We start from the raw sequence: 57112 nt of genomic DNA, 5'->3' as shown, positions 1-57112 counted from the left end.
GCGCTGCGCGAGGCACTGATCCTGCCCGGACTCGCGACGATCGACGACATGGTCCGGCGCGGTGCGGAGCGCGGCGAGATCCCGGCGGACAACCCGGCGGCGGAGTTCGTCTCCGCACAGCTCCTGGGCGCGATGCGCGCCCGGCCTCTACTGGAGGGGAAGTACGCGGACGAGGCGTATCTCACCCGCTTCGTGGACAACGCGATCCTTCCCTCCCTCGGACTGGGTGCGTCCTCACCCTGAAGTCCGCCCCGAAGACGTGGGCCGTTGTCCGAGCGGATGACGACGACCCGCCGGCGCCGCACCGTGGGGACGGGGGCGGCGCACCATCCGGACGGCCGGTGACCCCTTGGGGAGTCACCGGCCGTCCGCGGTTCCGCCCCGCACGCCGCCAACCTGCCCGGCCGGACCGATGACTGTTCCACCAAACAAACAGTTGGTAGATTCTCCCGACCGATCGGCGCGGGGCCTCGGCCGCGCGCGCATTCCGGAGAACGGCGGGGCGGACCCATGGACATCGGCAATCCCATCGACTTCACGGGGCGAGCGGTGATCGTCACCGGCGGCACGAAGGGCATCGGCGCCGCGATCGCCGAGGCATTCCTCGCCGCCGGCGCGGAGGTCCTGGTCTGCGGACGGGGCGAACCGCCGGAACTGCCCGGAAGCGGCGCACGCCGGGCGCACTTCCGGCCGACGGACGTCCGTGACCCGGCGGCCGCCGCCGGGCTGGTGGACGCGGCGGTCCGGCGGTTCGGACGGCTGGACATACTCGTCAACAACGCGGGCGGCTCCCCCGACGCCGACGCGGCCACCGTGTCGCCGCGCTTCGTCGAGAAGATCGTCGCCCTGAATCTCCTGGCCCCGTTCTACGTGTCACAGGCGGCCAACCGGATCATGCAGGGGCAGCGCGACGGAGGCTCGATCGTCAACATAGGCAGCGTCTCCGCACACACCCCGCAGCCGGGCACCGCCGCGTACACGGCGGCGAAGGCCGGCCTGCTGGGGCTGACCCGGGCACTGGCCCTGGAGTGGGCGCCGAAGGTGCGGGTCAACCACATCACGACCGGGCTCGTCCGCACACGGAGCGCGGCGTCGGTCTACGGCGAGGACGGTGGCGCCGCGGTGGCCGAGGTCATCCCGATGCGGCGGATGGCGGCGCCGGACGACGTGGCGCGCGCCTGCCTGTACCTGGCGGGCGATCTGGCCGGGTACGTCAACGGCGCGGACCTGGCGGTGCACGGCGGGGGCGAGGAGCCCGCGAGGTTCCTCGCGGCGCAGCGCGGACAGGGCGACCGGGGCGAGGAACCCGGGCAGCGGGAGCCGCGCTGACAACAACACGGTACACCCTTTTCTCGTCCCCTTGACGATAACAACCCCTCCCTTTATCGTCTTCATGACGAGAAAAAGAGGGGGGCCCGACATGGCCGACATCACCAGGCGCTTCGGCTGGCGCCATCTGCGCTCCGCACCCACCGCACACATCCGCCACCACAAGCGCGGCCGGCTGGCCCACGACGGGCCGGGGCTGAGCTTCTGGTACCGGTCGCTGAGCGCCGCACTCTCGGAAGTCCCGGTGAACGACCGGGAGTTGGCGATGGCGTTCCACGCCCGCACCTCCGACTTCCAGGACGTGACCGTGCAGGCCACCGTGACGTACCGGATCAGCGACCCGGCCGAGGCGGCCGCCCGGCTCGACTTCTCGGTCGACCCGGACACCGGGGTCTGGCGCGGTGCGCCGCTGGAGCAGATCGCCACCCTGCTGACCGAGACCGCCCAGCAGCACACCCTGGACGTACTGGCCAGGACCGCGCTGGCCGAGGCGCTGGTAGACGGTGTCGCATCGGTACGCGACCGGGTCGCGGCAGGGCTCGCCGCCGAACCGCGACTGCCCGCCACCGGGATCGATGTGGTCGCGGTACGGGTGGTGGCGATCCGCCCCGAGGCCGAGGTGGAGCGCGCCCTGCGCACCCCCGCCCGCGAGCAGATCCAGCAGGAGGCCGACCGGGCCACCTACGAGCGCCGCGCGGTGGCCGTGGAACGGGAACGGGCCATCGCCGAGAACGAGCTCGCCAGTCAGATCGAACTGGCCCGCAGGGAAGAGCAGTTGGTCGAGCAGCGCGGCACCAACACCCGCCGCGAGGCCGAGGAGAACGCGGCGGCGGACGGGGTGCGCGCCGAGGCCGAGGCGGCACGCAAGGTGCGGCTGGCCCGTGCCGAGGCCGAAGCCGCCCGCGAGGTCGGCGCCGCACAGGCGGAGTCCCAGGCGGCCTGGCTGCGGGTGCACGGCGAGGTGGATGCCGCGACCCTGCACGCCCTGGCGGCGACACGGCTCGCCGAGAACCTGCCGCGTATCGACAGCCTCACCCTCTCCCCCGACGTACTCACCGGACTGCTCAGCAAGCTCGGCAGCGCCGGCCCGGAGACCCGGGCATGAGCCTCGCCCCGCGCGCGGTACTGGTCCACCGCACCACCGAGTACGAGGAGTTGCTGACCCGGCACGGCACACACGGACAGGCCGCGTTCTTCCTGTCCAGCCGCGGCCGTTCCATCGACGAGGTGGCACGCCGGCACCGGCAGACCCGACAGGCGCTGGCCGATGTGGCGGCGGGCGTACCGCTCCAGTGGCGTCAGTCGCGGGTGGAGCGCGCGGATCTCGACCGCTTCCTCTTCGGGCCGGAGGACGTGGTGGTCGTCGTCGGGCAGGACGGACTGGTCGCCAACGCGGCCAAGTACCTCTCCGGCCAGCCCGTGGTGGGCATCGACACCGACCCCGGACGCAATCCGGGCGTGCTCGTCCGCCACCGGCCCCGCGACGCGGCTGCCCTGCTCCGGGCGGCCGTGTCCCCCGGCGGCACGGCGGACGAACTCACCATGGTCGAGGCGGTGTCCGACGACACCCAGCGCCTCCTCGCCCTCAACGAGATCTACCTCGGCCCGCCCGGCCATCAGACCGCCCGCTACCGGCTCGGCCCGGACGCCCCCGACGCGCCCGTCGAACCGCAGGCATCCTCGGGCGTACTCGTCGGCACCGGCACCGGCGCCACGGGCTGGATCCGCTCGTTGTGGCAGGAGCGCCACAGCGCGCTCCGCCTCCCGGCGCCCACCGACCCGCGCCTCCTCTGGTTCGTCCGCGAAGCCTGGCCGTCCCCCGCGACCGGCACCTCGCAGGTCGCGGGCGAGCTGGGGCGCGAAGAGTGGCTGAGGCTCACCGTCGAGTCCGACCGGCTGGTGGTCTTCGGCGACGGGATGGAGACGGACGCACTGGAGCTGACATGGGGTCAGACGGTACGGCTCGGCATCTCGGCGACCTCGCTGCGCCTGACCGTCTGACCGCCCGCGCCATGTGACCGACGGACCACTGACCGCTCGCCCGCCCGGCCGCTGCTCCCTGGCGCGGCCCGCGCGGAGGGCGGCGACGCCGTGGTCCGTAGGCTGCCCCGTACGACCGGAGTGCCGGGCCCTGCGCCTGCGCCCTCCTCTTCTGCGAGGAACACAGGGAGCACCATGACGACCACGCCCGCGGACACCTCTTCCCGCAACACCCGCCCGCCGAAGGCACAGGCGGCGCTCGGGGTGGGCATCGTCGTGCAGGACGGTCGGGGACGGATCCTCCTCGGCAGGCACCACGGCGGAACCTGGGAGCTGCCCGGCGGCAAGGTCGACCCGACCCACGAGTCCATCGCCGAGGCGGCCGTCCGTGAGCTGCGCGAGGAGACGGGACTGGAAGTGGATGCGGCGGGCGTACGCGTCTTCGCCATGCTCCACGACGTGGTCGGGGGCATCAACCGGGTGTCGATGGGCGCCGAGGTGACCCTACGGTCGGGAGAGCCGCGGGTGACCGAGCCACATCTGATCGGCGCCTGGCAGTGGACGGAGCCCGAAGCCCTGCCCGGGGCGCTGTTCGACCCCTCCGCCCAGGTGCTCGCGGCCTGGCGCCCGGACCTCTCGATCGAGCACCCGCCCGCGCACCGGCTGATGATCGCGGACGGCGCGGACGGCGCGGACGGCGCGGACGGCGCGGACGGCGCGGACGGCGCCGGTAACGACGCATAACCTTGCCCCATTAATCATTTGCCTAGTAATCATAGGCAGAGCTAGCGTCCTCGCATGAAGGCCGTGAATGAGCAGGACATCCGCGCATCGTTCATCAACTGCTCCAAGGGGGAGGCCAAGCGTCTGCCGCTCCCCCGCGATCTGGACGAACAGCCCTGGGACGATCTGGATTTCCTGGGGTGGCGGGATCTCTCCGCCCCCGGGCGCAGCTACCTCGTCACCGAACGCGACGGCGAACTCATCGGCGTGACGCTCCGGTTCCCCTCCCAGCAGCGCGGCTTTCTCCATCGGAGCATGTGCTCGCTGTGCCTCACCACGCATCCGGGGAGCGGCGTCTCACTGATGACCGCCCGCAAGACGGGCACGGCGGGGCGCGAGGGCAATTCGGTCGGCCTCTACATGTGCACCGACCTCGCCTGTTCGCTGTATGTCCGGGGCAGGAAGATCGCGGCGCCCGGGGCTCGTTTCAGGGAGAGCCTGACGGTGGCGGAGCAGGTGGAGCGGACCAGGAGCAACCTCGACGCGTTCCTGGACAAGCTCTTCGACTGAGCCGGCGCGCGACCCGGTGGGCGCCTTCAGGCAGGGGCTCCGGCTCTGAAGGTGACGGGCAGTCGCTCGGGGCCGCGCAGCCCTCCGGGCCGCCACCGCAGATCGCCGGGCGGCACGGCCAGGGCCAGATCGGGCAGGCGGCGCAGGACGGCGCCGATGGCGATCCGGCCCTCCAGCCGGGCCAGCGGCGCCCCCAGGCAGTAGTGGATGCCGTGTCCGAACGCCAGGTGGGCGTTGTCCTGCCGGGAGATGTCCAGGCGGTCGGGTTCCGGGAAGTGGTCCGGGTCGCGGTCGGCGATTGCCGATGCCACGAGCACGGTCGCGCCGCGCGGGATGTCCACCCCCGCGATGGTGACGTCCTCGCGCGCGAACCGGGCGATGCCCGGGTTGACCGGCCCGTCGAAGCGCAGGAACTCCTCGATCGCCCCCGGCAGCAGCACCGGGTCCTCCCGCAGCCGGCGGAGCTGGTCGGGATGGGTGAGCAGCGCCGCGATCCCGCTGCCGATGAGGTTGACCGTGGTGATGTAACCGGCCGCCAGCAGCAGGAAGGCCATGGCGATCAGCTCGTCCTCGTCCAGCCTCCGCTCCTCGTCCCGGGCGGTCACCAGGGCGCTGAGCAGGTCGCTCCCGGGCCTGGCCCGCTTCGCCCCGATGAGCCCGGTCAGACAGCCGTGCATGTGCCGCCACGCCTCGTCCGTCCGGGCCGGGTCCGGCGGCGCGGCCCCCTGCAGGACCAGGTCGTCGGTCCACCGCTGGAAGTCGCCCCGGTCCGTCATGGGTACGCCGAGCAGTTCGCTGATCACGGTGACCGGGAGCGGCAGCGCGAAGCTCCCCACGAGGTCGGCGTGGCCGGTGGGCGCGATCTCGTCGAGCAGCCGGTCGGCGATCTGCTGGATACGGGGCCGCATCTCCGCCACGCTGCGCGCGGTGAACGCCCTGGACACCAGGCGACGCAGCCGGGTGTGGTCGGGGGGATCGGTGCGGAGCATGCTGCGCAGTACGGACCCGCGGTCCGTCGCGGGCAGCCGCTCGAAGAGCCGGGGGTCCGTCGCATCGGCGACGTCACTGCTCAGCCGCGGGTCGGAGAGGGCCGCGAGCCCGTCCTCGTACCGTGTGACGAGCCATGCCTCCAGGCCGCCGGCGATGACGGCGCGCCGTACCGGGCCGTCCTCACGCAGTTGCCGGTAGACCGGGAAGGGGTCGGCCACGAAAGCCGGATCGGTGTAGGGAAGAAGGACCGGCTGCTGAATCATCACGCCTCCCTGAGGCCGCTATGACCCTTTCCACCTGCTTCGTACCAGCGTAGTGGGCCCGAGTGGTCCGAGGCCGTGGCCCTGGCCGGGGTGCTCGCCGGGGCCCGTCAGGACGGCGGTTCGCCGTTTCCGTGGCACCAGGTCCGCAGCAGCACCCGCCGCCCCTTCGCCTCCCGCGCGACGAGTTCGTCCGCGGTGGGCGTGAATCCGGCCGATCGTGCCACGGCGGCGCTCGGGACGTTGTCGGCCTCGATCCGGAGCAGCACGCGCCGGGCTTCGAGGTGGTGAACGGCGTACCCGGTGGCGGCCGTGACCGCAGCGGACGCCAGCCCCCGACGCCGGTACCGGGGCCCGACACCGTAGGCGAGTTCGATGTCCCGGTCGTCCAGGTCGTCCTGCCAGAGCAGCACCTCGCCCTGCGGCTGCCCGCCGTCGGCAGTGATCGCCAGTTGCATGAGCCGGCCCTCGGCGCGCGCGGCACGGGCCCGCCCGAGGTACGCGCGAGCGGCTTCCGCGTCGAACGGCGAGGGCACGGGCGTCCAGCGGTTGATCTCCGGATCGTCGTACATCTCGATCAGCGCGGGGATGTCCGCGTCGTCCCATTCCCTGAGCACGATGCTCCGCCCGGTCAGGCGAACCGGGACGGTGGGCAGGGTTCTCGGCTGATGCTCCATGCGCCGATCATGCACCGCCCGAGTGCCGCCACGACAGCTCCCCGACCGAATACCGTCGGCCGGCGAGCTCTCGCGTGGTGCGTCGCACCGCTGTGAATCCGGCACGGCGTCGGTCAACTCGGGACGGAAAAGCGGTGGTTGCACGCCGTCGGCAGGGCGAGAGGAAGCCGGGCGCGCGGTCCCCGACCGATCCCGCGAACGACCGAAGGGCCGCTCCGGATTCCCCTGGAACGACCCTTCGATCCGCGACTCCCACAAGTCGGGACGGCAGGATTTGAACCTGCGCCCCCTTGTCCCCCGGGAGTAGGAGCCAAAGGCGTTTTATGGACATAGCGGACTTGATCCGGACGCAGATCGTATGCAGGAGGTCCGGGGCGTGAACCATCGCGCACACCGCGTGGTCCCCAACTGGTCCCCACGCACAAGATGCTGCATTTCCGTCAGGGACCATGAAGGATAAGTTCCGCATCCAGGAAGGGGCCTGACCTCCGCTCGCTGCGGCGTGCGGGTACCTTCCAGCGGCCAGGCCTGAGCGGACTCCTCCAATGGGCGCGGTCGACTCCATGACGCTCCATCACAGAAGAAGAACGGATTCCCCCGTGAACAGTGCTCGCTCCGGCGGGCGCGCACAGCCCGCCCGCCCCGGCGACCCCAAGCAGGTCGGCCCACACCGCATCGTCGGCCGCCTCGGTTCGGGCGGCATGGGCACCGTTCACGCCGGCGTGAATCGCAGCGGCCTGCGGGTCGCGGTCAGGATCGCCACTCCGCCCAGGCCGAGGACCCCGAGTTCCGCGCCCGATTCCGCCGCGAGGTCCAGCTCTCCGCCCGCGTTCAGGGAACGTGCCTCATACCCCTGCTCGGCGCCGCCCCGGACGCAGACACCCCCCTGACTGGCGACTGCATACCCCGGGCCTCACCTTGGATCAGCACCTCACGGCTCCGGCAGCGCCCTGTACCTTCGCCCCCCGGCACCGCCCAAGCCCTCGCCGGCATCCACACCGAGCAGACCTTCGCCCTGCTCCAAACCACTTCGAACGCCTCGCCGTCCGATGGGCACGCCGCACCGAACGCCACGACGCCTTCGTCTCCCTCACCTGAAGCCTCATCTGCTGGAGACACCTCAAGAATGCCCACTCCTGACCATCGTGTGCGATGCAGGGCGAGTGCGGACCGGTTCGCAAGGCAGAGCGGTACAAGGGTGCCGGGTGGACAGTGCCTGGCGGCGTTCAACGCTCACTACGCCAGATCGGTCCCTTCATACGCGAAGAACAAGTAGTCCTGACCAGCCGCCGATCCCGTCCAGCACCTCCCGGAGGCCGTCGGGATCGGATACGTCGATCCGGCGCCCCGCCCGCAGGGGTCCGTCACATCGGGCAACTGCCGTTTCTGGACGGATTCCTGGCATGGCTGGTCCCGCATGGCGTCACGTCGCTGCGTCCGGACCGACAGGACAGCGGGCACGGTCCGGCATCCGACCCGTACGGCGGATCGCTGAGCAGACGGTCGCAACGGTGGCCGCGGCGTCGACCGGAGTGGCTCTTCATCGAGATGCCGTCCGGAACCATGACCTCCGGTCCCGGGCCCGGACACAACCGCTCTCGACCTGCCGGCGGGCGCCTCGGCCGCGTCCGGTTCGCAGTCCCCATGAGGCGGCTGTGTACCGATGCACTGCACGTTGTTTACCGCTACGTCCGTTAACTTCCTTGAAATTAAGTGCTACAAGCAGTTGACGCCGCTCTGACAAGATTCCTACGATCGGTGCATCGATTTACCACTCAGCGTTGACCTTGTCCGGGGGAAAGTTGGGAGCGGGACGGGTGACAGTGCCGTCGCCCGACGCTGGTGCATCGATCGAGGGGCGATGCGTGCAACTGCTCGACAAGAGCGTCGCGGCAGGTGTCGCCGTGGGACACCTTTTCATCTCACCGGCCGTTCTGGCGGTCCGGTTCAAGCCGGTGGGAGCGGCTTGAAATCGACCTGAGCGCCGGAGCCTGTGCAGCCGTGATTTCGGCCGCCGCGATCGCGATGCAATTTCCTTGTAACTGCTCGAATTGAGACATCGGGGGATGATGGTGCCAAGAAGGGTTACGCCTGTGCCCAAGTCTTCTTTCGGCCCCGCATCAGTTCTGGATGTGCTGCTGTTCCGTGCCACCCATGATGCGGAACACCTGGCGATTCGGGACTGGGCGGGGGGCTCACTCACTTTCGGGGAGTGGGCGGAACGCTCCGCCGGCTTCCGTGACGCCCTGCGGGACAACGGCGTCCGACCTGGTGAACACGTGGGCCTGGTTTTCGACAGGCGGGACTGGATCACTTTTGCCGTCTCGTATTTCGGCACCATGCGTTCCGGGGCGATACCGGTGTCGATCGAGAACCATCCGGAGCGGATCGAGTCCAGAGCGCGGCACACAGACGTGTCCCTGTGCATCGTGGGTGAGCACGCGCATCGACCGGACGTGCCGTGGGTGGATGCGACCGACCTGATGACGTCCACCGGGGCACCGGATTCGGACGCGGAACTGTCTCCCGACAGCGTGATGGACATCGTGTTCACCTCGGGCACCGTCAACGGAGCGTACAAGGCAGTGCGCTGCCGCCACGCCGACTGGCTCGGAGCACGCCGACTCGTCCCGGTCCGACGACAGCAGACTTGTGTGCATTCCCTTTTCCAGCCGCACAGTTCCGCGGGCGTCCACGGCCTGCTGATCACTCATCTGGAGCGCGGGGTGCTGAGTGTTGCCGCGTCCACCCCCGAGCTGTACGGCGATGCGGACGAGGTCGCCCGGCAGACCGCCGCCACGGTGGCCCGGCATCAGCCGTCGGAGCTGATGGTGACGCCGGCTCTCCTCGGCACTCTGCTGGACCTGGAGCTGATCGACCCCGACACCTTCTCCTGCCTGCGTTACGTGAAAGTCGGCGGCTCACCCCTGCCGGAGCACATCGGCCGGGCACTGACCCGGAGACTTCCGGAGACTCGAATCGTCTCCCTCTACGGAACGACGGAGAGCGCCCGAGCCCTGCTCACCACCCTCTGGGACGAGCGGAATACCGACCTGCTGGGCCGAGGCACGGACTCCACGGCTGTGCGGGTGGTCGATTCGGAGGGCAAGGACCTGCCGACCGGTGAGATCGGCGAGATCTGCGTTCGGGCCAGCGGCGGCTCGGGGAAGCTCGAATACTTCGGCGATACCGAAGAGACAGCCGCCGTGTTCCAGTCGGCCTGGGTGCGGACGGGCGACGTCGGATATCTGGACGAGCATCAGGGTGTCCGGCTCGTGGGCCGCAACAAGGAAATGCTGATTCTGCCGAGCGGTCTGAAGGTGAACTCTTTCAGGATCGAGCGGATGCTCGGTGAGTGCCCCGAGGTCAAGGAAATCAGCGTGGTCGGCCTGGAAGTTCCTGGAAAGCCCTACGACAACGTGGCCGCGGCTGTCGTCCCCCGGGATCCAGCAATTCGCCCCGAGGAAATAACCGCGCAGTACGAAGTGTTGGCCGACGAACTCGTTCCCCGCGTGACCATTCTTGTCGACAGGTTGCCGAGGAACGGGATGGACAAAGTCGCTCGCGCGGAAGTCAAGAGTCTCTTCGAACGGCGCGGTATGGGCGTGTACGACCTGCGGGCCGAAGTCAGGTCCTGACGCTTCTGCGTCACCAGAAGCGGTCCTGCCACAGCGACGTGCCGTGAATCCTAACGAGGGAGTTCAAATGAGCGGGTTCTCCGCCCCGGTTCGAGCCAGTGTCGATGTCACATATGCGTGTGATCTGCGCTGCATTCACTGCCGCACCAATACGGGCGAGATACCAGTCCACATCCGGAAACGAATGCTGACCATCGATCAGCTCAAAGAAGTAATGCTCGAACTCGATTCCATGGGTACCTTCGAGATCACCCTGACCGGCGGTGAGCCGACCATACGCAAGGGTTTTTGGAACCTCATCGACGTGGTGCCCGAGCTGAACCTTTCCACGGTCACCCTCATCACCAACGCGGCCAACCACAGCACGGCCCAGCTGGACCGAATCCTCGACAGCGGGATCGACTCCATCCGCGTGAGCATCGACGGCACACGTGAGAAGTTCGAGAAGATCAGGCTCGCGGACTCCTACGACCAGGTCATCACCAACTCCGTCTACCTCAACGAGCGGGTCTCCAGCTTCAAGGTGCTGACGACGGTGATGAAGACGAACCTGGAGAACGTCTTCGACCTGACCGACGCACTGCGGACAGCCGGTATTCGCAGACAGGACTATATTCTCGTCCGCGCACACGGCCGTGGTGGGCGGAATCGCCTCCTGCTCACCGAAGCGGAAACCATGTCCCTGCACGCCGCGGTGGAGAAATTCCAACGGCGGGTTCCGACTGCTGAGTTCGATCTCAACCTCAACGCGCCGTACCTGGTGCCCGGACGGGCCGGTCGGCCGATCGACGACGTCGTCATGTTCCCTTATCACGTGCGTGACAGTAGCATCGCGATATCCGCAACCGGTGACGTGACGATGAGCCGGCTCTACAGTTCCAAGCCGCTGGGGAACGTCAAGGACCAGCCGATCGGGAAAATCTGGCGGGAAGCCCAGCAGCAACTGGCCGCAGAAGTCGAAGAATACTCGGAGGAGGAACTGCGCAGGATCTTCTGGGACTTCGCGGCCGCCGAGGCCGACGAGACGGCGCCGCCGCAATTCACCGCCCTACTGGACCGTCAGATCTTCGAAGGCTACGAAGTCCGTTAGCAACACCTTCGCAGAACCACGCCCTACTGAATCCGAGATTGGGTCATGCCGGAAATCAAGCAAGGGAAGAAGCCCACGGTGCTGGTAACCGGCGGGGCGGGCTTCATCGGACGTCATCTCACCGCCGCGCTGCGCTCCGCCGGCATGACGGTGCACAGTGTCGACGATCTACGGGTCAAGCCCCTGGCCGATCCGGACGGCAGTCTGGTCCGCAAGAGCGTGCGGGAGCTCACTCCCGACGACGTGAGCGGCGTCGACGTCGTCTATCACCTGGCATCGGACAAGAGCGTTCCGCTGTCGTTCGTGCAGCCGTTGCAGTACCTGGACAACCTGGAGTCGACCGCGCATCTGATGCGGGTCTGCGCGGACGCAGCCGTGCCGAGAGTGCTCATCGCCAGCACCTGCGAGGTCTACGGCCGGGCGGCGCGGCTGCCGACCGAGGAGTCGGCGCCGCTGGCCCCCTTGTCTCCCTACGCCGCGTCCAAGGTGGCCATGGAGATGGTCGCCCGCACCTACCAGGAGTGCGCCGACTCGGGCACGGACACCACCGTCGTCCGGTTCTTCAACGTCTACGGTCCCGGAGAGCGACCGGACGCCGTGATCCCGGGGTTCTGTCTCGGGGCGCTCACGGACGGATCGCTGTGCGTCGAGGGATCGGGGACACAGCGCCGGGACTTCTCCTACATCGACGATGTGGTCGACCAACTCGTTCAGCTCACGGCCGCCGCCCCGGTCCCCGTAGTTAACATCGGCTCGGGCGTCTCTGCGTCCGTGCTCGAGATTGCCGCCATCGTCCGCGAACTGTGCCCGAGCGCCACGGTGCGGTGGACCCGGTCGCGGCCCAACGAGATCCCGGAGTTCCGCTCCGACATCTCTCTCCAGCGCAGCCTGTTCTCGCTCCGGACCCCGCCGGTCGGTCTGCGCGAGGGCGTCGAACGGACGCTGCGGTGGTGGTCGGAGTCGGGTGTGCTCGAACGCCACGGCTCCCCTGCCGGAAGCCTGCTGAGGCCGCAGCTGATCGGCTGATCTCCTCCTGCGGACCCGAGTTGGACGACGACCAAGGCTGCGGAGCATCCTGTGCCACTTCTCAATCATCGTGCCGATCTCAGGCACCATCTCGACATCATCCCCGTCCTGCGCCATGCCGGCGCAGGCCCAACGGTCGCCACGGGCCTGTGCCTCCTGGTGGTGACCGCAGTGCCGGTCTCGGCCTCGGTCGTCACCGGTGAACTGGTGCAGTCCGTCGTGGACGTCGGCCGGGACGGCGGGAGCGGGCGGGCATGGGCCATGCTGGGCGTCTTCGTCCTGGTCACCCTTGCCGGGTGGATCGCCGGGGCGTTGCTCGGTCCGCTGACGACCCTGCTGGCCCGGCGGACGGACGGATCGGTCCGGGACCAGTTGTTCCGCCTGGTCGGCCGGCCCAGTGCGTTCGCCCACCTGGAAACGGCCGATGTCGCCGACGACCTCTCACGTGTCGTGAACAACACGGAGGGGCGCGGCCGTTCCTTCGGCCGCGGCGCGGTGGCCCAACTGCAGAACGTTTCCAAGGTGCTGGGCGCACTGGGACTGGGGCTGGTCATCGCCGACGTGTCACCCCTGCTCGCAGCCGTGCTGTTCGTCGGCGTGCTGTGGGTCAGGCGGCGCGTGATGCGTGAGCTGGAGGCCACGCTCACGTCCATGGACGAGTACGCCGGCACTCTCAGACGCGGGAACTACCTCTACGACCTGGTGTGCACCGCTCCCGCGGCCAAGGAGATCCGGGTCTTCGGGCTGGGCCCCTGGGTGGTGGGCCGGCACACCCGTGAGCTCCAGGGATATCACCAAGCGCTCTTCGCCGTGCGCCGTCGTCTCGCGCGCGGGGAGTTCCGGCTCATACCCATCGTCTTCGTGCTCGCGGTGACAGCGTTCCTCTGGCCCGGTCTCGCAGCGCTGAACGGCGACATCGGCGCCGATGCGCTGACCACGGCGGTGATGGCCGCCATGTCGATGTTCACCGTGGTCCAGGCAGGCCAGGAACAGATGTACATCGCCCCGGCGCGACTGGCCCTGCAAGCGCTGTCCCGCATCGAGGACACCGTCGGGCGGTCCGAGCCCGAGGAGTCCGGCGCGCACCTGACGCCGGGCCGCACGCCCGCCATCCGATTCTCCGGTGTCCGGTTCGCCTACGGAGATCAAGAACCCGTGCTCGACGGTCTTGACCTCGACATCCACCCCGGGGAAGTCCTCGCCATCGTCGGTGACAACGGCGCCGGCAAGACCACGCTCACCAAACTGCTGGCCGGCCTCCACAGGCCACAGAGCGGCCGGGTGACCGCCGACGGCACCGATGTCACCACCCTCGACCCGGAGCGGTGGTGCGAATGCCTCGCCGTGGTCTTCCAGGACTTCCTCCGGCTTCACCTGTCCGCCCGCGCCAACATCGCCTTGGCGGCTCCCCAGCACGCCGACGACGCGCTGATCCGTGCCGCGGTCGACGACGCGGGCGCCGGAACCCTGCTGGACTCCCTGCCGAACGGTGAGGACACACCACTGTCACGCACGCGCGCCGACGGGGTCGACCTGTCCGGCGGTCAGTGGCAGAAGATCGCCATCGCGCGGGCTCTGTTCGCCGTGCGGGCCGGAGCCAGGGTGCTGGTCCTGGACGAGCCGACGGCGCACCTCGACATCCGGGCGGAACTCGACTTCTTCACCCAGGTGATCGCCCGGGTCACCGGGATCACGGTCGTCCTGATCAGCCATCGCCTCTCGACGGTGCGACAGGCCGACCGGATCGTGCTGCTGCGCGACGGACGGATCGTCGAGTCCGGCAGCCACGACGAACTCATCGCCCTCGACGGCAGCTACGCGGAGATGTTCGCTCTTCAGGCGGCCAGATTCGTGGAGAGCGGAGCCGGGGGGCAGGCCCTGTGAGGAAGGACAAGACTGTGTCGGTTTCCGGGCGGAGCTCGTCGCAACGCCTGCGCAGGCGGCTGCGTGTCTTCCGCAGTTCGCTGGGCATGGCGTTTCGCGCCGAACCGCGGGCCGCGGCCGCCCTGATGGTAGTCATGGTCGTCAACGCGCTGGGGACGTCGCTGATCGGTGTGCTCCTGGCACGACTCGTGGACCGGGCCGGGGAGCACGACGTCACCGGTGTGCTGACGGCGGTCGTCCTCGGGGCCGCGTGCCAGGCGTTGCTGGAGGTGGGCTTTCGCACCCAATTCAGCCTCCGTCTGGAGGTCTCGCAACGGGTCGATGTCCTCGTGCAGCAGGACATCGCCGAGGTGGCGGGCACCCTCAGGACGCTGGAACACCTGGAGGACCCCGCCTACCTGGACCGGATCGCCTCACTGAGGCAGGAGTCCGACTGTCTCGCCGACTCCTGCTGGTCGGTCTTGGAGGCATTGTCGATCACGGTTCAGATCGTCCTGGCGGTCTCCTTCCTCGCCGTGATCGACCCGCTGCTGATGGCGCTCGTGGTACTGGCGCTGCCTTCCGTCTGGCTGACCCGACGCGCGCGTGCCGTGGAGCAGCGAGCCATGGACGCCGCGGCCGAACGGGGTCGGCTGGCGGACCACCTGCTGGACATCACCACGCAGGCGAGGTCCGCCAAGGAGGTGTGCATCACCAACTCGTCCGAGACGCTGCGCGGGTACGCGGCGCGAGCCTGGGACGAGGCATCCTCGCTGCGCCTGCGCGCCGAGTTCAAGATGGTTCTGCTCAACCTGTGCGGCTTCCTGGTCTTCACCGCGGGATTCCTCGGCGCACTCGCCTACGCCATCCATGCGAGCCTTTCCGGAACGGGGAGGGCCGGCGAGGTGATCCTCGTGATCACACTCGCCGGCCGCCTCCAGGGGCAGGTGGGACATGCCGTCTGGGTCCTGGGCCGCCTGCTGAAGTCCGTGCAGGTCGCCGACCGTTACGTGTGGCTGCAGGACCGTCTCGCCGAGGAGCGGACAGGCGCCACCACCCCACCGGGCCGACTGCGACAGGGCATCAGTCTGCGCAACGTGAGCTTCCGGTACCCGGGAACCGACCGGGACGTCATCCATGACCTGAGCCTGGACATCCCGGCCGGCGGCGTCATCGCCGTCGTCGGGGAGAACGGGGCGGGCAAGACGACCCTCGTCAAGCTCCTCAGCAAGCTGTACGAGCCGACTTCGGGGGCGTTGCACGTCGACGGCGTCGATCTGGCCGACATCGACACGGAGGAGTGGCGCGCCGGCATGACCGCCACCTACCAGGACTACGCGCGGCTGGAGTTCTTGGTCCGGGAGAGCGTCGGGGTCGGGAAGCTCGCCCGGATCGACGACCCGGACGCCGTACGTGAGGGCCTGGAACGGGCGGGCGCGCAGGGCATCGAGACGGTGCTGCCGAACGGCCTGGACACCCGATTGGGACTCACGTTCGATGGCGTGGACCTTTCCCTCGGACAGTGGCAGCGGCTGGCCCTGGCTCGGAGCGCGATGCGGCGCAATCCGTTGCTGATGGTCCTGGACGAGCCGACGGCTTCGCTGGACGCGAAGGCCGAACACGATCTCTACGAGCGGTTCACGCGGCTGTCCCGCGAGGTGAGCCAGGCGTACGGCTCCGTCACCGTCCTGGTCACGCACCGCTTCTCCACCGTGCAGATGGCGGACGTGATCGTCGTCGTCCAAGGCGGGCGGATCGCCGAACTCGGCACCCACGAAGAGTTGCTCGCCGCAGCGGGCCTCTACAGCCAGATGTACCAGTCACAAGCCCGCGCCTACGTCTGACCCGGAGGAGGAGAGTGTCCATGGACCCACTGAGCCTGCCCCACGACGACCGTGTCGCGGTCGTGGGCGCGGACGGTTCCCGGCTGACCTACCGCGAGCTGATCCGCCGCGCCGACAGCCTGGGCCCGTCCCTGCCGCGGGACCGAAAGGGGCTCGTCGCCCTGTTCGGGGACCGCGATCTCGAAACGCTGATCGCCTATGTGGCGGCACTGAGGCATGGCCATGCCGTCGCGTGGTTCGGTTCGGCCGCCGGGACGGCACAGCGTCAGGGGCTGGTCCGGCGCTTCCGCCCCGATGTGGTGGTGGCTCCCGCAGGGGTACTGGCCGAGTGCTTGGCCGGGCTCCCCTACCACGCGCTGGAGGGAGGTGCCTCGGGTGTCCACGCCGCCCGACGTAGGGACGGGACGGCCCCGGAGGTCCAGCAGGACACAAGCGTCCTGCTCCTGACCTCGGGGACCGTGAGCTCCGGCCGGGCCGTGCGGCTGTCGGGCGCGGCCGTCGCCTCGAACTCCCGGGGCATCGTCGACGCTCTGTCCGTGCGACCGACGGGGCGTGCCGCCACTTCCCTTCCGCTGTACCACGCCTACGGGTTGTCCGTTCTCAACAGCCATCTCATCGCGGGGGCCGGCGTGCTGCTCACGGCGACGCCCCCCAGCGGCGCGCGTTTCTGGAAGGAGTTCGCAGCCGCCGAATGCACGGCGTTCGCTGCTGTTCCCTTCCACCTCCAGTGGCTGATGCGCTCGCGGCTGGGGTGGGACCGTGTACCGACACTCGAGGCTGTCACCGTCTCGGGAGCGCGCACACCGGAGGCCATCGCCCGGGCCTTTCACCGGCGGGCCGATGCCGCCGGATTCCGCTTCCACAAGATGTACGGCCAGACCGAGGCCACGTCGAGGATCAGTGTCCTGGCACACGAGGACTTCGCCGATCACCCGGACTCGGTGGGCAGAGTGATCGCGGGAAGTTCGGTGGTGATCACCGGTGAAACAGGCGTTGCCCAGCCGGACGGTGTGCCGGGACGCATCGTGTACCGGGGCCCGAACGCCATGCAGGGATACGCCGACGAGGCGGCCGACCTGGCAGCTCCCGACATGGTGTGCGGCACCGTGGACACCGGCGACTCGGGTTTCCTCTCCGACGGGTTCCTGCACGTCCACGGCCGGGCGACACGATTCGTCAAGCCCAACGGCAAGCGACTCGAACTCGATCTGGTCGAGCGGCGCTTCGAGGAACTGGCGCCGGCCGCCGCAGTCGGAACGGACGACGAGAAGGCCCATCTGTTCATCGAAGGAAGAAAGTCGTCCGTCATTCAGGAGCTGCGGCTCGACATCGTCAGACAGGCCGGAATAGGGCCTGAGGCGCTGCAGATCCATTTTATCGACAGCATTCCCAGAAAGAAGAGCGGAAAGGTCGACTACGGCTCGCTCGCGGAATTGGCTGCGGATTCTCTCTAGAAGTCACGATGTCACACGGAAGTGAGAGTGGGATGACAGGAAACACTCAGCGGATCGCCCTCGAACCGGCATCCGTGGCCGAGACCATCGCCCGGCACGCCGAGGTTGTCGACTCGCTCTGTATACCGGCGACCGAATCGTCCCGGCCCTTGGTCGTGGTGAAGTCGACGGGATACCTCACGGCAGCAGAACTGCGGCGCCACTGCGGCGAGTTCGGCAAGGACGCGGAGTTCGACGTGCTGCTCGTCGACGAGCTGCCGACGGTGGACACCGCCGCTCCCGACAGCACGCGGCTCACCGCCGGCGCGGCGCCCGACAGCGTCTTCCGTTTCGAGGCGCCGCAAGGCGAGATCGAGACAGAACTGGTCGCCGCGTGGGAGCAAGTGCTCGATTTCACGCCGATCAGCGTCGTGGACGACTTCGTGGATGTCGGCGGGGACTCGCTGATGGCCCTGGAGATCGCAGTGGCGATCGCGCGGCGGTGGGACGTGAACGTCGACCTCGTCGACCTCGTGGACGCGTCGTCCGTGCGCAAGCTGGCGGCTCTGGTGAGCGCCGCCCAGGCGGACCGATGAGCGGCACCAGAACCGTCCCACTCACGCTGTGCAACTTCCGGGACCTCGGCGGCATCGTCTGCGCGGACGGACAGAGCCTCCCCAGCGGCCTGCTGTTCCGGTCCGAGGCTCCGGCTCCGCAAGCCCAGGGCGACATCGAGCGCCTCCGCCGGCTCGGTGTCCGCACTTTCGTGGATCTCCGTTCCCCCGAAGAGACGTCGTCGTCCGCCCCGCCCGACCGAGCAGAACCGGGCTCGTACGTCTCAGCAGCACTGCGGAGGGTCGACTGGGAGGACCGCGACGTTCCACCGGACGGGATGGCGGGCTTCCTCGCCGAGCGCTACCTGCAGCTGGCCGAGGAGGGACTGGGCGGGGACAGACCCGTGGGAAGGGCACTCACCGCCCTATTGGATCCGTCCCGGACCGGACGCATCGTCTGGTGTGCCGGAGGCAAGGACCGCACCGGGATCGTCGTCGCCGTCCTCCTGCACCTGCTCGGTGCTTCGCACGAGGCCATCGCGGCGGACTACGCCTGCAGCGCCGAAGCCTCGGCCGAACTGCGGCGGCGGGCCCGGCGGGACGCCGCGACAGGGGCCGCGCCGACACGGAATCGCGATCCGGCGGAACGGCGCAGGATGCTGCGGGCCTCGGCGGCGGCCTTTCCCGGCGGCGTCGGGGCGCTGGCCAACCCGGCGCCGCCGGAGGCGATCACCCTCTTCTTGACCCAGCTGGATCGGCGCCACGACGGGATCCAGCGGTACGCGGAGCGGGCCGGTCTCGACGCAGAGGCCATCCCGAAGGTGAGACAGACGCTGTTCAGCGTCTCAGGAGCGTATCCGTCGTCGACCGCCTGACCAGGCACTCAGGACTAGCACACAGGAGCAACGCCGGAAATGAAGATCCTCGTGACGATATCCGACCAGGTATGGGGCGGAAAGCACCGTTACATGCTGGACACGGCCTGCGGCATTCGGGCCGCCGGGCATGCCGTGCGCGTAGTGGCCGAGCAGGACGGAATGGCGGCGGCGGAGTTCGAGCGACTCGGTTTCGATGTCACCGTGGTCCCCCCCTTCGCCGACGACCCGTCCCCCGCCGCGGCGGCGCTCACGGCGCACCTCGGTGAGCCGGACGGCCCGCATGTGGTGTGCGTGACCGGACGGCACGACGCCGCAGCAATGAACATTGCCCGGAGCCGGTCCGCCTGCGACCCCCTGGTGGTCTTCTACCGGCACTCGGCCTTCGCCCTGGCCGATGCGGGAGACGCCCGGGAGTTGCTGGACCGTGCCGACCTGGTGGTTGCCACGTCGGAAGAGCAGTTGGAGCGCCAGTTCGGTGGCACCGACGCGTGGTCGCGGAGCGTCGTGATCACAAGCGGGGTCGACCGGCGGTTCGTCGAGGCGGTGAGCGACCTCGACACCACGGCCGCACGAGCCGCCCTCGGCATCGCGGAGGACTCGTTCGTCTTCACGGTGCTCGCGCGCCTGTCCTGGGAGAAGGCCGTCGAACGGGCCGTACGCGCGATGGAGCATGTGGGCGAATCCGTCGACGAGACGACACTCCTCATCGCCGGCGACGGACCGGAGCGCAAGCGGCTGGAGGAACTGGCGCACGAGCTGAACCTCACCGACCGCGTCCGCTTCCTCGGACATGTCACCGACGTCGCACCGGTGTTGGCCGCCTCGGACGCGGTCCTGCTGACCAGCGTGGTGGAGGAGACCGGACCCCTTGCCCTGAAGGAGGCGATGGCAGCCGCCAAACCGGTCATCGCGTCACGAACGGGTGGCATCCCGGAGTTCGTGGAGGACGGAGTCAGCGGCTTCCTGGTCTCCGACGACAAGGAACTCGTCGATGTGATGAACAACCTGTGGTGCGACCCCGTCCAGGCCGCAGCCGTGGGCAGGGCGGCGCAGGCGGCCGTCCTCGGCGGGCACCTGCTGGAACACCGCATGCGCTACCTCGACGAGTGCCTGAACCGGCACGCCCTTCGCAAGCTTGCGTTGGAGGAAGTCCTGGCGGAGTTCTCCTGGGGCACCGTGCGGTGGCGTGATGAGAGGGAGAGCGGCTTCGTCTTCGTCCCACGCACATCCGCGATCTCCGAGTTTCCCCTGTCCGTGTACCAGCCGCTGAAGACCGTCCTCGCGCAGCAGACGCCTGCGGCACTGGCCCAGCTGCCCGTCCCGGACGTCAGGCAACTGGCCGAGCACCTCTTCGACATGGGGGCGCTGGTGCGCTCCGCCCAGGTGGTGTCGGGGTGAGGACGCTGGTTGTCGCGGCCCACCCCGATGACGAGGTCCTCGGGGCAGGCGCCACCATCGCTTCCCTGGCCGACGCCGGCGGCGAGGTCACCGTACTGATCGTGGCCGAGGGAGTCTCCCTGCGGCACGAGGGCGTCACGCTGCGCGCCGCGCAGGACAACTGCCTGCGGGCGGGCGAGAAACTCGGAGTGCGGAATGTGCGGTTCGGTGGCTTCTCCCAGGACGGCGTCCTCATCGCGGACGGACCGCAACGCGACGTCGTGTCGCTGATCGAGCGCACGCTTCGCGACGTACGTCCCGAGCTGGTCCTGACCCACCACCCGGGCGACATCCACGCGGACCACCGGTTGGTCTCCCAGTCCATCTCCTACGCCACGCGCCTGCTCGGTGCCGGTCCGGTCCGCCGCGTCCTCCACTTCGAGGTGCTGTCCTCGACCGAGCAGCAGACGGGACTCGTCGCCCCGTTCCTGCCGAACGTGTTCACCGACGTCTCCGGCTTCGTCGACGCGAAGTGCGAAGCGCTGGAGGTGTACCACTACGAGGTCTTCGACGGCGCTCACCCGCGTTCGGCCTCGGCGGTGCGGGCCCTCGCCCAGTACCGCGGTGTGCAGGCGGGGGTCGCCCAGGCGGAGGCCTTCGCGCTCTCCCGCCAGCTGCTGTCGGCGAAGGAGGCGGAGGCCCGATGAGAGTCCTGGTCACCGGCGGTGCCGGCTACATCGGGTCCTTCGTGGTCCGGCATCTGCTCGGTCAGGGCCACGAGGCGCGCGTGCTCGACAACCTGAGCACGGGGACCGGACGGGCCGTGCCCGACGTACCGCTCGACGTCGTGGACATCCGGGATGCGGACAAGGTCGAGGCAGTGCTCGCTGCCTTCTCCCCCGAAGCGGTGATTCACCTGGCAGCCCTGAAGTCGTCGGCCGAATCGGTCCGTTCCCCGCACCTCTACTACGACGTCAACGTCACCGGTACCGCGGGCATGCTGCGGGCGGCACTGCAGCACGGCGTGGAGCGCTTTGTCTTCTCCTCGTCCTGTGCCGTCTACGGCAGTCCGCAGATATGCCCCGTCGACGAGCGCACCGCGCCGTGCCCGCAGAGTCCCTACGGCGAGACCAAACTGACCGGTGAACGGATGCTGGGCTGGTACGCCCGGTCGGCCGGCATGCGCTACGCGAGTCTGCGCTACTTCAACGTGGCGGGTGCCGCGTCGGACGCCTCACTGGGGGAGTTCACGAGCGAGTCGACCAGTCAGCTGGTGCCGAGGGTGATCGACTCGGCGCTTCGGGGCACGAACCTGGAGATCTACGGGACGGACTACCCGACCGGCGACGGTACGGCCCTGCGCGACTACATACACGTCGAGGACCTGGCGGCGGCCCATGTCCAGGTGCTCGAACGGCTCAACTCCGCGGAGGTCTGTGGCGAGTACAACCTCGGCACGGGCCGGCCGGTGAGCGTGCAGGAGGTCGTCGAGGCGATCGAGCGTCGGTCCGGCCTGCCGGTGCCACGACAGCCGAGGCCGCGAAGGGCCGGCGATCCCATGGTGTCCTGGGCCGATCCCGCGCTGGCCCACCGCGTCTTCGGATGGTCGCCCGAGCGGGACTTCGACGAGATCGTCCGCTCCGCGTGGCTGTGGCACACGTCGGGCGAGCAGAGGCAGGCGTGATGGACGTACTCCTGGTGCGGCACGCACACGATCTGCGCTCGTCCTCGGACGACCGACCGCTGTCTCCGCTGGGGCACGCGCAGGCGGCGGCGCTCGCTCGGCAGCTGAGCGGTACACGGATCACCGGGCTCTGGTCGTCGCCGAGTGAGCGCGCGAGGCAGACCGGCGCGCCACTGGCCTCCGCGCTGGGATTGCCGATGCGCTGCGATCCGCGGCTCGATGAAATCCGCAACGACAGGGAGGACGACTCCGGTGTCCCGCCCCCCAGGGAGCGCGCGAGTGCCGCCCGTTTCGAGGGGGTCGAGGACTGGCCCGCGTTCCTTCTGCGCGTGTCCTCCTTTCTCGGGGAACTCTGTGCCGGAGCGCGTGAGGACCAGCGTGTCGTGATCGTCACGCACAGCGGTGTCTTCGACGCGTTGCACGAGGTGCTGACGGGTGCGGGATGCCGTATCGAACTGGAGGTGGACCACACCGCTGTCACCACCTGGCGGTACCGGCCGGGCTCCGCGGCCGGCACATGGCTCCTGCGACGGCACAACGACATCGGTCATCTGCGGGGCCCGGCATGGCCGGAGTCCTCGCTGTGGTGCAGGAGTGAGGAACGATGAGCGGATCGAGCAGAGTGCAGCTGGTGGTGGTCTGTGTCGACGGCGGCGTACCGGACACGGTGTCCAAGTGGAACTTCTTCTCCCCACGGCAACTGCCGGGCGTGCCGGACCAGGGAACGGTGGCCCTTCCCACGATCTTCCCGTCGTCCACCGCTCCCGCGCACGCCTCCTTCTTGACGGGCGCTCACGCCGCCGCGCACGGCATCGTCGGAAACCGCTTCTGGGACGGCGAACCGGTGGACGAGATCCGGCGGCGGGCCGGCAATCCTGCGCGGACCCTGCATCCTTACGAGGCATCCTCGTTGACGGCACCCTCGCTGGTCGACTGGTTCACCGATCGAGGAGCGAAGGTGGTGGCGCTGCAGTTCCCGCAGACCTTCTCCCGACGCGCCGACGGCAGCCAAATTCCCAGCTTGTACTGCCTGTACGCCCCGGCCCGGGTGGCCCGTGTGCCGATCGGCACGCCCGAGCGGCAGGGGCTGCCTCCGGCAGCCCTGGTCTACTTCGACGAGGCGGTGCCTCTGTCGGCCGTGGCGGGGACCGGGGGTCCTGAGGGCGGTCTGTATCTGGCCCTGGGGTCGGGACCGGCACGCCGTTCACCGGTGCGCGTCGGAGAGACCGTGCGCCTGGAGACGAACCTGTCCGTCGGTGAGTTGTCCGTCGCGGTCACCTGCGTGGGCGTCGACGAAGGGTACGGGGACCTGCACCTCGGCACAGCCGTGCTCACGATGAGGTTCGGCGGGCTGGGGCCGCTGGGCGGGAGACCGCACGCCGACGCGGCCGGCCCCAGCTCCCTGGGTATCGAATACACGGCCAATCCCGAGCACGACTTCCAGGAGGCACCCCGCGCCGAGTGGGTCTGCCGGACCACGCTGGAAGCCCTCGCCGCACACGAGCCGGATGTTCTGTTCGTCCGGTTCAACCAGGTCGACCACGCCCAGGAGTTCCTCTACTGGCATGCCGCCCGGAGCGGGGGTGCCCAGGCAAGCCTCGCACAGCAGCAGATTCTGGACACGTACCGGACGATCGACCATTGTCTGGGTCAGATCACGGACGCGGTGGGTCCACAGGCCGACTACGTGCTCTTCTCCGACCACGGCATCGACTACGTCGAGACCCACCTGCGGCCCAACGTCGTCCTGCGGGAACTGGGTCTCGCGGACCGGATGATCTTCCAGGGCGACAGCAACATCGCTTACCTGTACTGCGACGAACCGGTGTCCGCCGTCCAGCGCCGCCGGATCCATCAGGCGCTGGCCGCGACGGACGGCACGATCCGGCCCGTGGACGCAGCGACGGCGGACACGTGGAGACTCCCCTGGACGAGCGGTCGCCTCGGCCGGCTGGCGGTGATGTGCGGCCCACATCGCGAATTTGTCTACGGCGTCCAGGGAGCCGGTGCCGAGTCGGTGCGCTCCGCGTCGCACGGTTACCTGCCGTCGAGCCCGAGGATGTCGGGGTTCTTCCGCATGTTCGGGCCGCACACCGACGGCGTCCCCCAGCCCGGCCATCTGACCGATGCCGCCGGCGTCGTCCGTCAGCTCTGGTCGAAACGCCAGTGCCTGCGAGGATGACCCGCCCTCCGATCCGTTCCGCGCGACGGGGCGCGCCGCCGCTCCCCTCGTATCCTCAACCCCAGGAGCACCATGCGATCTGCTGCAGCGCCTTCCCTCCAGGAGAAGGAAGCCGAGGCCGTCGAGTTCCGGCTGACCGATCTGAGCCGGTTCCGGATCCCGGAACAGGTCGCCCTCGCCCCGCACGGCGACACGGTCGCGATCATCGTGCGGGAAGCCGACACGAAGGCGGACCGGTGGCGGACGGTCCTGGCACTCTCCGACGGCGCAGGCGCACTGGACACGATCGACGAGAACGATGCGGACGCGGCCTGCTGGTCGCCCGCCGGGGACCGGCTCGCCTATGTCGCGAAAGCGCCGGGGAGCCTCGGCAGCACCATCCGCCTGTGGACCGGTGCGACCCGAGCCGTGACGGATCTCGTGCCCGGCCTGACCGCCGTCAGCCACCTGGCCTGGTCGCCGGACGGCTCCGAACTCGCCTTCGTCGCAGCCCTGGACACAGCGGCGGAGGAGCCGGCGGCCGGACGGCGTGGCAAGCCGCCCACGGTCGTGCGCGAACTCGGCTACAAGGTGGAAGGCATCGGTCTGTTGCCGGCGGCCCGTCGTCGATTGTGCGTCGTCCGGGTGGGCACCGGTGCGGTCCGCTGCCTGACGGACGACAAGATGGACGTCACTGCCCCGTCATGGTCCCTCGACGGCAGCGTCATGATCTTCGCAGGCAGTGCCGGACGAGGGTCGGCGGTGCGGGCCAGACTGTTCTCGGTCGACGCCGCGGGCGGTGAGATGCGGCAGATCAGTCCTTGGGAAGGCACCGTCATCTGGACGGGACGCTCCCCCGACGGCCGGCTCTTCTTCGCGGGCCAGCGCACTCTCGGCCCGTGCCAGCGCAGCACTCTCTACCTCCTGCCGGACGACTCGGTCGAACCCGTCGACCTGCTCTCCGGGTTCGACCGCCGGCTGATGGCCTCGAACCGCGGCACCACACCGGCGGCGGTGTTTCTCGACGACGAAATCCTGTTCTGCGCCCGCGAGGCGGGATGCACCTGGGCCTACACCGTTTCCCTGGCCGGCGGCGAGGTCAAACCCTGGCTGACCGGCGAGTCGACCGTGATCCAGGGGATGAGTGCGGCGGATGCCACCGGAACGATCGCGCTCGTCCTCAGCGACGCGCACAGCACCGGCGAGGTCCACATGTCCGGCCTCCGTAAGGCAGAACCGCTGAGGATCACGGATCTCAATTCCTGGGCCGCACAAGCGCGGACCGGTGTGGCCCAGGGCATCAGCTTCCGCGCCCCGGGACGTGCCGAAGTGCACGGCTACCTGCTACGCGGTCGGCCCGCCGGGGTCGACGGCCCCACACTCCTCGACATCCACGGCGGCCCGGACAACGCGTGGCGGCCGAGTTTCTCGCCTCATTACCTCTATCGGCAGGTCCTGGTGGACCGCGGCTGGAACATCCTGTTGCTCAACCCGCGGGGTAGTGACGGCTACGGCGAGGAGTACATGCGCAGCCCCCTGGGACGTCTGGGGTTCAGCGAGGAGGAGGACTTCCTGCTCGCCCTCGACTGTCTGGTGCGCGACGGGCTGGCCACGGAAGGCATGGTGGCCGTCATGGGCTCCAGCCATGGGGGCTTCATGACCAACTGGCTCACCGCTCGCACCGACCGCTTCGCCGCCGGGGTCAGCATGTCCGGCGTGGCCAACTGGACCAGCCTCTACGGAACCAGCTGGCTCGGCCCGGTATCCGTTCCGATCATGCTCGGCGGCACCCCCGACGAGGTGCCCGCCCAGTACGCCGCGAGTTCACCGCTGACGTACGTGAAGGGTGTGACCGCGCCGACGCTGCTGATTCACGGCGAGCGGGACCAGATGACCCCGATCGGTCAGAGCGAGGAGTGGTTCACCGCGCTGCGCCGCGAGGGGCGCACCGTCGAGTTCGTTCGCTACCCGTCGGGTGGCCACCTCTTCATGTACAACGGCGCGCTCAGCCACCAGCTGGACTATGGACGGCGCGTCGTCGAGTGGCTGATCCGCCATGTGGAGGACGTCGGCCCCGGCCGGGCCGGGACAACGCGGAGGCAGGACAGTGAATAGGGAACACGAGTCTGCCGACGCCGGACGGGAGACCGTCACACCCTTCCCGGACACACCGCTCCTCGCTCGTCCGCTGCCGGACATCGTGTGGGACCGGGCCAGTGCCGACCCCGAGGGACTGGCCGTCGTCGAACTGGGCGAACGCGGGGACACCACATTGACGTGGCGGGAACTCGTCGACCGGGCCGAGCGCATCGCCCACGTCCTGCTGGCCCTCGGCGTACGGCCGGGCGAGACGGTCATGGTGCAACTGCCGAACTCCGCTGCCTTCGTCGCGGCTTCCCTGGCCGCTCTCAGGATCGGCGCCGTCTGCTGCCCGGTACTGCCGGCCCTCGGACAGCGTGAACTGGAGTACGCGCTGCGGCGGTCCGGTGCCCGCGTCCTTTTCGTGCCAGAGGAATTCCGCAAACGCCGGTACGCGCAGGAAACCCGGTTCATGGCCGAGGCCCGCCGGACCGCACGCCTCGCCCATGTCCTGGTGGTCGCGGAGGATTCGGCCCTGGCGTACGACGGGGACGAGTCCGACACCGGTGTGGTCTTCCACGACCTCGTCCGCAGCACGGCCGCGGCGCGGCCCGCGGAGCGCCCCCCCGAGCTGGGCCCGGACACGGTGGCCCACCTGTTGTTCACGTCGGGGACCACCGGTGAGCCGAAGGGAGTACCGCACCGCATGGGGACGCTCAACCACGCCGCCCTGCTGATGAGCCGCAGATTGGGCCTGACCGGGCGGGACAGGTGGCACATCGCCTCACCGATGGCGCACCACAGCGGATTCCTCTACGGGATGTGGGTGGCGCTGCTCCTCGGCGGCGTGCAGGTCCTCCAGCCGGTGTGGGACGCCGACCGCGCGCTGGAGGCGTTCACCCGCTGGCGGAGCACCTTCATGCAGGGCGCCACGCCGTTCCTCCTCGACATGGTCGGCGCGGTCGACGCGGGCGTGCCCCCACCGCAGTCCTTGAGCACCTTCGTGATCACCGGGGCGTCCGTGCCCAGGGCGCTGTCGGCGCGCGCCCGCTCGTCGCTGGGCATCCAGGTGTGTGCGGGATGGGGGAGCACCGAAACCTGCTTCGCCACCCTGTCGGCGCCCAGCGACGACGAGGAACTCGTGACAGCGACGGATGGCCGGTCGCTGGACGGTGTTCGGCTGCGGGTCGTCGGCGAAGCCGGCCGGCTCCTGGGCCCAGGAGCCGAGGGCAATCTCCAGGTGACGGGCCCCTGTCTCTTCGAGGGATACCTCGGCCGGCCCGACCTGACCGAGGAGGCGTTCACCGCCGACGGCTGGTACCGGACCGGGGACTTGGCTGTGATCGAACCCACCGGGTATCTGCGTATCACCGGCCGCGTGAAGGATGTCATCAACCGGGGCGGTGAGAAGATCCCCGTCGGTGACATCGAGCAGTTGCTGATGACACACCCCGCGGTGCGTGACGCGGCCGTCGTCGCGATGCCGGACCGGCGACTGGGCGAGCGGGCCTGCCTCTTCGCAGTCCTGAGCCCGGGAGGATTCCTCGATCTGACGGCAATGCAGATCTTCCTGGAGGGCGAGAAGGTCGCGAAGCACTACTGGCCCGAGCGAGTGGAAATCGTGGACGCCCTGCCCCGTAACCCTGCCGGAAAGGTGCAGAAATTCATACTCCGGCAGCTCGCAAAGGGCGCCACCGGTCGGCGTATGGGAGAGGATGATGGGATTTGAGCAGCGGTTCGGCACGGCCCTCAAGGACATCTTTCCGCCGCGAGGAGCCTTGGAACCCACTCGCCCATATGAATCCGGTCGTGGCGCTGGAAGGCGGGTTCCGGATCGAGCTCTCGCCGGACCTGATAGAAGAAACGGTCACGTACGAGAGGGCCATGGAGATCACTCGGGATGCTCTGACGGAGGGTGAGGCCTCAGATGTCACGGCGTAACTCGGTCGGCACGGGTACCGGTTCGGTTCTGGACACTGATACGGCGATCGATACGGCCATCAGGAACATCCGCAAGATACCGAACCGGTACCGCGAGTATTCGGAGGACGTCGACATGGTGGCGCAGATCCACCAGGTCGACGATGAACTGCTGAAGATCCTGATCGAGCGGGGACTGCCGTACGCGAAGCACGGCGGTGAGTACTGGTTCGACCGCACGGACATGGAGAACATCGGCCTCACCCTCCGGCTGCCCTGCCCACGCTACTCGGGGATGCGCTGGTGGTCACGGTGCCTGGAGACGATGAAGACCGACGAGGTCAGACGGTACGACCTGAAGATCGCTGCGAAGTGCCCGGAACCCGGACACGAAGGGAATTGCGAGTTCTGCATGACCTCGCAGCTGGAAGCCGCCGCGCTGCCGGGCAGCACACGGATGACGGGATCCGGGTCGTTCGTCGCGCAGGTCGATCTCAATGCCGCGGAGAAGTTCTTCGAAGGCGCCCATGCGGACCTTCTCGAATTGCTTGAGCCGCTGGATTTCCACCTGCTCCCCTACCTCACCCCGCTCACCCCGGAATTCGCGGAGGAGACAGGGCTGGCTGACTGTAGGGTTGCCGCCCGGATCCTGCTCAGTGAGGCCGCCGCCCGGGGACTGACCGCCCGTCCTGCTTCCGGCTACTTCATGGCGGCGCCGTTTCCCATGAAGCATGCCTGGATCCAGTTCGAGATCGACGGGGAGTGGGTGTCGGCGGATCCGTTCCTCCTAAAGGCGTTCGCGGAGTGGGGCATCGTCGACCCGAAGGTCTGGCCGCAGAATCGGTCCCTGCACGGAATTCTCTGGACCATCGAACCGAAGACGTCAGCCGAATCGTCGATTGTCGAGCACGGCGGCAGCGTGGTGGACGCGTCCGTCACCATCGCCCGCAGGCGAGTCGTTGCCTGACGGGCCCCGGCAGGTCCCGCGGCGTCCAGCGGCCATCGGCCGGTTCCTCCGCCCCGGGGCCGGCCGCCCTCTCCCCGGAACCGACCGTCCGTCATCCGAAATCCGCTTCCGCGAGCAACCCTCGCGTCCGGACACGAAGAGAGCAAGTGAAACGCGAACCCATTGACAGTGCCTTTCAGTTCGCCGACGAGGCCGACACGGTTCCCGACGGCAGACACGTCCTGGGACGTGTCATGTTCGGCGAGCGGCCCACCGGCCCCGCGCTGAGGGGAGGGACTTCGGAGATCGGCGTCCACATGGCCTCTCCGGGGTTCGACCCTTTCAGCGAGATCTGGACCACAGGCGTTCCCGCCACCGGCGGCGAGCACCGAGGGCTGGTGTACGCCCACGACGGCGAGTACCTGTTCTGTGCCGGCCGCATCCCCGAGGCCGGCACCTACCGCGATGCCACCCGGGAGACCTACGAGGCAGCGTTCGAGCTGATGGACCTGCTCGACTACCCCCACGTCTTTCGAATGTGGAATTACATAGGCCGGATCAACGCGGACAATGCCGAGGGAATGGAGGTCTATCGGGACTTCTGCATCGGCCGTGCCGAGGCGTTCGAGGGCAAGCCGGACCGCGTCCACTGCATGCCCGCGGCTACCGGCATCGGATCCCGCGGCGGCGGTGTCGCCCTCGTCTTCCTGGCCACCCGCACCGGGACGATCCAGAACATCGAGAACGGCCGGCAGGTACCCGCGTACGCCTATCCACGCCGGTACGGCCCGAAGCCTCCCAGCTTCGCCCGGGCCACCCGGCTCGTGCCCGCCGGGATGTCCGAGGAGCACGGCGCCGTGTACGTGTCAGGCACCGCCAGCATCACGGGCCACCTGACCCGGCATGCGGGGGACATCGAGGCGCAGTGTGCCTTGGCCCTGGAGAACATCGCGCACCTCGTCAGCGACGCCAATCTGGCGCGCGGCGGGCTGAGCGGCGGCCACGACCTCAAGGACCTGCACCGACTGAAGGTATACGTACGGCACGTGGAACACCTGCCCGTCGTGCGGGCCGCGTGCGCCACCGCCTTCCCGGCCACGCGGATCTCGTACCTGAACGTGAACATCTGCCGGGCCGACCTGCTCGTGGAGATCGAGGGCGTCGTTCCGGCCGTGACCTGACTCGATCCGCCCACCTCCCGGACTCTCCGGCCGAGGGAGGATCCCCTACCGTGATCACCGATTCTCCACCGTGCCCGGCCGGGCACCCGTTCACGTCGTTCTTTCGGCCGGATCGAGCAGCCGGCCTGCTGAAACCCCAGGAGACCCGCGCATGCCCGATGGAACCGCTCCGCCCTCGTACCTGTTGGGAGCGACCTGTATCGCCTTCGACGAAACCGGACGGGTGCTCATCCTGCTGCGTCGAAGTCCGGTGCGATGGGAGCTTCCTGGCGGCCTGGTCGAGCCGGGCGAGCATTTCCCCGACGCAGCGGTGCGGGAAACGCAGGAGGAGACGGGAGTCACGGTCCGCGTGCGCGGTCTGGTCGGCGTCTACCAGCATCCCAGCAGAGGAATCCTCGCTGGGCTCTTCCTGGCCGACGCTGTTTCGGGGGAACCGCATCCGACCACAGAGGCAAGCATTGTCGAATGGACGCCCGTTGATGAAGCGCTGGAGAAACTGCACCCCCTGTACCGACCTCGACTCGAAGACGCCCTCGCCGCTGGGCAGAAATCCGTACTGCGCGTGCACGAGGGAGCGCAAATGATCTCATGCCTCGAACTCTCCAGGAGGTCCGCACACTCCCAGGAGTAGAGCAGGGCCGTCCCATGTGGCTCGACCCCGAGGCCGGCTCTGGACTCCTCAACACATAAAGGAGATGCAGCTCACCATGCGAATTTCTGAAATTCCCGCAAACTTTCACGGAACCCGCAGCGGCATCCGACCCATGACATGGGGACAGGTAAGACACTCCCGCTTGCTCGACGAGAAGCACCCATCCGAATTGGGAGTTTTCAACATCAGGCGAGAAATATCGATTCCCCAGGGTGTTCGAGTTGAAGCAGTAGTCGAGGCCATCGCGCTTGCCATGGAACAGTTCGAGGCTCTCCGAACCCGATTCAACCCAAACCCCGATCGGCTTCAGATTCTCTCGGACAAGGGAACTCTTCCGATCACGGCTATTGAAATCGAGGACGATGAACATGAATCCTTGAATGAATATATCGGCCATTGGCAGCAGGCCCATTTCGGCGACGAGTTTTCCATACGAGCCGCAATCACCATTGAACACAAATCAGTGCAGCATCTTTTTATTGTGTACAATCACCTGACCATCGACGGCGCCTCTGCGGGATTGATTGACGCTTTCATCAGCGATTCCATCAGGGGAACCAGCGCGCACTCGAATTCATCTCGACCAATACAACCCTTCGAGATTCAGGAATACGAGAATTCCCGACTCGGCAGAGCGCGGAGTGCCAGGGCGGCAGAGTATTGGGCGCATGTGCTTCGCCAAATCCCAGGCACGACATTCTCGCCTCGCGCGGACAGATCCACCCGCCCGGCACAGAGCACCATTGGGCACCAGCGAATAATTCAGGCGACTTATAGTTCTGCCAGCCTCTCGCAGTCGCAGGCGAAGATTGCGCAACGCTTGGGTGTGAGTCACCCTTCGATCATTGCCGCTGCATTCTTTTCATTGATTTCGCTCCTCACGTCAAACCATTATGTAACCCTTCAGATTCTCTGCTCGAATCGCCCGCCCAGCGAAGTGAAATCTGTTACAAATCTCGCCCAGAATGCAATCGCGCTTGTTGACTGCAGCGGGGCAACATTCGACACCCTTGCAAAGCGAGTCGGCGGCGCGGCACTGCGGGCGTATCGACATGGGAGATACGACCCCAGGATAGAGGATGACTTGATGCGCGAGGTTCGCAGTGAGCGCGGAATTCACGTGACGCGCGATTCCTGCATGTTTAATTACGTCAACACTACTGACGACTTTCCAGCATCAGAATTCGAACCTCTGGGGGAGGTGAAATGGTTGGGTTACAGCTCTCGATGGACTGCTCCTCCGATGAAATTCAACGTTCTATCCGCAGGGTCGATGGTTCGCCTGAGAATTGACGCCGATGACGCATATCTAACCAGGAATGAGGTAGAGCTTCTTCTCCGTGGGGTGGAGAGAATTTGCGCCGAAGCCGCTACTCGCAGTATAAAAATTTCCGACATCATCGATATGTGCGGAGTTTCTCCGACGGTTCGCTCTGATGAATGGCTATATCGAGACCGCACCTATATCGACCTTCGTTCCGCCCGGAACCTGTTGGACGGTATTCCGGGAGTGGAATCGGCATCGCTTGCGGTTGAAGAGAGCGATGCAGGAGATTCGAAAATTACTTGTAACGTTTACGCCGAAAACGAGAGAATTACGGCCCGCTACGTCCACTCCAGCATTGTCGACAGGTTGCACTCGTTCCCGTATGGATCTGCGCCGACTTGGTACGATGTGCATCTTGCAGGGGGCCGCGGGGGGCGCCTTCTCGATTCCGGGTCCGGTCGCGGCGATGCTCGCTCAGACTCCTCCTGAAGAGAAGAACTCCGATTCTTCAGCCGTTATCACTGTCACGTGAGGCGGTGACTTCCGTATCGAGGTCTTAGGAAATCCCAAGGTGGGCGGGGCGCCTACCGGGGTGGAATGCGACGATGTGTCGCCCTCTGACGGGCCCTGGAAACAGAAGGCGAACTGCCGGCCGACGTCCCGAACCCGTGGCGCATGGTCTTCGAACTGTCGCGCCCACAGCCCGGTGAACGGCTCCACCCACAACGGCTCAGCCCGCAACACTCCACCCGGACAGGAGAAATCCCCGCCCAGCAGATTTCGGCGACACGCTTTCATGAGTCGAACGACAGCGTCCGGCCCTGCCTTGTTCGTCGATCGCGGCCGGCGATTTCAGCTTCCCTGGTCGACGAGCAGCGGGGTAACGGCCGGTTTTCATTCCGGTCGCGCTCTTCATCATCATTTTCCTACACCGGGCCGTCTCGACGGCGGTTCTCCATCTCGGTCATAGCGCTCCTTCTGCACCGCCGTCCAGAACGCCGCTCCCGTGAACCAGTACGCCGAAATGCCTCCAATCCTGAAGTGCGTCCAGTGAAATGAGGAGCAACGCCTTTCGGTCACAATGCGGATTACCACCTCGATCACTCCGAAAGATTCCCGCGCCCGATCGCATATCCCTCATTGTGGGATATGGTAGAGGGCAGCTCGCGCACGGACCGGCTCACCGTGCAGCCCTGAACCATCACCATGGTTGCACCAACGTCAGAAAATTCACCACATCGAACTACCCGACATAATAGATCCGCATCTCAAGTGGAGAACAAAATTCCTATCTCACCTGCCTGGACCCCGCCGTCCCCTCAGAATCCAGAAGTTCTACCTGCCGAGATCATCCAATGGCTCGACCAGAATGCGTGTGCCACGCTCGCGACAGTCGAGCCTGATGGGCGACCGCAGCTATCGATAGTCTGGGCTCATCATGAGGACAACCGGATCTTGATCGCTACAGTCGCGGGAAGGCGAAAGCATAAAAACCTGCTTCGGAACCCACAGGCCACCGTGTTGGTCGCTCACCCAGAAAGCCAAGACCACTACGTGGAGGTACGAGGCAGGGCGGAGATCATCGAGGCCGGCGGGAGAGAGCTCATTGATTTCCTCCACGAAAAGCATCGAGGAACTCGCCCGTACCCCTGGGATGCTCCTGGCGAAAAGCGTGTGATTGTGAGCATCGTGCCGGAGCGGATTCTTGTATTCCACGGCTAGGAGCTGCCACAAGAAGCTGTGTTCTCACATCAGCGAGACGGTCTGGTGGGGCGGTCGTTCCGGGGCCGACCGCTTGGAGGAAATGAGTACGCTGCCGAGGATCATATTCGGTGATCAGTAGACATTGATCGAGCGGCGGGCGGTACCGACCAGCAGGCACAGATGGTCCGGCACCGGCCGCCGCTCAATCGTGCGTCCCGTCAGATGGGCGTACGTTGCGATGAACGTCGAGTCTCAGGACAGTCTCCGCACCTTCGCGGATGCGGAGAGGAACGGTGAGCTCGGCGGCGGCTACGTTCTCCATGCGGGTCGGTTGACCGATGCTCATGCCGGAGAGACCGAGGCGGGCTCGCCGACCTTGATCAGGTACGCCGACGATCTGGTGGCTCTCCGTCACAGCCGTGACGAGGCCGAGCAGGTCAAGGCTCGACTTGCCGCGTGGCTGATGCCCGGGGGTCCGGTCTACAACTTTGTGGTGCCCCGATATTTCGGATGGTTCAACCGGTCCAGGCAGGACCGGTGGGTGTTCGGCGACCGGGAGACCGACCCCTGTCTCACCAAGTCCGCCTGGACCAAGACTGTCCGGCATCAGATGATTCCGGGCCGGGCGTCGGTCGACGACCCGGCCCTGAGCGATTACTGAGCTGCACGGCGGAGCAAGAGGAATCCCCCGCTGAGTGCGAGCGGGCTGCGACTGCTGCAGAAGCAGCACGGCCGCTGCCCGCTCTGCGACGGGCTTCTCCTTCACACCGGCCATGAGCCGCAGAGCCCATGGAATGGGAGCAGTGGCTCAAGGTGACCCGGCAAGCGATCCGCAAGAACGCGATCACCGCCGACCCGGGCCGCAGCACACCGGACAACCCCGCCCACCTCCGCCTGATCCACACCCACTGCCACCGCCGGCGGCCGGACAGCACTGCAACCTGCCGGCAGCCCTCCGGGGCCTTCTTGAGCCGTGTTGCTCGGACGACGGGCACGCACGGTTCTGAGGGGGTGCGGCGCAGCAATGCGCCGCACCTACCCGACCTGGTCGGCAACCGTGTGGTCGCGAGTGGGCACCAGGGCGCCTTCGACGACGAGCACGGTGTCCTTGCGGAACCGCTTCCGTGGCTGGAGCGCCGGCATCGATCCGAGGTGGTCAGTGATCCGGTCCACTGACGACTTGGAGATCACGGACAACGGGGCAAGCTGCTGTATCGTCATGTTCGTTCGCCGGTGAAGTGAACTTTCCAGGACGGCTTCGACGCCGTGATCACACCAGCCACACCGTGATCGTTCCACCTGGGGAGAAGTAAGCGACATGCCGTCGCTCACGGAGCAGCAACCTCCGCCCGCCGCACCTTCTGGACCCGAGTCGGTCCAGAATGCCGCCATGGCCGAAGAAGAGCACAACGCGGCAGATGCACGCTCATTCCTGTCGTACGCCGCCGAGGTGGCGCGGCTGCTGGACCTCGGGAACGCGGCCGGCGTGCCGGAAGCCCACCGCGCGCGGCACCCGTCCCATGCGGCACGCAAGCCACTACTCGAACACGCCGGTCTGGCCGAAGAGTTCTTCGCCCCGCTGACGGCGGCGGTCCACGACCCGGATCCCAGCTTCTGCCGCTGGTTCGTCGAGCCGGTGGTCTACGCATTCGGGCGCCGTCGGGTGCTGGCAGCGCTGGTCGACTATCCACGGATGGGCACGGGTGCTGAGCAAGCGGGTGCCGTGCGGGCGTGGTATCGCGCGCAGAGCGGTCCCCAGCGTACGGACCCGGCGGAGTGCGTGATCCCGCCCTGGACGAGTCGCAAGTCATCGAGGATGCCTGGCTGGAGGCCTCGATCCGGATGCTCGCCGAGGCCACCGATCTGCGGATGCGCCACCGTGTCCTGCTGGGCCTGCCTACCTCGCGCGCTGCATACCCGCCACGCCTGCACAAGCAGCTTGAGCGCACGCTCGCGTCCGCCCGGGCGCGCCCCGACCAGCACATCCGCCGCTGGGCCGCCGTAGCCCACGCCTTGGTGTTACGGGGCAGCCCTGAAATGAACGCTGGGCGGGAGTGGCACAAGGTCGGTCAGCCCGTGCAGGTCGAGGCGCACGACTTCCTGGACCGGGCAAGGTCCAAGCAAGGCAACCCCGCACGGGATCTACGACCTCGCAGCCGCCACCGACTGGGTCGGCGTCGGCACCGACCATGACATCGCTGCATGCCGCGGATGTCGAAGGTCGAGCTCGCCCTTTCCTTCGCTCAGCGGCCGAACAGACGCAGCAACCGGGCTTGGCGGGCCTCCCCGGCCACGGGTGGAGCCCCTGGGGCGGCGAAGAAGCGGTGGGTGGTGTCGGCGGAGACAGGTGACTCCGCCAAGCCGGCGTAAATTTCGGCGAGGTGCTCTTCGATCCAGGCGACGAGCTCCGGATCGAGCTTCTCGGGAGCGTTGACGGCTCGGGCCAGGTCCCAGGTGTGAATGGTCGCGTCCGTGGTGCGGACTGCGAGGGCCTGTTCTCCGGTCACCGGGCCGAGAGGGTGGTCGAGAGTCTGCTGGAGGGCGCCCGGCCTCCGGAACGCCTCGGCGCACTCCCGCACCGACCGGATGTAGGCACCCACCGGATCGCTGCCCAGAGCGTCCTCGTCCCGGAGCCGGAGGAAGTCGGCGGCCGAGCCGCCATCCAGCAGTGAGACGTAGTTGAGGTTTCCCCGGGTCATGTGGTTGACGAGGTGGCGTACGTCCCACTCTGCGCAGGGGGTGGGTGCCGTCCACTGCTCGGCCCGTACTCCGCGCAGCCTGTGGGTGAACTCGGAACCGGAGAGTAGATAGCGGTCGATGATTCCAGCGAAGCGGTATGACATGGCCGCAGCGTAGGAGTGCAGAAGGCGACGTGCTGGCGGAAATCAGCCGCCGAGCTCCGGAGGCACGCCCGCCGGCCACTTGCCCGAAAGGCGGGTCTCCTGGACTGAGCCGGTAGTGCCGTCACTTCTCGTCGACATGCACGGCCCCACTGATCAGCAAGTGACTCCGAAACCAGTCGACTAACGCTGTTCCTGGAGATCAACGAGGCCACATCCGAGGTCGCCCCGGTCCGCCACTGGTGGAACTCAACCGGCCAGGGCGATTACCCGCACGTCCGTCGGCCGCTGATCACTGCGGGCGCAGGAGGCCGGAACGGCCCACAGGGGACCAGTTCGTACTGCGGACCAATTCGAGACGCGAAGCGCTCGGTTCAAGGTCTGGTCGCTCGCTGTCCACGATGACCTCGGTCGGTAGCGGATGACCGAGGAACGCGACCAGGCTGGCATAGAGGCCATAGGCGCCGACATTCGGAACAGCGAGAATGTCATTGAGTTCGAGCGGTGGCAGCGGCGTGGAACGCGCCCACGTGTCCAAGGGGGTACACAGAGGGCCTGTGACCAAAGTCGGAACGGTCACGCTGCCGTTCGCGGCGGGGTCCTTGTCATCGGTACGCACAAGGGTGGGCAGTAGAGGGGGAACGCGACGCAGTCCGGCCATGCCCCCGAGGTGGTTGATGCCCGAGTCGACCACCACCACAGTTGTTCCGTGGGACTGCTTGACATCAAGAACCTTCGTGAACAGTGTTCCCGCAGTGGCAGTAAGGTACCGGCCCGACTCGAATGTGACGTATGGGGCGCCGCGACGCCATCCGGGAACCAGCTCGTCGAGAAGTGAAGCCACTCTCGCGGCAAGGCCATTCCAGATCAGCGGCCCGCCGGCCCGAGCGAACGGCGCGCCGAACCCGCCTCCCAGATCGAGCGTATGAAGGCACATGCCATGAGGCGTCAGAGCCTCGGTGGCGCGCATTGCCGCAGTCAGAGAGCGGGCGAACTGGGCGACAAGATCGTCAGTTGCTGTGTAGTTCGTTCCCATATAACAGTGGATGCCCTCCACAGTGACGTGCTTTCGTCCTGAGAAGGCTTGCGGTTCAGCAACGACCCATTCCAGGTCTGCACCGAACTGCGAAGCACGGCCACTCATTGCGAGCCCTTGGCCTCGTGCAGGTACAGCATCGTTGATGCGCAATATCGCACGACAATGCAGGCCCAGTCCTCCCGCCAGCCTGTCGATCTGGTCCAGGGCAGCAGGTGAATCCACCGAGAACTGACGTACGCCGCATCGCAGAGCCTCTTCGAGATCCTCGTCCCGCTTACCGGGCCCGCCGTACAGCAGCTCCGATGCCGGCCATCCTGCCTCGATGGCGCTGGCGACCTCGCCCCGTGAGCAGACTTCCGCAGCCGCACCCGCGATCCGGAGCTCACGCACTACTGCCGGATGGGGGTTGGATTTCATCGAGTAGAACAGGCCTGTTCCCTCGGGGAGCATCGTGCGTAGCCTGTGCCAGTTCGCCCTGAGTTCAGCAAGGTCATATACGTAAGCCGGAGTATCAATAGCCTGGAGTTGCTCAGACGTCAACGGCATCTTCTGCACGTCCGAATCATTCACATTACTGACCGACACGAATTTCCTCTTCTGCTGCTCTTGCCAGGGCAGGACGATCCACCTTGCCATTGGAGTTGAAGGGAAATTCCGAGAGCACTACGCATTGTCGGGGAATCTTAAACGCTTCGATATAGGTCCGCATGGCGGTCGCTACGTAATCAGCCGGAAACTCACTGACCACGGCGAGGATCGCCGGCCGATCAGCCGTCGGGGGCAGAACAGCCGCGTCGGTTACGCCGGCCACTCTTCGCGCAGCCGCTTGAACTTCGATCGCACTGATCCGGAACCCGCGTTCCTTGTAGACGTCGTCACGGCGGCCGCAGAAGTAGAGGTACCCTTCCTCATCCGTGTAGCCGTAGTCACCCGTGTGCAGTTCTGGAAAAAGCCCAGACCGCCGGGGAAATCGCTGGGCAGTTTGCTCCGGGCGATTCCAGTAGCCGGCCATCACGTGTGGCCCCCGCACCACGATCTCACCCACTTCCCCGGCGTTGAGCCGCGTGCCGGCATCATCGACGACCAGCACCTCGGTGCCGGGCAGCGGCAACCCACAGGCTCCTGGCCGGCGCACGTCTTCGTCCGCCGGCATGATGGCCACACGCTTGCACTCGGTGAGCCCGTACATGAGTTGAACCGTGACACCAGGTATTCTCGCCCGCAAAGTGGAGATGGTGTCCTCTGCGACAGCTGCGCCGGTGTTCGTAATAAGACGGAGAGACGGGGACTCGCTTCCAGTCCGTCCGAGCATTCGTACTAGCGCCTCCGCCAGAGAAGGAACCGCCGGGAGCACTGTCGCCCTGCTGCGCAGGAGGTCCTTCAGGAGCAACGCACTGTAATTTATGGATCGGCCGAGAAAGACAGCAGCACCACTGATCGCCGCAAGAAATACCTGGTACAACCCATAGTCAAAGGAAAGCGGGAGCGCGCAATAAATGACGTCACTCTGACGATAATTAAGCACTGATTGTACGGCGGACGTCGCGAACACCATTTGCTGATGGCTGCAGACGACTGCTTTCGGCAGCGACGTGGTTCCTGACGTATAGAGTAGACACGCAGGATCAACGCTGATGGGCCGCGGTATCCGCTCCACCGGAACCACCGCAGTGACGGACGCCAAACCACTCAGTGGAAACGTTCCGATTCCCCGGCTCTCCGCCCTACGCCGATCGTCGGAAACATCAGTGATCAAAAATTTCGGGCGACAATCATCAAGGACGTGCTCCAGAGGAATTCCAGTCACCTGTTCGTGCAGCGGAACGAAGACGACACCCACTCTCGCTGCTGCAAAAAACAGGCTTACGACCGTGGCGCTGGGATGTGCCGCAACGGCAACCCTGTCTCCGGGGCAAAGCCCTAGCGAAACCAACCAGTCTGCCAGACAAGAACTTTGGGCATGCAAATCATTGTACGTGACTCGACTGGAGCCGTCAGTTATTGCCAGACGGTCACCCCAGCGCTTCGAAGCATTGTCCAGGAGGTCACTGAGAAGCTCGGGCTTCATATTCCCTGAATTTGTCACGGAAAATCTTTCCCATAGGTGTATTCTGTGTAATTCCTCATCCACACGGTGCGGTCACGGACCGTCCGCACCAGGCTCGTCCAGCAGCGTCACCTTCGAGGTGGAGGAATACCATGCCCTCGGCGATGTCCGGCCGTCTCGAACACGTTCGCAGCCACGAGCAATCTCTACCGGAAATATTTCCGCCGAGTTCCGGTCAGGGCCATGGAATGAGAAAACCAACCCTCCCGAAACAAAGAATCACGGGCCGTCACCGATGGGCTCCGTTGCTGTCATTCCCGAGTGATGGCCAGGGTCTCCGCAACAACACTCCAGAGACTACCGACGGTTGCGAAGCTGTCGGCATCCAGGTGTTCGTCGGGTATAGCGATGGCGAACTGCTCTTCGAGATCGATGAGGAGTGAAATCGTCGCCAATGAGTCCAGTCCGGCATTGCCGAGATGGGTTGAAGCGAGTAGCGGCTCTGCTCCCAGGAGGGGCAGGTGTCCCCGAACAACCGTCTCAAACGTTTCCGGCCAAGGTGTTTCATTCGCAGTCAAGGGTCCTCCGTCGAACGCTGATCCAAATCCCTGGTGCGCAGACATGGTTGCCTGATGGAGCACCGTTGTAGACGCTTGCCTGCCGTGCGTGCCTACGAGTCATCGCCCCTCGGTCGATGCACCAGCGTCGGGCGACGGCACTGTCACCCGTACCGCTCCCGACTTCCCCCGGACAAGGTCAACGCTGAGTGGTAAATCGATGCACCGATCGTAGGAATCTTGTCGGAGCGGCGTCAACTGCTTGTAGCACTTAATTTCAAGGAAGTTAACGGACGTAGCGGTAAACAACGTGCAGTGCATCGGTACACAGTCGCCTCATGGGGACTGCGAACCGGACGCGGCCGAGGCGCCCGCCGGCAGGTCGAGGGCGGTTGTGTCCGGGCCCGGGACCGGAGGTCGTGGTTCCGGACGGCATCTCGATGAAGAGCCACTCCGGTCGACGCCGCGGCCACCGTTGCGACCGTCTGCTCAGCGATCCGCCGTACGGGTCGGATGTCCGGACCGTGCCCGCCACCCCGCCGGTCCGGACGCAGTCGCCTACCCCGACTCCACTGCTACAGGTTCGACGGCGCCGCCGACTCGGCATGGGATTCCGCCCACCGAACTGCACCGGCCTCAAGTACGTGCCGAACGACGCCAAGCGGCTGTTCTACAGGCTGCCCGTAGACAGCTTCGCAGGGGAGAGCATCATCGGCACCGAGCTCGTCGTCCGCGAGACGTTCGCCTACAACTACAGCAAGCAGCCGGTGGAGTTCCGGCGTATCGAGCCGCTCCCCCGAAGACTTCCTGGAACGACCAGAGGGCCGGTGACTACTGGATCAATCAGATGCGGACCATGATGGCGGCCAAGGACGCGACCGCCTCCTGCCCGGACGGCGACCCGGAGTTCAACTCCAAGGACGCAGTCGCCTGTCCGGCGCCAACAAGCAGACCGGACCACGCTCGCCGTCGGGCTCAAGGCGCCGAACCAGAACGCCGAGAGCCGGTGGAAACGCTTCGCGGGCAACGGCTCCCTGCGCGTCGAGTACAACAACCCGTCGAGCCGGCCCAAGCAGTCGCTTCTGGCCGGCATGCCTGGTGCCGGAACCTCGACTACATCGTCGACCGCAACGGCATTGCCAGGGCCGCACCGGTACAGCCCGGAGCCACCTCCTACGGCCGCAACCGCGTGGCCGCCCACGACACCCCGTACGAGCGCGGCACCGTCATCGACCACATCGAGTACGGCCGGCGCAGCGACACGCTCTTCACCGTCCGGCGCTGCCTTCACCCGGACGTACTCAAGGTCACGGCTGCCGACGCAACGCTCTCCGGGCGCCGCACTCCCTGCCGCGCCCGATCGTCATGACCCGCTGGCGCCGGTCTGGGAGCCTGGTCCCCCCTGGTGCCCAAACATGACCAAGGGCCGGTTTCGGATGTCTCCGAAACCGGCCCTGACCTGCGACTGTCTCCAGTCGGGACGACAGGATTTGAACCTGCGACCCCTTGACCCCCAGTCAAGTGCGCTACCAAGCTGCGCCACGTCCCGATGCGGTTCCCTCGGGTGTCCCCCGGCGGGCTCGCAGGACAAACATTACCTCACTCCGAGGACCGGATCGACGCCCGTGCCTGGTGGGCGCGGTTTGCCAGGGATTCCGCACCGCATGCGGTGGCCAGTTTGTGGGCTCGGGCGAGTTCGCGCGGTGAGCGGATCGCGATGCCGTAGTCGACGAGGGCCAGCGCGTGTTCGTACGCCGACGGGGATGCCTCCAGGTGGCGGACCGACTCGGCGAGCAGGTGGGTGGCGTCCTCCGGGGCGGCGAACCGGGAGACGCAGCGCAGGGCCTCGCCGATCGCGGTGTCCGTACCGAAGCGCTCGGCGCGCACCCGGGCCGTGGTGGCGAGTTGGGCGGCGCGGGCCGGGTCCTCCTCGGCCAGGGCCCGGGCCAGGTCACCGGCCCAGGGTGCCCACACCCCGTTGAACCTGCCCCGGGGTTCGAGAGCCTGGCCGGCCGCTTCGAGTTCGGCGATCGCTTCCTTCGTACGGCCTTCGGCCAGCAGCAGCCGACCGCGTACGCACGGGCCGTCGGGCAGCACCATCGCGCTCGGGTAGGGCGCGCCGAAGGCGTAGCGGTCGGCGATCTCGCGGGCCTCGGTGACCCGGCCCCGGGCGACCAGGGTGTCGATGAGCAGGCAGGCCGCGTCCCAGTGGACCGGGAGTCCGCTGCCGACGCGGTCGGCGAGGCGCAGCCCCTCGCGCAGGAAGCCCTCGGCCTCGGCCAGCCGTCCGCGGCGGCGGTGGACCAGTCCGAGCAGGGTGTGCGCGAACGCGAGGTGCGCGCCGCTCCAGCCGGAGATCTCGAAGGCGCGGACGGCCTCTCCGAAGAGTTCCTCGGCCCGGTCGAGCTGGTCGGTGAAGGCGTAGGTGATGCCGACGAGGGTCGGCAGTTCGAAGCCCCACTCCGAGTCGGTCCAGCCCAGGCCCCTGGCGGGGTGGCCATCGACCAGGGCGCGTTCGCAGAGGTCGACGATGAGCTGGGAGTTCTCGCCGCGCAGCATGGCGTCGAAGGCGCGGAGCGTGAGCAGGGCGCGCTCGGCGTTGTCGCGGCCCTGCAGATGGTCGGCGTTGCGTGCGAGGCGGCCGGACCGGCCGGGACCGTCCTCCTCGCCGGCCTGCATGCCCTCCCAGAGGAAGTGGGCGGCCTGGAGCCGCATCAGGCCGGGGCCCGGAGCGGTGCGGGCGGCCTCCGCGGCCAGCGCGCTCGCCGCTTCCTTGAGCTGGTTGTTGTGCGAGTGCGCGGCCGCGAGCCGGTAGGTGGCGTCGACCCGCTGTTCGACGTCGAGTCCGGGCATGTCGAGGGCGTCGCGCAGGTGCTGGACGGTGGTGGCCGGGGAGCTGAGCAGGGTGGCGCAGCCCAGCTCGTACAGCAGGGTGGCCTTCACGCGTTGGCGCGGGGGTTCCTGCAGAGCTCGTTCGAGGCAGCGGCGGGCGGCCTCCGGGGCACCGACGGCGAGGTGCTGCTTGGCCGCTTCGCGGAGCTGCTCGACCAGTTCCTGGTCGTCGTCCGGGTGCACTTCGAGCAGATGGCGGGAGGCCGCGGCGGGGCCGAGTCCCGCGCGGGTGATCGCCCAGGCGGCCCGGCCGTGCACGGCGGTGCGGGTGGCCGGCGGGATGGACCGGTACACCGCGCTCGCGATGAGCGGGTGGACGAACTCCAGCGGGTCGAAGCCGGTGACGACACGGGCCTCGCGCAGCCGTGCCGTGCAGTCGGCGGCCTCGGCGGAGCTCATTCCGGCCAGGGTGGCGGCGAGGTCCTGGGAGATGTCGGTGCCGAGGACGGCGGCGGCCCAGGCGAACCGGTTGGCGTTGGTGCCGAGTCGTTCGAGGCGGGCCACGAGGCCGCTGCCGCGGGCCGAGGCGCCGAGTTCGCGCAGCAGTCCGGCCGACTCCTCCAGCGGTGCCAGTTCGCGGTCCTGGACCTTGGCGACGAGCTCGACCGCCTCGTAGGGGTTACCGCCGGTGACGGCCCACACCTCGCGGCAGAACGGGTCGTCGGCGTGTTCGCCGAGGGCCGCGCGGACCAGTTCCGCGGTGGCGTCCGGGGTGAGTGCGCGCAGCGCGACCCGGACCTGGGAGGGGTGGGCGCTGCCCGTACCGCTCTCCTTCTGCCGCGCGGCCAGTTCTTCCGGTCGGTGTGCCTGGACGACCAGGACGGGCAGTTCGCCGAGGCGGGCGGTGAACGAGGCGAGCCAGGCGAGTGATTCGCCGTCCGCCCAGTGCGCGTCGTCGATGATGAGCAGCAGCGGACGGTGGCTCAGCCGGGACGCGAGCCGGGCGACGACGAAGTCGAGGCCGTCCCGCACACCTTGCGGGTCGGGCTGCGGGCCGGTCGGCTCGGCCAGTCCGAGGGCGGGTGCGGCGATCTCGTACCAGGGCCCGAAAAGGGCCCGCACCTCGTCGGGCGGGAACCGGTCGAGTGCGGGTTGCAGCAGTTGGCGCACGACGTGGAACGGTACGGAGGTGACCGTTTCGCCGCCTCTCGCGGACCAGACGGTGCAGCGGTCGGCGGCGATCGTCTGGATCTCGCCGAGCAGTGCTGTCTTGCCGATGCCTGCCTCGCCGCTGAAGATCAGCAGCCCACCGGCGGCCTGGGCGCCGCAAAGGGCGTCCACGGCTTGTGCGGCGGCAGCGAGTTCCGGTTCGCGCTCGTACAGCGGCCGGGACGGCTTCATGCCTACCCTCCCCAGGGTGGTGCGGATGGCTTTCGACACTAGTCGTGTCCGGGGGTCCACGGACAGTGGTTCGGACAGTTCGCCGCAGGTGCGGGGCACAATCGTGGCGTGGAAGAGACTGGCAGGGACCGCGACACCGAGGGCCGGGCACGCAACGCCCGCCCGCGCGACGGGCTGGGACGCCCCCTTCCTTACGGGGCTCCCGGGGTCGAACGGCAGCCGGAGGGGGTGGTCCGTACCCCCGAGGAGACGGTGCGCGAGGCGCAGCGGCTGCTGGACGCGGGGATGCCGTTCCATGCGCACGAGGTGTTCGAGGACGCGTGGAAGTCGGGCCCGGTGGCGGAGCGGGAGTTGTGGCGCGGTCTCGCGCAACTGGCCGTGGGGCTGACCCATGCGGCGCGGGGCAATACGACGGGCGGGGCCCGGCTGTTGCGGCGCGGGGCGGCGGCGCTCGCGGAGTTCGCCGGGGACCGGCCGTACGGGATCGGCGTCGACGGGCTGATCGGCTGGGCCGGGGAACTGGCCGGGCGGGTGGAGGCGGCGGATGACGGCGGCACGGCCGGTGGAGGGGCGGTGCCCGGCGAGCCGGTCGACGCGTCCGCCGAGGCACCCTGTCTGCGGCCCCCGGTGCGGTAGCCGGAGGCATGGCGTCGAGGGTCGGGATATGGCCGGGCGCACACCGGTGCCGCGTCATATTGCACCGCCCGTCGCCCGGAGCGGTGAACAGGGCCGCCCGTACCCATTACGATCGCGCGTCATGAGCACTTCTGACCAGGACCAGGCCGTGGACACCCCGATACCCGTCCCCGAGGCCGAGCCGAAGGCCGGGACCGAGGCTGTCGCGGAGACGGGGACGGGGGCGGACGAGGAGCCGGGGCCGGACGAGGAGCCGGGGGCGGACGAGGAGACCGGGGACCGGAAGCTGACTCCGCGCCAGGCGAGACGGCTGCGGATGGTTCTCTCCTCGGTCGGCATGGCCGCGATGGCGGTGGTCCTCGCGATGCGGATAGCCAGCCGGTCGTCCGTCCTGGTGGTCGGGGTGTACGGGCTCGCACTGATCCTGTGCGGCATCGTGATCGAGCTGAGCCGCAACGGCCGTACCCGGCTCGGTAGTTGGCTGCTGGCCGTCGGTCTGCTCGCGGCGATCGGCTCGGACTGGCTGCTGATTCCCTGACGTACGGTCAGCGCGCCGAGATCCGTACGGTCCCGCCGTGCGGATCGGCCCGGTCGAGCCATTCGCCGCGCAGGTGGAACGGGCGGTCCGGCACAGCGGGAATCAGCAGTCGCTGCCGGTGGAGTTCCCGGCCGTCCTGGCGGACCACGAGCAGCGGCGCGGTGAGTCGCCGGTCGGTGCGAAGGGTGAGGCGGCCGCGGAGCGGGAGGTCGCCGGCCGGGCCTACGAGGTTCGGGGCGACCCACCGCAGTGGGGATTCGACCGCGATGGCCGGCCGTCCGGTGGGCCACTCGCCGATTGCCAGGTGACGCAGTACGGGCGCGGCGACGGCCCGGCCCTCGGCGAGGGCGACGCCCGCGCTCTCCACGCCGTGCAGCAGATTGCCGACGGCGAAGACTCCGGTGCGGTTCGTGCGGTGGGCCGCGTCGTACGCGGGGCCGCGGGTGCCGGGGTCGAGGGTGATCTCGCCGCGCCGGGCCAGTTCGTGGTCGGGAATCCAGTCGCCGGTGAAGACGACGGTGTCGCAGCGCAGGGTCGCGGTCCGGCCGTCGTGGTGGCGCACACGGACGCCGGTGAGGCGTTCCCGGCCGACCAGGGCGGTGACGGTGGTGCGGCCGAGGAGCGGGGTGCGGTCGCCGGTCCGGGTCGGAGCGGTGAGCCGGGAGACCGGCCGGTCGGTGACCATGGCGACGACGTGCAGGCCGGCCAGGCGCAGGGTGTCGGCCGCGGCACGGCTGACGGGTTCGTCGCCGATGACGACGGCCCGGGTGCCGATGTGCTGCCCGTACAGGTGGACGGCCTGCTGGAGTTCGCCGGTGGTGTAGACGCCGGGCGGGCGGCTGCCGGGGACCAGGCGGGCGCTGCGGGGACGTTCGCGGGCCCCGGTGGCGAGGATCACCGCGCGGGCGGTGATCCGTTCGAGGCCGGTGGGTGCGGTGGTGTCCACGGTCAGCGGTCCGGCCCAGCCGGTGACGGTGACTCCGGTACGCAGGGTGGCTCCGGCGCGTTCGGCGGCGGCCACGCAGCCGCGGGCGTACGCGGGCCCGGTCGCGCCTCCCCGGCCGATGGTGTGGCCGCCGAACCCGCCGTGGTGGCAGTGGCGGGGGATGCCGCCCGCGGTCTGTTCGCGTTCCAGGATCTCGACCCGGCCCGCGCCTGACGCGGCGAGTTCGGCCCCGGCGCCGAGGCCGGCCGGGCCGCCCCCGACGATCAGCACGTCGACGGTCCGCTCGCGCCGGGTCATGACCGGGTCTCCTCGAAGAGTGCGCGGACCGCGGCCCCGCAGTAGAACCCCTGGCAGCGCCCGTTCCCGGCTCTCGTCCTGCGGCGCAGGCCGTCCGGGGAGTGCGGCGGCACCGGGCCGGCCAGGGCGTCCCTGATCTCGCCCGCGGAGACCCGTTCGCAGTGGCAGACCAGCGTGCCGTACGCGGGGTCGGCCGCGATGCGTTCGGCGTCCTGGTACGGGCGCGGGGATGCCTCGCCGAGGTTGGGCATGGTGACGGGCGGCAGTTCGGACGGGGTGCCGAGAGCGAGGCCCGAGTCGCCGAGCAGGCCGACGACGTGTGCGGCAATGGCCATCGAGGCGGTGAGTCCGGTGGAGCGGATGCCGCCGACGGTGATGAGGCGCCGCTCCGGCCGGGACCTGATGCGGTAGTCCTCCTGGCCGGTCGCGGCACGGAGTCCGGCGTAGACGGCGGTGACTTCCTCGTCGAGCAGTCCGGGCAGGATGCGGCGGCCCTTCTCACGGAGCAGGGCTATCGCCTCGGCGGTCGATCCGGTGGCGGTCTTGTCGTCGAGGTCCTCGGCGGTGGGGCCGAGCAGTACGTTGCCGAATACGGTCGGTGTGACCAGTACGCCCTTCCCGACGGCGGTGGGCACCGGCAGCAGGATGTGGTCGACGAGATCGCGGGCGAACTTGTCGAAGACGATGAGCTGGCCCCGGCGCGGGGTGACGGTGAAGTCGTCGTGGCCGAGTTCCCGGTCGAGTTCGTCGGCGTGGAGTCCGGCGGCGTTGATCAGATGGCGGGTGCGCAGCGGTCCCCGGGTGGTGGTGAGGGTGTGGACTTCGTCGTCGCTGTCGATGTGCCGCACCCGGCAGTTGAGGTGCAGATGGACTCCGGCGCGTACGGCCTGGGTGGCGTAGGCGAGCGGGGTGGTCCAGGGGCAGATGATGCTCTCGTCGGGGATTTCGAGTGCTCCGAGGGCGCCCGGTCCCAGGTGAGGTTCGCGGGCGCGCAGTTCCTCGGCGTCCAGGAGGCGTGCCGCGCGGTAGTCGTTCCGCTCCGCCTTCGCCAACAGCGCGGGCAGTGCGGCCAGTTGTTCTTCGTCCCAGGCGACGAGCAGGGCTCCGACGCGCTCGACAGGGATGCCGGTCTCGGCCGCGTACGCGCGGAGTCTGCGCTGCCCCTCGCGTACGAGCCGGGCTTCCAGGGAACCGGGTACGGCGTCGAATCCGGTGTGCAGGATGGCGGTGTTGGCCTTCGACGTGCCGTTGCCGATGTCGTCGGAGGCGTCCAGGAGTGCGGTGCGCAGCCGGTAGCGGGCCAGTTCGCGGGCGATGGCGGCGCCGACGACGCCCGCGCCGACGACGGTCACGTCGTAGGGCGGGGTGCCGGTCGGCTCGTCGGCGTCGAGCTCGCCGGCCGTTGTGATCGTGAGGCTCATCGAGTGACTCTCGTACGTCTCAGGCATGGTCCAGCAGGGTCTGTACGGCGGTCCGGAACCCGGCGAGCCGTTCGGCCGCCTCGTCGGTGCCGATCCGGGGTTCGTACACGGCGGCGGGCTTCCAGTCGGGCAGGGCCTGCCGGACGGGGAGTCGCGGGTCGAGGCCGAGCCGGGCGACGGCTCCCACGCCGAGTGCGGTGACATCGGGCAGTGCGGACACCTCGACGGGCCGTTGCAGCAGGTCGGCCTGGGTCTGCATGAGAAGTCCGGAGCGGGTCAGGCCGCCGTCGACGCGGAGCGAGGTCAGCGGTGAGCCGAGATCCGTGGCGACCGCCTCGGTGAGTTCGACGACCTGGGCCGCGATGCCTTCGCACAGGGCGCGCACCAGATGGCCCCGGCTGGTGCCGAGGCCGAGGCCGGTCACCGATCCGCGCAGGTCACCGCGCCACCAGGGGGCGGCGAGTCCGGCGAGCGCCGGTACGAAGGTGACGCCGCCGGAGTCGGGGACGGACGCGCCGACCGGGTCGAGGTCGGCCGCTGAGGAGATCACCCCCAGGCCGGTGAGCCAGTCGACGGCGGACGCGGCGGTGTAGACCTGCCCGTCGAGGCAGTAGCTCGTACGGCCGCCCAGCCGCCAGGCGACGCAGCTGACCAGTCCGGTGGAGCCGCGCCGCGGGGCGGGCCCGGTCTGGGCCAGCAGGAAGGCGCCCGTTCCGTAGGTGCATTTGGCGTCGCCCGGGTCCAGGGCGTTCTGGGCGAGCAGGGCGGCCTGCTGGTCGACGAGCAGTCCGGTCAGCGGGAGTTCGCCGCCGAAGGCGGTCGTGGTGCCGACCGTGCTGTCGCAGTCGACGACGTCCGGCAGTGCCTCGTCGCCGAGGCCGAAGACGTCCAGGGCACGGCGCGACCAGTCGGCCCGGTCGAGGTCGAGCAGTTGGGTGCGGCCCGCCGTGGCCACGTCGGTGACGAACGCGCCGGTCAGTTGGTGGACGAGCCAGGAATCGCTGGTGGTGACGACGCCCTCGCGGGTGAGTTCCCGGCGGATCCAGGCCATCTTCGGCGCGGCGAAGTAAGGGTCGAGCGGCAGCCCGGTCAGACGGGTCAACTCTTCGTCGTACGTGGTGAGTTCCGCGCAGATGGGGGCGGCGCGCCGGTCCTGCCAGACGATCGCGTCGGTGAACGGCCGCCCGGTGTCCCGGTCCCAGGCGAGCACCGTCTCACCCTGGTTGGCGAGGCCGACCGCGACAACGGGTTCGGCCGCTTCCCGTAACGCCCGGCGGCCCGCTTCGACGACCGAGCCGAGCAGTTCGGCGGGATCGACCTCGACCACTCCCCCGGCGCCGTGCCGGGGTTTCACGGGCACGGAAGCGGAACCGATCACGCCGCGCTCGGGGCAGATCACCAGGGCCTTCGTGCCCGACGTGCCCTGGTCCACGGCGAGTACCGGGCCTGTCATCGACTCTCCAGCGGTGCGGAAGCTCTGCGGCTTGAATGGAATCGTGATCACTGAACTCGCCGCCCAGAGTGGTGCAGACCACCGCGTACGTCAAGGGCCGTCCGGGACGTGACCGGAACAACCGGTACATCTTTCAACGTCCTGGTGAATCAACTGACTTGAGTAAGATCCGCGAATCGGTCCGGAGTCGGGAGTGACTGGCCTTACACTCACCGCCGAGCAACAACCGGACGCTTTCGAGCAGTTCGTTTTTCAACAGCTGCTTCACCCCCCACGTCCTTGAGGATTGATGAGACCGACACCCTGTCCCGAGCCCACGACCACCGATGTCCCGGCCTTCCGCAGCTGCACGGGCTCCACACCGCCAACGGGTTGCGTGACGTGCTGACGAGATCTCCCGACCGTCGCATGCCGGCCTGTCGTTCAGGGGCAGGGCGAGTCCATGGCCAACAGTGATTTCCGGCCGGTCTACCACCCGGCCGGCCATGACAACGATCTGCGGGTCGCGTTACAGGACTTGCGCACCGGACGCTGGATGTCCATGCGCAATCTGCTGGAGAGCACACCGGACTGGACCCTGTGGACCCAGCGCACCCAGGTGCTCGGAGCGGTCGCCGCCGGTTCTGACGCGGTGCAGGCCTGGCTGGCCGAGGACCCCCGGAGCACCGCCGCCGCGGTGATGCACGCGCGGGTCGTCGTCGAACGGGCGGTGCGCGCCCACCGCGAGAGCCACCACCGGGCCCAGGAGCTGTGGGCGGAGGCCTGGCAGGCGTGCCGGACGGCCGCGAACGCCTCGCCCGCGGACCCGGTGCCCTGGGTGTGCCTGCTCGCCCTGTCCCAGCTGGACGAACGCCAGCAGCTGGAGGAACACCGGCTGCACCCGCCGGGGCCGATGCTCTTCCCCGGTCCGTGGGGACTGCTGGCCGAGGCCGACAAGCGCGATCCGTGCAATCGCGAGGCCTATCACCGGATGCTCCAGTTCGTGTATGCGCGCAAGGCCGGCGGATCGCTCTCGGAGGCCGTCAACTTCGTTCAGTGGGCCGCCTCTTCGGCCCCCGACGGCTCCGCGCTGCACGTACTGCCGCTGTATGTGCGGGTCGAGCGGTACCGCCGCGAGCAGGGCCACGAGAAGGCCCTGGACCTGCACTGGGTCACCGAGGACGCGGAACGGGACGCGGCCCGTGCGCTGGAGCTCTGGTTCCGTCGCACACCACCGCTCTGGCACTCCCTGCTCGACCTCAACCATCTGGCCCACGCCCTGTGGGGAGCCCTCCAGTTCGCCGAGGCGGCATCGGTGTTCGAGGAGCTCGGCCCCTATTTCACCTCGGTTCCATGGGCGTACCGCACACGTGGCCGCAAGGGCCCCGGAGACGCGGAGGACGTGTTCCTGCGCGCCCGCAGCCGCTGTCTCTCCGTCTCCCGCGACCCCGGACGGGGGCCGCAGCGCTGAGCGACGGCACCGCGATGCCGCGTCTCCACCCCGCCCCGAACCGATCCTTTCCGTCCCTTCACAACCGCTCATGGATCACAACCCGCTCACGGAGGTTTTCCCGATGTCCATATCCACCCCGACCCAGTCGGGTGCGGAGGCAACCCCGCCGAAGGACGAGGAGGAGCGGCTGCGCGAACTCGGCTACCAGCCGGTGCTCGCCCGCCGCATGGGAGGCTTCGGCAACTTCGCCATCAGCTTCTCCGTCATCTCGATCCTGTCCGGCTGCATGACCCTGTACGGCTTCGGCATGTCGACCGGTGGCCCGGCGGTGATGCTCTGGGGCTGGGCCGGTGTCGGACTCTTCGTGCTCTGCGTCGGCATGGCGCTCGCCGAGGTCACCAGCGCCTACCCGACCTCCGGAGCGCTGTACTACATGGCCGACCGGCTCGGCGGCCGCAAGTGGGGCTGGTACACCGGCTGGCTGAATCTGCTCGGTCTGCTGGGCGCGATCGCGGGCATCGACTATGGTGCGGCGCTGTTCACCGGCGCACTGATGAACCTCCAGTGGGGATTCACTCCCACACCGGGCAAGACAATGATCATCTTTGTCTGCATCCTGCTGCTGCACGCCGTGCTGAACCTCTTCGGTGTCCGTCTCGTCAGTGTGCTCAACTCCATCAGTGTGTGGTGGCATCTCGCCGGTGTCGCGGTGATCGTCACCGTGCTGGCGATCGTGCCCTCGCACCACCAGTCGCCGTCGTTCGTCTTCACCGAGTTCGTCAATGACACGGGCTGGCACAACCCGTTGTATGTTGCGGCGATCGGTCTGCTGCTCGCGCAGTACACCTTCTGCGGCTATGACGCCTCGGCCCACCTGTCGGAGGAGACGTCGAACGCCTCCGTGACGGCGGCCAAGGGCATCGTCCGCGCGATCTGGGTCTCCTGGATCGCCGGCTTCGTGCTGCTTGCCGGGCTGACCTTCGCCATCCAGGACTACGCGGGCACCCAGAACAGCGCCACCGGGGTGCCACCGGCCCAGATCCTGATCGACTCGCTGGGCACCTCCGGGGCCACCGCCCTGCTGCTCATCGTGATCGCGGCACAGTTGTTCTGCGGCAACGCCGAGGTCGCCGCCGCGAGCCGGATGGTGTTCGCGTTCAGCCGTGACAACGCCCTGCCGGGCTCGGCGCTGTGGCACAAGGTGAGCGCGCGCACCCAGACGCCGGTCAACGCGGTGTGGCTGTCGGTCATCGTCGCCGGGGTGCTCGCGCTGCCCTCGCTGTACTCCGCCACCGCGTACGGCGCGGTGACCGCGATCAACGTCATCGGCATCACGCCCGCCTACGCGATCCCGATCTTCCTGAAGCTGCGCTCCGGCAGCCGGTTCGAACGCGGACCGTGGCACCTGGGCCGCTGGAGCAAGCCGATCGGCTGGATCGCCGTGGTGTGGGTCGCGATCGTGACCGTGCTGTTCCTGCTCCCGCAGTCCTCCCCGGTGACGGTCGACTCGATGAACTACGCGTCGATCGCGCTGATCGCGGTGCTGGCCCTGGCCACCGTGTGGTGGTTCGTGGCCCGCCGTTCGTACAGCACGCCTTCGGCGTACGGGAACGCTCGCGAGCAGGCGGAGATCGAGGAAGGCATCGTCTGATCCTTCCTCCGTCCCGCCGGCCCTTCCGGAACCGCCACGCCGACAGGCGGCGGTCCGGGAGGGCCGCGTGCTTGATGGGCCCTCGCCCGTGGCACCACGGCGCCACACAGCACTACGGCATTACGGCGCTACGGCGCTACGGCGCTACGGCAGCCAGAGGCAGGCGGCAGCCAGGAGCGCCACCGTCGCTCCGCCGGTGAGCACCGGCACATTGCCCAGCCAGGCGGCGAGCGCGCCGCCGCCGAGCGCGCCGACCGGCACCGTGCCGATGAGCGCGGCCTGGAGGACCCCGGCGACGCGGCCCTGGAGTTCGGGCGGTGTGACCAGTTGCTGGGTGGTGGTCATGGAGATCGCCCAGACCGTGGCCGCGAGACCGAAGACGAACTGGTACGCCAGCAGCGCCGGGAAGCCCGGGCCCAGCGAGGCGCCCGGGACCAGGAAGATCGCGAGGGCGGCCACCACGGCACAGATGCGGGTCGCCCCGGCCAGCCCGATGGTGGTGGCGAACCGGCCCGCCAGCAGCACTCCGAGTACGGTGGCGACGCTGAACGCGGCGTAGACCGTCCCCAACTGCCAGGCCGGAAGCCCGAGATCGCGGGTGGCGTAGAGCACGAAGAGCGCGTCGGCGGCTCCGCTGCCGAGATTGAACCCGGCCCCCGCGAGCACCTGCCGGCGCAGCAGCCGTTCGCCGCGCACCACTTCGAGTCCGGCGCGCAGTGCGGACGTTCGGGATTCCTTCTCGCGACGGACCTTCTGGACCGAGGAGTTGAGCGCGGCGGGGAGCCCGAGGAGGAGCAGCGCCTCGATGCCGTACGCCGCGCAGGCGGCCAGCAGTGCGGTGGGGGGCCCGGTCAGGCCCACCAGCACACCGCCGAGCGCGGGGCCGCCGATCTGCCCGGTGGTCCGGGCGCCGGTCAGCGCCGAGTTGGCGGAGAGCAGCTGCTCGGGGTGCACGACCCGGGGCAGGGCCGCCTGAAGGGCGACGGCCAGCATGGAGGTGAGCGCGCCGGACGCGGTGGCGACCATGTACAACTGGGGCAGCCCGAGCCGGCCGAGGGCGTCCGCCAGGGGTACGGAGCCGACGACCAGCACCTGGAGAACGGTGAGGAGCACGGTCAGTGCCCGCAGCCGTGCCCGGTCGACCAGCACCCCGGCGAGCGGGCTGAGCAGCGCACCGGGGAGGTAGCTCAGTGCCATCAGCGCGGACGCCCCGAAGGGCCCCGCCCCCAGCCGGGTGACGGCGAGCAGCGCGAGGGCCAGGGTGGTGACCTGGCGCCCGACGGAGCTGGCGATCTGTTCCCCGCACAGCAGCACGAACGGCCGGTGGCGCAGCAGCGCAGTCCCGGATCGCCGCGGTTGTTCGCTCCCGGCACCGGGAGTACGGGTACGGGCGGAAGGGGGCGGCGGGTCGGGCTGCTGCTCCATCCCGTTCAGATGTCGGTGCAGGGGACGGGCCACCGGCGGATGCGCGGCGGCAGGGCCACCACCCAGCCGTCGGTCCCCCACGCGAGGCGTTCGGCCACCAGCAGCTCCACCGCTTCGCGGCCGATGGCGTCCAGTGCGGCCACGGCGGTGGGGGCCTGGACGGCGCGGAAGGTGGCGAGCAGATCGGGGTCGTCGATCGTGAAGCGGGCCGCTGCCGATGGCTCCCTGCGGTCCATGACGGTGACGAAGTCCGGTCCGCGCCGGTGGTAGAGCTGTCCGTAGGCGTGGCGCTCCCGCCAGGTGGTGAGCGCAGGTGGTTCGCCGGGCAGCGGGCCGGGGGCCGGCAGGTGGCGCAGCAGACCTGCCGTTCCGGACACCTCGTGCGCGGGCCCGGTGAACAGCGGGTCGTCGGTGGCCGGAAGCCAGCGCACGACGAGATCGCGGCTCTGGCACTCGCGCAGGAACCGGACCGCTTCCGCCGCCGGTTTGCCGCCCGCGCCCAGCCGCAGCGGTTCGTCGACCGTCACCAGCCGTCCGCGGATCCGGTGCGGTACCCGTCCGGCCGGCAGGGCGGGGGCGGTACGGGTCGGGGGTGCGGGCAGGGGGCTCATTCGGCGACCGCCTCTTCTCGGCGCGGCGTCCCGGCCGGCTGCGAGGCGGCCGACGGCGCGCGCACGGGTACGTACTCCGGCTCGTACCCCGGGCCGTACTCCGGCTCGTACCCCGGGCCGTACTCCGGCTCGTACCCGGGGCTGCCCGGCGGCTCGTCCGGCGGTCCGTCGGCCGTGCCGCCCGGCCCGTGGGTGCGCTCGACCGACCGGACCGGTACGTGCCAGGTGGGCAGCGACACGTAGGAGCGCCCGTCGTCGAAGAGGAGTCCCAGCGCGACCGCTTCGCCGAGCCATGCGTCCAGCTCCGCGTCGGCCGGTGGGTTTCCGTCGGCCGTGAGCAGCCGGTGCAGTGCGGTCCGGGTGCGGCCGGCTTCCAGGTGGCGCAGGGCGGCGGCGCGCCAGCCGGTCAGCCGGTGGGTGCGGCGCGGCCAGCCGTGGCGCCGGTCGTGGACGAGCAGCACCTCGTCGCCGGTGGGCTGTTCCAGGACCAGGGTCGAGGCAGGATGGCCGGTGTACCAGTCGCGGGCCGCGGCCTTCAGCCGCGCCTCGGTCCCGCCGCCGATCCCGGCGGGCGGGGTGTCGAAGAGGTAGACCAGATCGGCCAGTTGGTCCTCGGGCAGGTCGTAGACATGGCGGTACATCTCGGCGGGACGGCGCTGGGGGAAGCCGAGGGCGGGGTTGGCGAAGTTGGGGCTGAACCGCTCCAGTTGGATGCGGTGGGCGCCGCCCGGCGGCTGGAGGTGGACGAGCGCGGGCATCTGGTCGATGACGGAGGCGTAGTCCTCGGCGGTCTCCCCCGGGAATCCGTACAGGTAGTTCCAGGAGCAGGTGAGCGAGTGGTTCTCGCACTCGCGCAGGGTACGGATGTTGCGGGCCCCGCTGACGCCCTTGTCCATGAGGTCCAGGGCCCGGTTGCCGAGGCTCTCGATGCCGGGCTGGATGTGGACCGATCCGGCGCGGGCGAGCAGTTCCAGCTGCTCGGCTGTGAGGTTGGACTTGACCTCGTAGTGCATGCGCAGGTCCCAGTCGCTGTCGGCGGCGAGCGGGAGGAAGTCCTTGAAGTACGCCATGTCGATGATGTTGTCGACGGTGACGATGTCCAGGATGCGGTGGCGCCGGACCAGACGGTCGACCTCGTCCCAGAGCCGGTTTCCGGGTTTGGCACGGAAGGTCATCGCCGAGCCGTTGAGCCCGCAGAACGTGCAGTGGTGCTTCTCGCCCCACCAGCAGCCCCGGGCCCCCTCCACCACCAGTTTCGGATGGACGTACTCCGCGAGCGGGGAGGCGTCGATGGCCTGCTGCCAGAGGTCGTAGTCGGGCGAGGGGATGTCGGCGGGCGCGACGGTGCGCCGGGACTCCTCGTTGGCGCGCGACTCCTGCCCGTCCCACCAGCAGAGTCCGGGTACGTCGGCGGGTGCGGTGCCCGCGTCGATGTGGGCGAGCAGAGCGGGCAGGGCGTACTCCCCCTCGCCGCGCACCACATGGTCGACGAAGCGGTGGTTGCGGTGCAGGGCATGGCCCATCGGGCCGTCGCAGTTGCTTCCCCCGAACACCACGGTCAGTTCGGGGCGGCGTCGTTTGAGCTCCGCCGCGAGCGCCAGCGAGGAGATGTTCTGCATGAACGTGGAGGTGAAGCCCACGACATCGGGTGCGTCGTCGAGTATCGCGCCCGCGCTCTCCTCGATGAAATCCGCCGCGTGGACCCGCATCGCGGTCGCGGTGGAGATGTCGGTCCCGCGCCGGGTGGCGTACTCCTTGAGCTGCGCCACGCCCCATTCGGGGTCGTTGTACAGGACGCCGGAGAACACCCAGTCCCCGAGGCCGTCGAAGATCGCTTCGCTGCCGACCGCGACATGGTCACCGGGGCGCAGCGCCCCCTGCGAGCGTTCCAGCAGGAATTCCGCCCAGCGCAGGGAGCCGTGGAACTCGCGCACCTCGTCGCCCGGCCGGGTCCGGTCCAGGAGTGCGTGCAGCAGTCCCACCTGGAGCGAGGGGAGTTCGATCGGCTGCCACGGCATGGTCACCAGATGTATTCGCACTGAGCCTCCCACGGCACGGTGGCGGGGGCCCGGGCCCCCCCCGCGGCCCCCCGGTTAGGGGCGGTGGGGCCCGGCCCGAGGCCACCCGGGGAGGGCGGGGGGCCGATGGAGGAAGGAGGCC

At 68.4% G+C, this 57112-nt stretch carries 47 protein-coding genes, 1 tRNA gene and 3 pseudogenes (1 of these 51 cut by a window edge); 35 read left to right on the top strand and 16 right to left on the bottom strand.

The features are described 5' to 3' along the window. The 6 genes from ACFVH0_RS16025 to ACFVH0_RS16000 all read left to right on the top strand — a co-directional run. On the top strand, positions 1–243 hold the 3' portion of the coding sequence (locus tag ACFVH0_RS16025; RefSeq protein ID WP_385820526.1) for a TetR/AcrR family transcriptional regulator. 381 nt of this gene lie to the left of the window's left edge; the window shows 243 of its 624 coding nt (coding positions 382–624); its start codon lies beyond the left edge, outside the window; the stop codon is at positions 241–243. Between the two features lie 267 nt (positions 244–510). Further along, positions 511–1329 (top strand): SDR family oxidoreductase, encoded by an 819-nt coding sequence (locus tag ACFVH0_RS16020; RefSeq protein WP_385820524.1) that lies wholly within the window; start codon positions 511–513, stop codon positions 1327–1329. Between the two features lie 91 nt (positions 1330–1420). Continuing rightward, entirely contained in the window at positions 1421–2434 is a 1014-nt protein-coding gene (locus ACFVH0_RS16015; protein ID WP_385820522.1) for an SPFH domain-containing protein, read from the top strand. Beyond that, on the top strand, positions 2431–3330 hold the full coding sequence (locus ACFVH0_RS16010; RefSeq protein WP_385820520.1) for a hypothetical protein: 900 nt from the start codon (positions 2431–2433) through the stop codon (positions 3328–3330). The genes ACFVH0_RS16015 and ACFVH0_RS16010 overlap by 4 nt, the downstream gene beginning before the upstream one ends. Positions 3331–3504: 174 nt before the next feature. Further along, a complete protein-coding gene (locus tag ACFVH0_RS16005) occupies positions 3505–4053 on the top strand; it encodes an NUDIX hydrolase (protein ID WP_385820518.1) in 549 nt (182 codons plus the stop codon). A gap of 54 nt (positions 4054–4107) precedes the next feature. Next, the gene (locus ACFVH0_RS16000; RefSeq protein ID WP_385820516.1) at positions 4108–4602 is read left to right on the top strand and encodes an FBP domain-containing protein; all 495 of its coding nucleotides are present in this window, start codon (positions 4108–4110) and stop codon (positions 4600–4602) included. A gap of 26 nt (positions 4603–4628) precedes the next feature. Here the strand turns inward: ACFVH0_RS16000 and ACFVH0_RS15995 are convergent, their stop codons facing one another. From ACFVH0_RS15995 to ACFVH0_RS15985, 3 genes are all read right to left on the bottom strand, one after another. Next, positions 4629–5855, bottom strand: a complete 1227-nt coding sequence (locus ACFVH0_RS15995) for a cytochrome P450 (protein WP_385820513.1) — start codon at positions 5853–5855, stop codon at positions 4629–4631. A gap of 107 nt (positions 5856–5962) precedes the next feature. Further along, positions 5963–6529: a GNAT family N-acetyltransferase gene (locus ACFVH0_RS15990; protein ID WP_385820511.1), complete on the bottom strand. Its 567-nt coding sequence runs from the start codon at positions 6527–6529 to the stop codon at positions 5963–5965. 1922 nt (positions 6530–8451) lie between these two features. Continuing rightward, entirely contained in the window at positions 8452–8589 is a 138-nt protein-coding gene (locus ACFVH0_RS15985) for a hypothetical protein (RefSeq protein ID WP_385820509.1), read from the bottom strand. A 72-nt stretch (positions 8590–8661) separates the two neighbouring features. Between ACFVH0_RS15985 and ACFVH0_RS15980 the strand changes: the two genes are divergently transcribed. The 21 genes from ACFVH0_RS15980 (at position 8662) to ACFVH0_RS15880 (ending at position 34487) form a co-directional block, all read left to right on the top strand. Then, a complete protein-coding gene (locus ACFVH0_RS15980; RefSeq protein ID WP_385820507.1) occupies positions 8662–10167 on the top strand; it encodes a class I adenylate-forming enzyme family protein in 1506 nt (501 codons plus the stop codon). Positions 10168–10234: 67 nt separating this feature from the next. After that, positions 10235–11257 carry a radical SAM/SPASM domain-containing protein gene (locus tag ACFVH0_RS15975; protein ID WP_385820505.1) on the top strand — a complete coding sequence of 341 codons (1023 nt, stop codon included), beginning with the start codon at positions 10235–10237 and terminating at the stop codon, positions 11255–11257. Between the two features lie 45 nt (positions 11258–11302). Further along, positions 11303–12283: an NAD-dependent epimerase/dehydratase family protein gene (locus tag ACFVH0_RS15970; RefSeq protein ID WP_385820503.1), complete on the top strand. Its 981-nt coding sequence runs from the start codon at positions 11303–11305 to the stop codon at positions 12281–12283. Between the two features lie 51 nt (positions 12284–12334). Beyond that, positions 12335–14167 carry an ABC transporter ATP-binding protein gene (locus tag ACFVH0_RS15965; RefSeq protein WP_385820501.1) on the top strand — a complete coding sequence of 611 codons (1833 nt, stop codon included), beginning with the start codon at positions 12335–12337 and terminating at the stop codon, positions 14165–14167. 14 nt (positions 14168–14181) lie between these two features. After that, positions 14182–15990 carry an ABC transporter ATP-binding protein gene (locus ACFVH0_RS15960; RefSeq protein WP_385820499.1) on the top strand — a complete coding sequence of 603 codons (1809 nt, stop codon included), beginning with the start codon at positions 14182–14184 and terminating at the stop codon, positions 15988–15990. Positions 15991–16010: 20 nt separating this feature from the next. Further along, positions 16011–17444 carry an AMP-binding protein gene (locus ACFVH0_RS15955; protein WP_385820497.1) on the top strand — a complete coding sequence of 478 codons (1434 nt, stop codon included), beginning with the start codon at positions 16011–16013 and terminating at the stop codon, positions 17442–17444. A 32-nt stretch (positions 17445–17476) separates the two neighbouring features. Continuing rightward, positions 17477–18019, top strand: a complete 543-nt coding sequence (locus tag ACFVH0_RS15950) for a phosphopantetheine-binding protein (RefSeq protein WP_385820495.1) — start codon at positions 17477–17479, stop codon at positions 18017–18019. Beyond that, positions 18016–18852 (top strand): tyrosine-protein phosphatase, encoded by an 837-nt coding sequence (locus ACFVH0_RS15945; RefSeq protein WP_385820494.1) that lies wholly within the window; start codon positions 18016–18018, stop codon positions 18850–18852. Before ACFVH0_RS15950 ends, ACFVH0_RS15945 begins: the two co-directional genes overlap by 4 nt. Positions 18853–18891: 39 nt before the next feature. Further along, positions 18892–20253 (top strand): glycosyltransferase family 4 protein, encoded by a 1362-nt coding sequence (locus ACFVH0_RS15940; protein WP_385820492.1) that lies wholly within the window; start codon positions 18892–18894, stop codon positions 20251–20253. Then, positions 20250–20939: a PIG-L deacetylase family protein gene (locus tag ACFVH0_RS15935; protein ID WP_385820490.1), complete on the top strand. Its 690-nt coding sequence runs from the start codon at positions 20250–20252 to the stop codon at positions 20937–20939. The genes ACFVH0_RS15940 and ACFVH0_RS15935 overlap by 4 nt, the downstream gene beginning before the upstream one ends. Further along, a complete protein-coding gene (gene galE, locus ACFVH0_RS15930; protein ID WP_385820488.1) occupies positions 20936–21916 on the top strand; it encodes a UDP-glucose 4-epimerase GalE in 981 nt (326 codons plus the stop codon). Before ACFVH0_RS15935 ends, galE begins: the two co-directional genes overlap by 4 nt. After that, positions 21916–22524: a histidine phosphatase family protein gene (locus tag ACFVH0_RS15925; RefSeq protein WP_385820486.1), complete on the top strand. Its 609-nt coding sequence runs from the start codon at positions 21916–21918 to the stop codon at positions 22522–22524. The genes galE and ACFVH0_RS15925 overlap by 1 nt, the downstream gene beginning before the upstream one ends. Then, complete coding sequence (locus ACFVH0_RS15920; protein WP_385820484.1) at positions 22521–24098, top strand: alkaline phosphatase family protein; 1578 nt, start codon at positions 22521–22523, stop codon at positions 24096–24098. The genes ACFVH0_RS15925 and ACFVH0_RS15920 overlap by 4 nt, the downstream gene beginning before the upstream one ends. 72 nt (positions 24099–24170) lie before the next feature. After that, positions 24171–26192, top strand: coding sequence for a prolyl oligopeptidase family serine peptidase (locus ACFVH0_RS15915; RefSeq protein ID WP_385820482.1), 2022 nt, complete (start codon positions 24171–24173; stop codon positions 26190–26192). After that, positions 26185–27885: an AMP-binding protein gene (locus tag ACFVH0_RS15910; RefSeq protein WP_385820481.1), complete on the top strand. Its 1701-nt coding sequence runs from the start codon at positions 26185–26187 to the stop codon at positions 27883–27885. The genes ACFVH0_RS15915 and ACFVH0_RS15910 overlap by 8 nt, the downstream gene beginning before the upstream one ends. Positions 27886–28212: 327 nt before the next feature. After that, positions 28213–29043 (top strand): transglutaminase domain-containing protein, encoded by an 831-nt coding sequence (locus ACFVH0_RS15905; protein WP_385820479.1) that lies wholly within the window; start codon positions 28213–28215, stop codon positions 29041–29043. A gap of 146 nt (positions 29044–29189) precedes the next feature. Next, complete coding sequence (locus tag ACFVH0_RS15900; protein WP_385820477.1) at positions 29190–30203, top strand: FkbO/Hyg5 family chorismatase; 1014 nt, start codon at positions 29190–29192, stop codon at positions 30201–30203. Between the two features lie 151 nt (positions 30204–30354). Then, positions 30355–30834: an NUDIX hydrolase gene (locus tag ACFVH0_RS15895; protein ID WP_385820475.1), complete on the top strand. Its 480-nt coding sequence runs from the start codon at positions 30355–30357 to the stop codon at positions 30832–30834. 64 nt (positions 30835–30898) lie between these two features. Then, positions 30899–32611, top strand: a complete 1713-nt coding sequence (locus ACFVH0_RS15890; protein ID WP_385820473.1) for a condensation domain-containing protein — start codon at positions 30899–30901, stop codon at positions 32609–32611. Between the two features lie 717 nt (positions 32612–33328). Then, positions 33329–33844 (top strand): PPOX class F420-dependent oxidoreductase, encoded by a 516-nt coding sequence (locus ACFVH0_RS15885; protein WP_385820471.1) that lies wholly within the window; start codon positions 33329–33331, stop codon positions 33842–33844. A 220-nt stretch (positions 33845–34064) separates the two neighbouring features. Next, positions 34065–34487 (top strand): hypothetical protein, encoded by a 423-nt coding sequence (locus ACFVH0_RS15880; RefSeq protein WP_385820469.1) that lies wholly within the window; start codon positions 34065–34067, stop codon positions 34485–34487. Between the two features lie 383 nt (positions 34488–34870). Here the strand turns inward: ACFVH0_RS15880 and ACFVH0_RS15875 are convergent. After that, positions 34871–35056: pseudogene (locus ACFVH0_RS15875) on the bottom strand (IS5/IS1182 family transposase); the annotation flags it as partial. 813 nt (positions 35057–35869) lie between these two features. On the opposite strand from ACFVH0_RS15875, the pseudogene ACFVH0_RS15870 reads away from it, so the two are divergent. Next, positions 35870–36029 (top strand): annotated as a pseudogene (locus tag ACFVH0_RS15870) (ISAzo13 family transposase); the annotation flags it as partial. A gap of 40 nt (positions 36030–36069) precedes the next feature. Here the strand turns inward: ACFVH0_RS15870 and ACFVH0_RS15865 are convergent. Beyond that, positions 36070–36669, bottom strand: coding sequence for a TIGR03086 family metal-binding protein (locus tag ACFVH0_RS15865; RefSeq protein WP_385820467.1), 600 nt, complete (start codon positions 36667–36669; stop codon positions 36070–36072). Positions 36670–36855: 186 nt separating this feature from the next. Between ACFVH0_RS15865 and ACFVH0_RS15860 the strand changes: the two are divergent. After that, positions 36856–36930: pseudogene (locus ACFVH0_RS15860) on the top strand (hypothetical protein); the annotation flags it as partial. A gap of 28 nt (positions 36931–36958) precedes the next feature. On the opposite strand, the gene ACFVH0_RS15855 reads toward ACFVH0_RS15860, so the two are convergent. From ACFVH0_RS15855 to ACFVH0_RS15845, 3 genes are all read right to left on the bottom strand, one after another. After that, positions 36959–38290 carry a type III PLP-dependent enzyme gene (locus ACFVH0_RS15855; protein WP_385820464.1) on the bottom strand — a complete coding sequence of 444 codons (1332 nt, stop codon included), beginning with the start codon at positions 38288–38290 and terminating at the stop codon, positions 36959–36961. Further along, entirely contained in the window at positions 38277–39773 is a 1497-nt protein-coding gene (locus ACFVH0_RS15850; protein WP_385820462.1) for a class I adenylate-forming enzyme family protein, read from the bottom strand. The genes ACFVH0_RS15855 and ACFVH0_RS15850 overlap by 14 nt, the downstream gene beginning before the upstream one ends. A 290-nt stretch (positions 39774–40063) precedes the next feature. Then, a complete protein-coding gene (locus ACFVH0_RS15845; protein ID WP_385820460.1) occupies positions 40064–40330 on the bottom strand; it encodes a phosphopantetheine-binding protein in 267 nt (88 codons plus the stop codon). Positions 40331–40953: 623 nt separating this feature from the next. Between ACFVH0_RS15845 and ACFVH0_RS15840 the strand changes: the two genes are divergently transcribed. Both ACFVH0_RS15840 and ACFVH0_RS15835 read left to right on the top strand, forming a co-directional pair. Next, complete coding sequence (locus tag ACFVH0_RS15840; protein WP_385820458.1) at positions 40954–41169, top strand: hypothetical protein; 216 nt, start codon at positions 40954–40956, stop codon at positions 41167–41169. A gap of 329 nt (positions 41170–41498) precedes the next feature. Next, entirely contained in the window at positions 41499–41678 is a 180-nt protein-coding gene (locus ACFVH0_RS15835; protein WP_385820456.1) for a hypothetical protein, read from the top strand. Positions 41679–41784: 106 nt separating this feature from the next. Here the strand turns inward: ACFVH0_RS15835 and ACFVH0_RS15830 are convergent. After that, positions 41785–41858, bottom strand: a tRNA-Pro gene (locus ACFVH0_RS15830). A 50-nt stretch (positions 41859–41908) separates the two neighbouring features. Beyond that, complete coding sequence (locus ACFVH0_RS15825; RefSeq protein ID WP_385820454.1) at positions 41909–44542, bottom strand: ATP-binding protein; 2634 nt, start codon at positions 44540–44542, stop codon at positions 41909–41911. 108 nt (positions 44543–44650) lie between these two features. Between ACFVH0_RS15825 and ACFVH0_RS15820 the strand changes: the two genes are divergently transcribed. Both ACFVH0_RS15820 and ACFVH0_RS15815 read left to right on the top strand, forming a co-directional pair. Further along, positions 44651–45178, top strand: a complete 528-nt coding sequence (locus ACFVH0_RS15820; protein WP_385820452.1) for a DUF309 domain-containing protein — start codon at positions 44651–44653, stop codon at positions 45176–45178. A 121-nt stretch (positions 45179–45299) separates the two neighbouring features. Continuing rightward, on the top strand, positions 45300–45716 hold the full coding sequence (locus ACFVH0_RS15815; protein WP_385820450.1) for a hypothetical protein: 417 nt from the start codon (positions 45300–45302) through the stop codon (positions 45714–45716). 7 nt (positions 45717–45723) lie between these two features. On the opposite strand, the gene ACFVH0_RS15810 is transcribed toward ACFVH0_RS15815, so the two are convergent. The 3 genes from ACFVH0_RS15810 to ACFVH0_RS15800 are packed head-to-tail and all read right to left on the bottom strand — an operon-like array spanning position 45724 to position 49833. Continuing rightward, a complete protein-coding gene (locus ACFVH0_RS15810) occupies positions 45724–46959 on the bottom strand; it encodes an FAD-dependent oxidoreductase (protein WP_385820448.1) in 1236 nt (411 codons plus the stop codon). Further along, entirely contained in the window at positions 46956–48380 is a 1425-nt protein-coding gene (locus tag ACFVH0_RS15805) for an NAD(P)/FAD-dependent oxidoreductase (protein ID WP_385820446.1), read from the bottom strand. The genes ACFVH0_RS15810 and ACFVH0_RS15805 overlap by 4 nt, the downstream gene beginning before the upstream one ends. A gap of 19 nt (positions 48381–48399) precedes the next feature. Further along, positions 48400–49833 carry an FGGY family carbohydrate kinase gene (locus tag ACFVH0_RS15800; protein ID WP_385820444.1) on the bottom strand — a complete coding sequence of 478 codons (1434 nt, stop codon included), beginning with the start codon at positions 49831–49833 and terminating at the stop codon, positions 48400–48402. A gap of 442 nt (positions 49834–50275) precedes the next feature. On the opposite strand from ACFVH0_RS15800, the gene ACFVH0_RS15795 reads away from it, so the two are divergent. Beyond that, entirely contained in the window at positions 50276–51283 is a 1008-nt protein-coding gene (locus tag ACFVH0_RS15795; RefSeq protein WP_385820442.1) for a hypothetical protein, read from the top strand. A 103-nt stretch (positions 51284–51386) separates the two neighbouring features. Further along, positions 51387–52916, top strand: a complete 1530-nt coding sequence (locus ACFVH0_RS15790) for an amino acid permease (protein WP_385820440.1) — start codon at positions 51387–51389, stop codon at positions 52914–52916. Positions 52917–53060: 144 nt separating this feature from the next. On the opposite strand, the gene ACFVH0_RS15785 is transcribed toward ACFVH0_RS15790, so the two are convergent. From ACFVH0_RS15785 to ACFVH0_RS15775, 3 genes are read right to left on the bottom strand one after another with little or no spacing between them, the layout of a single operon-like run. Next, positions 53061–54341 carry an MFS transporter gene (locus ACFVH0_RS15785; RefSeq protein ID WP_385820438.1) on the bottom strand — a complete coding sequence of 427 codons (1281 nt, stop codon included), beginning with the start codon at positions 54339–54341 and terminating at the stop codon, positions 53061–53063. Positions 54342–54346: 5 nt separating this feature from the next. Beyond that, the gene (locus tag ACFVH0_RS15780; RefSeq protein WP_385820436.1) at positions 54347–54952 is read right to left on the bottom strand and encodes a DUF5825 family protein; all 606 of its coding nucleotides are present in this window, start codon (positions 54950–54952) and stop codon (positions 54347–54349) included. Beyond that, entirely contained in the window at positions 54949–56991 is a 2043-nt protein-coding gene (locus ACFVH0_RS15775; RefSeq protein ID WP_385820435.1) for a RiPP maturation radical SAM C-methyltransferase, read from the bottom strand. Before ACFVH0_RS15775 ends, ACFVH0_RS15780 begins: the two co-directional genes overlap by 4 nt. Positions 56992–57112 lie beyond the last annotated feature (121 nt).

It is taken from the genome of Streptomyces sp. NPDC127117 (genome assembly GCF_042677325.1).
In the GTDB taxonomy this organism is placed as follows: Bacteria; Actinomycetota; Actinomycetes; order Streptomycetales; family Streptomycetaceae; genus Streptomyces.
This window is presented reverse-complemented; position numbering and strand designations above follow the sequence as displayed.

Bases quoted from the DNA above. Each gene is read 5' to 3' on its own strand.
- ACFVH0_RS15920 (WP_385820484.1), top strand. From the start codon at position 22,521: ATGAGCGGATCGAGCAGAGTGCAGCTGGTGGTGGTCTGTGTCGACGGC.
- ACFVH0_RS15890 (WP_385820473.1), top strand. From the start codon at position 30,899: ATGCAGCTCACCATGCGAATTTCTGAAATTCCCGCAAACTTTCACGGA.
- ACFVH0_RS15825 (WP_385820454.1), bottom strand. From the start codon at position 44,542: ATGAAGCCGTCCCGGCCGCTGTACGAGCGCGAACCGGAACTCGCTGCC.
- ACFVH0_RS15810 (WP_385820448.1), bottom strand. From the start codon at position 46,959: ATGACCCGGCGCGAGCGGACCGTCGACGTGCTGATCGTCGGGGGCGGC.
- ACFVH0_RS15805 (WP_385820446.1), bottom strand. From the start codon at position 48,380: ATGAGCCTCACGATCACAACGGCCGGCGAGCTCGACGCCGACGAGCCG.
- ACFVH0_RS15850 (WP_385820462.1), bottom strand. From the start codon at position 39,773: ATGAAGCCCGAGCTTCTCAGTGACCTCCTGGACAATGCTTCGAAGCGC.
- ACFVH0_RS15970 (WP_385820503.1), top strand. From the start codon at position 11,303: ATGCCGGAAATCAAGCAAGGGAAGAAGCCCACGGTGCTGGTAACCGGC.
- ACFVH0_RS15940 (WP_385820492.1), top strand. From the start codon at position 18,892: ATGAAGATCCTCGTGACGATATCCGACCAGGTATGGGGCGGAAAGCAC.
- ACFVH0_RS15885 (WP_385820471.1), top strand. From the start codon at position 33,329: ATGGTTGCACCAACGTCAGAAAATTCACCACATCGAACTACCCGACAT.
- ACFVH0_RS16010 (WP_385820520.1), top strand. From the start codon at position 2,431: ATGAGCCTCGCCCCGCGCGCGGTACTGGTCCACCGCACCACCGAGTAC.
- ACFVH0_RS15945 (WP_385820494.1), top strand. From the start codon at position 18,016: ATGAGCGGCACCAGAACCGTCCCACTCACGCTGTGCAACTTCCGGGAC.
- ACFVH0_RS15955 (WP_385820497.1), top strand. From the start codon at position 16,011: ATGGACCCACTGAGCCTGCCCCACGACGACCGTGTCGCGGTCGTGGGC.
- ACFVH0_RS15865 (WP_385820467.1), bottom strand. From the start codon at position 36,669: ATGTCATACCGCTTCGCTGGAATCATCGACCGCTATCTACTCTCCGGT.
- ACFVH0_RS16000 (WP_385820516.1), top strand. From the start codon at position 4,108: ATGAAGGCCGTGAATGAGCAGGACATCCGCGCATCGTTCATCAACTGC.
- ACFVH0_RS15795 (WP_385820442.1), top strand. From the start codon at position 50,276: ATGGCCAACAGTGATTTCCGGCCGGTCTACCACCCGGCCGGCCATGAC.
- ACFVH0_RS15785 (WP_385820438.1), bottom strand. From the start codon at position 54,341: ATGGAGCAGCAGCCCGACCCGCCGCCCCCTTCCGCCCGTACCCGTACT.
- ACFVH0_RS15975 (WP_385820505.1), top strand. From the start codon at position 10,235: ATGAGCGGGTTCTCCGCCCCGGTTCGAGCCAGTGTCGATGTCACATAT.
- ACFVH0_RS15880 (WP_385820469.1), top strand. From the start codon at position 34,065: ATGAACGTCGAGTCTCAGGACAGTCTCCGCACCTTCGCGGATGCGGAG.
- ACFVH0_RS16020 (WP_385820524.1), top strand. From the start codon at position 511: ATGGACATCGGCAATCCCATCGACTTCACGGGGCGAGCGGTGATCGTC.
- ACFVH0_RS15895 (WP_385820475.1), top strand. From the start codon at position 30,355: ATGCCCGATGGAACCGCTCCGCCCTCGTACCTGTTGGGAGCGACCTGT.
- ACFVH0_RS15995 (WP_385820513.1), bottom strand. From the start codon at position 5,855: ATGATTCAGCAGCCGGTCCTTCTTCCCTACACCGATCCGGCTTTCGTG.
- ACFVH0_RS15780 (WP_385820436.1), bottom strand. From the start codon at position 54,952: ATGAGCCCCCTGCCCGCACCCCCGACCCGTACCGCCCCCGCCCTGCCG.
- ACFVH0_RS15990 (WP_385820511.1), bottom strand. From the start codon at position 6,529: ATGGAGCATCAGCCGAGAACCCTGCCCACCGTCCCGGTTCGCCTGACC.
- ACFVH0_RS15915 (WP_385820482.1), top strand. From the start codon at position 24,171: ATGCGATCTGCTGCAGCGCCTTCCCTCCAGGAGAAGGAAGCCGAGGCC.
- ACFVH0_RS15815 (WP_385820450.1), top strand. From the start codon at position 45,300: ATGAGCACTTCTGACCAGGACCAGGCCGTGGACACCCCGATACCCGTC.
- ACFVH0_RS15925 (WP_385820486.1), top strand. From the start codon at position 21,916: ATGGACGTACTCCTGGTGCGGCACGCACACGATCTGCGCTCGTCCTCG.
- ACFVH0_RS15800 (WP_385820444.1), bottom strand. From the start codon at position 49,833: ATGACAGGCCCGGTACTCGCCGTGGACCAGGGCACGTCGGGCACGAAG.
- ACFVH0_RS15950 (WP_385820495.1), top strand. From the start codon at position 17,477: ATGACAGGAAACACTCAGCGGATCGCCCTCGAACCGGCATCCGTGGCC.
- galE (WP_385820488.1), top strand. From the start codon at position 20,936: ATGAGAGTCCTGGTCACCGGCGGTGCCGGCTACATCGGGTCCTTCGTG.
- ACFVH0_RS15905 (WP_385820479.1), top strand. From the start codon at position 28,213: ATGGTGGCGCAGATCCACCAGGTCGACGATGAACTGCTGAAGATCCTG.
- ACFVH0_RS16015 (WP_385820522.1), top strand. From the start codon at position 1,421: ATGGCCGACATCACCAGGCGCTTCGGCTGGCGCCATCTGCGCTCCGCA.
- ACFVH0_RS16005 (WP_385820518.1), top strand. From the start codon at position 3,505: ATGACGACCACGCCCGCGGACACCTCTTCCCGCAACACCCGCCCGCCG.
- ACFVH0_RS15985 (WP_385820509.1), bottom strand. From the start codon at position 8,589: ATGTCTCAATTCGAGCAGTTACAAGGAAATTGCATCGCGATCGCGGCG.
- ACFVH0_RS15790 (WP_385820440.1), top strand. From the start codon at position 51,387: ATGTCCATATCCACCCCGACCCAGTCGGGTGCGGAGGCAACCCCGCCG.